Source organism: Mycobacterium sp. E1214 (assembly GCF_001666755.1).
Taxonomy (GTDB): Bacteria; Actinomycetota; Actinomycetes; order Mycobacteriales; family Mycobacteriaceae; genus Mycobacterium.
The window spans coordinates 1-56,454 of the sequence record NZ_LZJC01000132.1 but is presented as its reverse complement, the minus strand read 5'-3'; the positions used below and the strand labels follow the sequence as shown (position 1 = coordinate 56,454).

At 70.4% G+C, this 56,454-nt stretch carries 54 protein-coding genes, 1 tRNA gene and 1 pseudogene (1 of these 56 only partly in view); 24 read left to right on the top strand and 32 right to left on the bottom strand.

Annotated elements, in window-relative coordinates; all coding sequences use genetic code 11:
* On the top strand, positions 1-926 hold the 3' portion of the coding sequence (locus A5700_RS18735) for a DUF6542 domain-containing protein (protein WP_197502695.1). The gene continues 328 nt to the left of window position 1, outside the view; only the last 926 of its 1,254 coding nucleotides appear in the window; its start codon lies off the left edge, out of view; the stop codon is at positions 924-926.
* A gap of 9 nt (positions 927-935) precedes the next feature.
* Here the strand turns inward: A5700_RS18735 and A5700_RS18730 are convergent, their stop codons facing one another.
* Complete coding sequence (locus A5700_RS18730) at positions 936-1,934, bottom strand: 4-hydroxy-3-methylbut-2-enyl diphosphate reductase (RefSeq protein ID WP_068064662.1); 999 nt, start codon at positions 1,932-1,934, stop codon at positions 936-938.
* Between the two features lie 89 nt (positions 1,935-2,023).
* Here A5700_RS18730 and A5700_RS18725 point away from each other — a divergent pair, with 89 nt between their 5' ends.
* The 4 genes from A5700_RS18725 to A5700_RS18710 all read left to right on the top strand — a co-directional run bounded on the left by A5700_RS18725 (position 2,024) and on the right by A5700_RS18710 (position 5,255).
* On the top strand, positions 2,024-2,614 hold the full coding sequence (locus tag A5700_RS18725; RefSeq protein ID WP_068064659.1) for a lipid droplet-associated protein: 591 nt from the start codon (positions 2,024-2,026) through the stop codon (positions 2,612-2,614).
* On the top strand, positions 2,611-3,861 hold the full coding sequence (gene xseA / locus A5700_RS18720) for an exodeoxyribonuclease VII large subunit (protein ID WP_068204930.1): 1,251 nt from the start codon (positions 2,611-2,613) through the stop codon (positions 3,859-3,861). Before A5700_RS18725 ends, xseA begins: the two co-directional genes overlap by 4 nt.
* Positions 3,851-4,087 (top strand): exodeoxyribonuclease VII small subunit, encoded by a 237-nt coding sequence (locus tag A5700_RS18715; protein WP_068064653.1) that lies wholly within the window; start codon positions 3,851-3,853, stop codon positions 4,085-4,087. The genes xseA and A5700_RS18715 overlap by 11 nt, the downstream gene beginning before the upstream one ends.
* 73 nt (positions 4,088-4,160) lie before the next feature.
* On the top strand, positions 4,161-5,255 hold the full coding sequence (locus A5700_RS18710) for an NAD-dependent epimerase/dehydratase family protein (protein WP_068064650.1): 1,095 nt from the start codon (positions 4,161-4,163) through the stop codon (positions 5,253-5,255).
* Between the two features lie 9 nt (positions 5,256-5,264).
* Here A5700_RS18710 and A5700_RS18705 read toward each other — a convergent pair whose 3' ends face one another.
* The 3 genes from A5700_RS18705 to A5700_RS18695 are packed head-to-tail and all read right to left on the bottom strand — an operon-like array spanning position 5,265 to position 8,320.
* Positions 5,265-6,803, bottom strand: coding sequence for a carboxylesterase/lipase family protein (locus tag A5700_RS18705; RefSeq protein ID WP_068064647.1), 1,539 nt, complete (start codon positions 6,801-6,803; stop codon positions 5,265-5,267).
* 9 nt (positions 6,804-6,812) lie between these two features.
* Positions 6,813-7,610 carry a dienelactone hydrolase family protein gene (locus tag A5700_RS18700; protein WP_068064644.1) on the bottom strand — a complete coding sequence of 266 codons (798 nt, stop codon included), beginning with the start codon at positions 7,608-7,610 and terminating at the stop codon, positions 6,813-6,815.
* Between the two features lie 11 nt (positions 7,611-7,621).
* A complete protein-coding gene (locus tag A5700_RS18695) occupies positions 7,622-8,320 on the bottom strand; it encodes a DUF4245 domain-containing protein (RefSeq protein ID WP_068204928.1) in 699 nt (232 codons plus the stop codon).
* A 55-nt stretch (positions 8,321-8,375) separates the two neighbouring features.
* Here A5700_RS18695 and glpX point away from each other — a divergent pair, with 55 nt between their 5' ends.
* The 3 genes from glpX (at position 8,376) to A5700_RS18680 (ending at position 11,973) form a co-directional block, all read left to right on the top strand.
* On the top strand, positions 8,376-9,428 hold the full coding sequence (gene glpX, locus A5700_RS18690; protein ID WP_068064638.1) for a class II fructose-bisphosphatase: 1,053 nt from the start codon (positions 8,376-8,378) through the stop codon (positions 9,426-9,428).
* A 26-nt stretch (positions 9,429-9,454) separates the two neighbouring features.
* On the top strand, positions 9,455-10,876 hold the full coding sequence (locus A5700_RS18685; RefSeq protein ID WP_068064635.1) for a class II fumarate hydratase: 1,422 nt from the start codon (positions 9,455-9,457) through the stop codon (positions 10,874-10,876).
* Between the two features lie 68 nt (positions 10,877-10,944).
* A complete protein-coding gene (locus tag A5700_RS18680; RefSeq protein ID WP_068204926.1) occupies positions 10,945-11,973 on the top strand; it encodes a hypothetical protein in 1,029 nt (342 codons plus the stop codon).
* 7 nt (positions 11,974-11,980) lie between these two features.
* Here A5700_RS18680 and A5700_RS18675 read toward each other — a convergent pair whose 3' ends face one another.
* From A5700_RS18675 to glyA, 5 genes are all read right to left on the bottom strand, one after another.
* Positions 11,981-13,438 carry an adenylate/guanylate cyclase domain-containing protein gene (locus tag A5700_RS18675; protein ID WP_082959887.1) on the bottom strand — a complete coding sequence of 486 codons (1,458 nt, stop codon included), beginning with the start codon at positions 13,436-13,438 and terminating at the stop codon, positions 11,981-11,983.
* 31 nt (positions 13,439-13,469) lie between these two features.
* Entirely contained in the window at positions 13,470-14,345 is an 876-nt protein-coding gene (locus A5700_RS18670; RefSeq protein WP_068067463.1) for a polysaccharide deacetylase family protein, read from the bottom strand.
* Between the two features lie 186 nt (positions 14,346-14,531).
* Positions 14,532-15,833 carry a PhoH family protein gene (locus A5700_RS18665; RefSeq protein WP_068067460.1) on the bottom strand — a complete coding sequence of 434 codons (1,302 nt, stop codon included), beginning with the start codon at positions 15,831-15,833 and terminating at the stop codon, positions 14,532-14,534.
* Positions 15,834-16,054: 221 nt separating this feature from the next.
* On the bottom strand, positions 16,055-16,882 hold the full coding sequence (locus A5700_RS18660) for an acyl-ACP desaturase (RefSeq protein ID WP_068067466.1): 828 nt from the start codon (positions 16,880-16,882) through the stop codon (positions 16,055-16,057).
* 97 nt (positions 16,883-16,979) lie between these two features.
* The gene (gene glyA, locus A5700_RS18655) at positions 16,980-18,260 is read right to left on the bottom strand and encodes a serine hydroxymethyltransferase (RefSeq protein WP_068067457.1); all 1,281 of its coding nucleotides are present in this window, start codon (positions 18,258-18,260) and stop codon (positions 16,980-16,982) included.
* 116 nt (positions 18,261-18,376) lie between these two features.
* Here glyA and coaA point away from each other — a divergent pair, with 116 nt between their 5' ends.
* Positions 18,377-19,315: a type I pantothenate kinase gene (gene coaA, locus A5700_RS18650; RefSeq protein ID WP_068067455.1), complete on the top strand. Its 939-nt coding sequence runs from the start codon at positions 18,377-18,379 to the stop codon at positions 19,313-19,315.
* A gap of 11 nt (positions 19,316-19,326) precedes the next feature.
* Here coaA and A5700_RS18645 read toward each other — a convergent pair whose 3' ends face one another.
* From A5700_RS18645 to A5700_RS18635, 3 genes are all read right to left on the bottom strand, one after another.
* Positions 19,327-19,758 carry a hypothetical protein gene (locus A5700_RS18645; protein ID WP_068067451.1) on the bottom strand — a complete coding sequence of 144 codons (432 nt, stop codon included), beginning with the start codon at positions 19,756-19,758 and terminating at the stop codon, positions 19,327-19,329.
* Between the two features lie 225 nt (positions 19,759-19,983).
* Positions 19,984-21,354, bottom strand: a complete 1,371-nt coding sequence (locus A5700_RS18640) for a hypothetical protein (RefSeq protein ID WP_068067444.1) — start codon at positions 21,352-21,354, stop codon at positions 19,984-19,986.
* Positions 21,355-21,360: 6 nt separating this feature from the next.
* Positions 21,361-22,149 (bottom strand): (2Z,6E)-farnesyl diphosphate synthase, encoded by a 789-nt coding sequence (locus A5700_RS18635; protein ID WP_068067442.1) that lies wholly within the window; start codon positions 22,147-22,149, stop codon positions 21,361-21,363.
* A 181-nt stretch (positions 22,150-22,330) separates the two neighbouring features.
* Between A5700_RS18635 and A5700_RS18630 the strand changes: the two genes are divergently transcribed.
* Positions 22,331-23,104, top strand: coding sequence for a hemolysin III family protein (locus A5700_RS18630; RefSeq protein WP_068067433.1), 774 nt, complete (start codon positions 22,331-22,333; stop codon positions 23,102-23,104).
* 9 nt (positions 23,105-23,113) lie between these two features.
* Here the strand turns inward: A5700_RS18630 and A5700_RS18625 are convergent, their stop codons facing one another.
* The 3 genes from A5700_RS18625 to mca are packed head-to-tail and all read right to left on the bottom strand — an operon-like array spanning position 23,114 to position 26,275.
* Positions 23,114-25,120 carry a thioredoxin domain-containing protein gene (locus A5700_RS18625; protein WP_068204924.1) on the bottom strand — a complete coding sequence of 669 codons (2,007 nt, stop codon included), beginning with the start codon at positions 25,118-25,120 and terminating at the stop codon, positions 23,114-23,116.
* Positions 25,107-25,406 (bottom strand): hypothetical protein, encoded by a 300-nt coding sequence (locus A5700_RS18620; protein ID WP_068067364.1) that lies wholly within the window; start codon positions 25,404-25,406, stop codon positions 25,107-25,109. Before A5700_RS18620 ends, A5700_RS18625 begins: the two co-directional genes overlap by 14 nt.
* The gene (gene mca, locus A5700_RS18615) at positions 25,403-26,275 is read right to left on the bottom strand and encodes a mycothiol conjugate amidase Mca (RefSeq protein ID WP_068067367.1); all 873 of its coding nucleotides are present in this window, start codon (positions 26,273-26,275) and stop codon (positions 25,403-25,405) included. The genes A5700_RS18620 and mca overlap by 4 nt, the downstream gene beginning before the upstream one ends.
* A gap of 101 nt (positions 26,276-26,376) precedes the next feature.
* Between mca and A5700_RS18610 the strand changes: the two genes are divergently transcribed.
* Both A5700_RS18610 and greA read left to right on the top strand, forming a co-directional pair.
* Positions 26,377-26,817 (top strand): DUF4307 domain-containing protein, encoded by a 441-nt coding sequence (locus tag A5700_RS18610; RefSeq protein WP_068067369.1) that lies wholly within the window; start codon positions 26,377-26,379, stop codon positions 26,815-26,817.
* A gap of 215 nt (positions 26,818-27,032) precedes the next feature.
* A complete protein-coding gene (greA, locus tag A5700_RS18605; RefSeq protein ID WP_068067374.1) occupies positions 27,033-27,527 on the top strand; it encodes a transcription elongation factor GreA in 495 nt (164 codons plus the stop codon).
* Between the two features lie 12 nt (positions 27,528-27,539).
* Here the strand turns inward: greA and A5700_RS18600 are convergent, their stop codons facing one another.
* From A5700_RS18600 to A5700_RS18585, 4 genes are all read right to left on the bottom strand, one after another.
* Positions 27,540-28,703: a cystathionine gamma-synthase gene (locus tag A5700_RS18600; RefSeq protein ID WP_068204922.1), complete on the bottom strand. Its 1,164-nt coding sequence runs from the start codon at positions 28,701-28,703 to the stop codon at positions 27,540-27,542.
* 36 nt (positions 28,704-28,739) lie between these two features.
* Positions 28,740-29,462 carry an RDD family protein gene (locus tag A5700_RS18595; RefSeq protein WP_068204921.1) on the bottom strand — a complete coding sequence of 241 codons (723 nt, stop codon included), beginning with the start codon at positions 29,460-29,462 and terminating at the stop codon, positions 28,740-28,742.
* Between the two features lie 93 nt (positions 29,463-29,555).
* Positions 29,556-30,962: a cystathionine beta-synthase gene (locus tag A5700_RS18590; RefSeq protein WP_068075591.1), complete on the bottom strand. Its 1,407-nt coding sequence runs from the start codon at positions 30,960-30,962 to the stop codon at positions 29,556-29,558.
* A 57-nt stretch (positions 30,963-31,019) separates the two neighbouring features.
* Positions 31,020-32,111 carry an alpha/beta hydrolase gene (locus A5700_RS18585; RefSeq protein WP_068075588.1) on the bottom strand — a complete coding sequence of 364 codons (1,092 nt, stop codon included), beginning with the start codon at positions 32,109-32,111 and terminating at the stop codon, positions 31,020-31,022.
* A gap of 243 nt (positions 32,112-32,354) precedes the next feature.
* On the opposite strand from A5700_RS18585, the gene A5700_RS18580 reads away from it, so the two are divergent.
* Positions 32,355-33,317 carry an SGNH/GDSL hydrolase family protein gene (locus A5700_RS18580; protein ID WP_156671292.1) on the top strand — a complete coding sequence of 321 codons (963 nt, stop codon included), beginning with the start codon at positions 32,355-32,357 and terminating at the stop codon, positions 33,315-33,317.
* 80 nt (positions 33,318-33,397) lie between these two features.
* Positions 33,398-34,615 carry an acetyl-CoA C-acetyltransferase gene (locus A5700_RS18575; RefSeq protein WP_068075566.1) on the top strand — a complete coding sequence of 406 codons (1,218 nt, stop codon included), beginning with the start codon at positions 33,398-33,400 and terminating at the stop codon, positions 34,613-34,615.
* Between the two features lie 177 nt (positions 34,616-34,792).
* Here the strand turns inward: A5700_RS18575 and A5700_RS18570 are convergent, their stop codons facing one another.
* A complete protein-coding gene (locus A5700_RS18570; RefSeq protein ID WP_068075563.1) occupies positions 34,793-35,632 on the bottom strand; it encodes a Bax inhibitor-1/YccA family protein in 840 nt (279 codons plus the stop codon).
* A 218-nt stretch (positions 35,633-35,850) separates the two neighbouring features.
* Here A5700_RS18570 and A5700_RS18565 point away from each other — a divergent pair, with 218 nt between their 5' ends.
* The 3 genes from A5700_RS18565 to A5700_RS18555 are packed head-to-tail and all read left to right on the top strand — an operon-like array spanning position 35,851 to position 39,440.
* On the top strand, positions 35,851-36,888 hold the full coding sequence (locus A5700_RS18565) for an enoyl-CoA hydratase/isomerase family protein (RefSeq protein ID WP_068075560.1): 1,038 nt from the start codon (positions 35,851-35,853) through the stop codon (positions 36,886-36,888).
* A gap of 13 nt (positions 36,889-36,901) precedes the next feature.
* Positions 36,902-37,684 carry an enoyl-CoA hydratase gene (locus A5700_RS18560; protein ID WP_068075557.1) on the top strand — a complete coding sequence of 261 codons (783 nt, stop codon included), beginning with the start codon at positions 36,902-36,904 and terminating at the stop codon, positions 37,682-37,684.
* Positions 37,685-37,694: 10 nt separating this feature from the next.
* Complete coding sequence (locus tag A5700_RS18555; RefSeq protein ID WP_068075554.1) at positions 37,695-39,440, top strand: alpha/beta-hydrolase family protein; 1,746 nt, start codon at positions 37,695-37,697, stop codon at positions 39,438-39,440.
* A gap of 17 nt (positions 39,441-39,457) precedes the next feature.
* Here the strand turns inward: A5700_RS18555 and A5700_RS18550 are convergent, their stop codons facing one another.
* Both A5700_RS18550 and A5700_RS18545 read right to left on the bottom strand, forming a co-directional pair.
* Entirely contained in the window at positions 39,458-39,904 is a 447-nt protein-coding gene (locus tag A5700_RS18550; protein ID WP_068075551.1) for a rhodanese-like domain-containing protein, read from the bottom strand.
* On the bottom strand, positions 39,904-40,518 hold the full coding sequence (locus A5700_RS18545) for a cysteine dioxygenase (RefSeq protein ID WP_082959956.1): 615 nt from the start codon (positions 40,516-40,518) through the stop codon (positions 39,904-39,906). Before A5700_RS18545 ends, A5700_RS18550 begins: the two co-directional genes overlap by 1 nt.
* A 114-nt stretch (positions 40,519-40,632) precedes the next feature.
* Between A5700_RS18545 and A5700_RS18540 the strand changes: the two genes are divergently transcribed.
* From A5700_RS18540 to A5700_RS18530, 3 genes are all read left to right on the top strand, one after another.
* On the top strand, positions 40,633-41,097 hold the full coding sequence (locus A5700_RS18540) for a lipoprotein LpqV (RefSeq protein WP_369828287.1): 465 nt from the start codon (positions 40,633-40,635) through the stop codon (positions 41,095-41,097).
* A gap of 69 nt (positions 41,098-41,166) precedes the next feature.
* Entirely contained in the window at positions 41,167-42,219 is a 1,053-nt protein-coding gene (locus tag A5700_RS18535; protein ID WP_231973940.1) for a patatin-like phospholipase family protein, read from the top strand.
* A gap of 357 nt (positions 42,220-42,576) precedes the next feature.
* Positions 42,577-43,851, top strand: coding sequence for an aminotransferase class I/II-fold pyridoxal phosphate-dependent enzyme (locus tag A5700_RS18530; RefSeq protein WP_068075541.1), 1,275 nt, complete (start codon positions 42,577-42,579; stop codon positions 43,849-43,851).
* Positions 43,852-43,864: 13 nt separating this feature from the next.
* On the opposite strand, the gene A5700_RS18525 is transcribed toward A5700_RS18530, so the two are convergent.
* From A5700_RS18525 to A5700_RS18480, 10 genes are all read right to left on the bottom strand, one after another.
* On the bottom strand, positions 43,865-44,743 hold the full coding sequence (locus A5700_RS18525) for a patatin-like phospholipase family protein (RefSeq protein WP_068075538.1): 879 nt from the start codon (positions 44,741-44,743) through the stop codon (positions 43,865-43,867).
* 8 nt (positions 44,744-44,751) lie between these two features.
* Complete coding sequence (locus A5700_RS18520) at positions 44,752-45,642, bottom strand: class II glutamine amidotransferase (RefSeq protein ID WP_068075535.1); 891 nt, start codon at positions 45,640-45,642, stop codon at positions 44,752-44,754.
* A gap of 21 nt (positions 45,643-45,663) precedes the next feature.
* Positions 45,664-47,295, bottom strand: a complete 1,632-nt coding sequence (locus tag A5700_RS18515; protein ID WP_068075530.1) for a long-chain fatty acid--CoA ligase — start codon at positions 47,293-47,295, stop codon at positions 45,664-45,666.
* Positions 47,296-47,451: 156 nt separating this feature from the next.
* Positions 47,452-48,588, bottom strand: a complete 1,137-nt coding sequence (locus A5700_RS18510) for a WD40 repeat domain-containing protein (RefSeq protein ID WP_231973939.1) — start codon at positions 48,586-48,588, stop codon at positions 47,452-47,454.
* Positions 48,589-48,945: 357 nt separating this feature from the next.
* Positions 48,946-49,728 carry a DUF427 domain-containing protein gene (locus A5700_RS18505; protein WP_068075579.1) on the bottom strand — a complete coding sequence of 261 codons (783 nt, stop codon included), beginning with the start codon at positions 49,726-49,728 and terminating at the stop codon, positions 48,946-48,948.
* Between the two features lie 9 nt (positions 49,729-49,737).
* Entirely contained in the window at positions 49,738-50,010 is a 273-nt protein-coding gene (locus tag A5700_RS18500; RefSeq protein WP_068075528.1) for a DUF6295 family protein, read from the bottom strand.
* Between the two features lie 7 nt (positions 50,011-50,017).
* Positions 50,018-50,767, bottom strand: coding sequence for a dienelactone hydrolase family protein (locus A5700_RS18495; protein ID WP_068075524.1), 750 nt, complete (start codon positions 50,765-50,767; stop codon positions 50,018-50,020).
* A 121-nt stretch (positions 50,768-50,888) separates the two neighbouring features.
* Entirely contained in the window at positions 50,889-51,701 is an 813-nt protein-coding gene (locus A5700_RS18490) for a hypothetical protein (protein WP_068075521.1), read from the bottom strand.
* 114 nt (positions 51,702-51,815) lie between these two features.
* Positions 51,816-51,889 (bottom strand) — tRNA-Leu (locus A5700_RS18485).
* A 31-nt stretch (positions 51,890-51,920) separates the two neighbouring features.
* A complete protein-coding gene (locus A5700_RS18480; protein ID WP_068075576.1) occupies positions 51,921-53,147 on the bottom strand; it encodes a bifunctional 2-polyprenyl-6-hydroxyphenol methylase/3-demethylubiquinol 3-O-methyltransferase UbiG in 1,227 nt (408 codons plus the stop codon).
* 188 nt (positions 53,148-53,335) lie between these two features.
* Here A5700_RS18480 and A5700_RS18475 point away from each other — a divergent pair, with 188 nt between their 5' ends.
* From A5700_RS18475 to A5700_RS25480, 4 genes and pseudogenes are all read left to right on the top strand, one after another.
* Positions 53,336-53,683 carry a DUF732 domain-containing protein gene (locus A5700_RS18475; protein ID WP_231991429.1) on the top strand — a complete coding sequence of 116 codons (348 nt, stop codon included), beginning with the start codon at positions 53,336-53,338 and terminating at the stop codon, positions 53,681-53,683.
* A 408-nt stretch (positions 53,684-54,091) separates the two neighbouring features.
* Positions 54,092-54,991 carry a PE domain-containing protein gene (locus tag A5700_RS18470; protein ID WP_068075516.1) on the top strand — a complete coding sequence of 300 codons (900 nt, stop codon included), beginning with the start codon at positions 54,092-54,094 and terminating at the stop codon, positions 54,989-54,991.
* Positions 54,992-55,051: 60 nt separating this feature from the next.
* On the top strand, positions 55,052-56,212 hold the full coding sequence (locus tag A5700_RS18465) for a PPE domain-containing protein (protein WP_068075513.1): 1,161 nt from the start codon (positions 55,052-55,054) through the stop codon (positions 56,210-56,212).
* A 165-nt stretch (positions 56,213-56,377) separates the two neighbouring features.
* Positions 56,378-56,454, top strand: a pseudogene (locus tag A5700_RS25480) (WXG100 family type VII secretion target); the annotation flags it as partial.

The window sequence follows — 56,454 nt, the reverse complement described above, 5'->3', positions numbered from 1 at the left end:
TGATCAACTGCGGATACCCGCTGATCGAGCGCTTCCCGCTGATGCTGGGCACCGCGGGTGCCGTGCTGCTCATCGGGTTGGCCCGCTGGTACTTCGGGATGTCGGAGCGCACCTCGCCGTCCGGCGCGTCGAAGACCTCATCCGATGCGACGGCCGCGCCCGCCGAGGTGAAGTCCTTCTTCAGCGGGATCGGCGCGAAGCTGCAGTCGCTGGTGGGCGCGGAGTCCGAGGACGACGCCACCGACGCCGAGGAGGCCCCCGCCGCCCAGAAGCGGCGCGGCCGCACGGGGAGCACCTCCGCACGTGCGCGACGCAGCACCCGCGGGGACCGCTCCACCGCCCGCTCCAGCCGCACCCGCTCCAGGCATGCCCGGCCCTCGCTGGACGACGGAGCGGAACCGGACGGTCGGGAAGAGCGTCCGAGGCGGTCGAGCCGGCGCAGCGCGACCACCGGCCGCGACTACGGCACGGCGCGCGACGGGTCCGACGCGGCCCGCCGACCGCGGCGCCGTCCGCGCCCCGGTGACGACGCCGACGCGACCGGCCAGCCGCCCCGCGACCGCGACGGGCGCCGCGAGCCGCGGACCCGGCGCAGCCCGTACGAGCGGCCCTATGAGCAGTCCTACGAGCCGAGGTCGCGCAGCAGCCGCTTCGACGGCTACGCAGACGGCTACGGGGACAAATACGGCGACGGTTACGGTCAGCCCGAGCGCCCCAGCCGGTACGACGACCGCGACCGCCCGGAGTCGTCGTACGAGCCGCGGCGCCGGCGGCCGTCCACCAACGGCACCCACCACCCCGTCTCGCAGGTGCGTTACCGCGGGGCGGGCTCTTCGGACCCCGGCGCCGAGCGCCGCGGCCGGTCCCGCACGCCCGGCAGGTCGCAGGCGCGCCCGCCCGCCGAATCGTGGGAGTACGACGCCTGAGGCGTTAAGTTAGAGCAGCGACCTGATCTCGCGCGGCAACGCGAACACCAGCGTCTCCTGTGCGGTGGTGACAGGCTGGACCACGTCGAAGCCGGATTCGGCGAGCCGCTCGAGCACGCCGCGCACCAGCACCTCGGGCACCGAAGCGCCCGACGTGACGCCGACGGTCGTGACACCCTCCAGCCAGGCCGGGTCGATGTCGTCGGCCCAGTCGACGAGGTGCGCGGCCGCGGCGCCGCCGCCCAGCGCGACCTCCACCAGGCGCACCGAGTTCGACGAGTTGCGGGACCCGACGACGATCACCAGCTCGCATTCCGGGGCCATCGCCTTGACCGCGACCTGCCGGTTCTGCGTCGCGTAGCAGATGTCGTCGCTGGGCGGATCCTGCAGCTTGGGGAAGCGTTCCCGCAGCTTCGTGACGATCTCCATGGTCTCGTCGACCGACAGCGTGGTCTGGGACAACCACACCACCTTGTTCTCGTCGCGGACCGTCACGTTCGCCACCGACGCAACCCCATCGACGAGCTGGACGTGCTCGGGCGCCTCGCCGGACGTGCCGATGACCTCCTCGTGGCCCTCGTGGCCGATCAGGAGGATGTCGTAGTCGTTGCGGGCGAACCGGCGCGCCTCGTTGTGCACCTTGGTTACCAGCGGGCACGTGGCGTCGATGGTGTGCAGGTTGCGTTCCGCGGCGGCGGCGTGCACGGTCGGCGCGACGCCGTGGGCGGAGAAGACCACGATGGCGCCCTCGGGCACCTGGTCGGTCTCCTCGACGAAGACGGCGCCGGCCTTTTGCAGGGTGTCCACGACGTGGCGGTTGTGGACGATCTCGTGGCGCACGTAGATCGGCGCACCGTGCTTTTCCAGCGCCCGCTCCACGGTCTCGACGGCCCGATCCACACCCGCGCAGTACCCGCGCGGCTCCGCCAGGAGCACGCGCTTGCGGGTGGGTCCGACGGCTACCGAGCTGGATGCGCCGGGAATCCCCATGTCAACAGTCGGCGGCATGCCGTCCAGGGTACGTTCTGCCGACACGGGGTTGCCAGCTCGCGCGGGCGGGCTTGGACTTAGCCGCCGGTTAAGGCAATCTTGGACCCATGGCTGCTGCACCGTTTGGAGTTCGGCTTTTGGTCGGCGCGGCGACAGTCGCTGTCGAGGAGACCATGAAGCTGCCGAAAACCATCTTGATGTATCCGATGACGTTGGCCAGCCAGGCGGCGCACATCGTGATGCGGGTTCAGCAGAACATCGCCGAGCTGGTGAACAAGGGCGACAGCACCCTCGAGACCATCTTCCCGCCCAAGGACGAGAAGCCGGAATGGGCCACCTTCGACGAGGACCTGCCCGAGGGCGCCACCCCGGCGGCGCTGCCGGAGGGCGGTGAGGCAGAGCGCCGCGGCGAGGGCCGGTTCGCGCTGTACTCGGTGGCCGACGCGCACGAGGACGCCAGCGCGCTGGTCCGGCCCGCCCGGCAGCCGAAGAAGTCCGCGGCCGCCGACGTCCCGCAGCCCTCGGTAGTCAGCGAGCTCGACTATTCGACGCTGACGCTCGCCCAGCTGCGGGCCCGCCTGCAGTCGTTGAGCGTCGAGGAGCTCGAAGCCCTGCTGGCCTACGAGCAGGCCACCAAGGCCCGGGCGCCGTTCGAGACGCTGCTGGCCAACAGGATCACCCGCGCGAACGCGAAGTGACCCCAGCCGCAACCTCCGAACCGAACTCCGCCCAGAACCCGTTTCCGGTGCGCGCGGTGGCGGTCCGCGTCGCCGGCTGGATCGACCGGCTGGGCACCGTGTGGGTGGAGGGTCAGCTGGCCCAGATCAGCCTGCGGTCCGACGCCAAAACGGTGTTCATGGTGCTGCGCGACCCGGCCGCCGACATGTCGCTGACGGTGACGTGCCCGCGCGACCTGGTCCTCAACGCGCCGGTACAGCTGGCCGAGGGCACCCAGGTGGTGGTGTGCGGTAAGCCGTCCTTCTACACGGGCCGGGGCACCTTCTCGTTGCGCCTGTCCGAGATCCGGGCCGTCGGCATCGGTGAGCTGCTGGCGCGCATCGAGCGGTTGCGTCGGCTGCTGGACGCCGAAGGCCTGTTCGACAACCGCCTCAAACGACCGATCCCGTTCCTGCCCAACATGATCGGGCTGATCACCGGCCGGGCCAGCGCCGCCGAGCGTGACGTGCGGTCGGTGGCGACCGGCCGCTGGCCCGCGGCCCGGTTCGCGGTGCGCAACACCGCGGTCCAGGGCCCGAACGCCGTCGCGCAGATCGTCGAGGCGCTGGCCGCGCTCGACCGCGACGCCGACGTCGACGTGATCGTGATCGCCCGCGGCGGCGGTAGCGTCGAGGACCTGCTGCCGTTCTCCGACGAGACGCTGTGCCGCGCGATCGCGGCCTGCCGCACGCCGGTGATCAGCGCCGTCGGTCACGAACCCGACAACCCGCTGTGCGACCTGGTCGCCGACCTGCGCGCCGCCACCCCCACCGACGCCGCGAAGCGGGTGGTGCCCGACACCGCCGCCGAGCAGCTGTTGCTCGACGACCTGCGCCGCCGCAGCGCCCAAGCGCTGCGCGGCTGGGTGTCGCGCGAGCAGCAGGCGCTGACCCAGCTGCGCAGCCGCCCGGTGCTGGCCGAGCCGTTGCGGGCCCTGACCGCGCGCGCCGACGAGGTGCACCGCGCGCGGTCGGCCCTGCGCCGCGACATCTCCCGGCTGGCCGCCGCCGAGACCGAACGCGTCGGCCACCTGAGCGCCCGGCTGGCCACTCTGGGTCCGGCGGCCACGCTGGCCCGTGGGTACGCGGTGGTGCAGGCCGTCCCCGACGACGGCGCGCCCGTCGTGGTGCGGTCCGTCGCCGACGCCGCGGCCGGCACCCGCCTGCGGGTCCGCATGGCCGATGGCGCGGTCGCCGCCCTGAGTCAGGGGCCCACCGGTGGCGGTTGACGACGGCGAGGCGATTACGCCCATTAGTAGCCTCGGCTACGAGGCGTGCCGCGACGAGCTGATCGACGTGGTCCGCCAACTCGAGCAGGGCGGGCTCGACCTCGACGCGTCGCTGAAGCTGTGGGAACGAGGCGAACAGCTGGCCCGACGCTGCGAGGAGCACTTAGCTGGCGCCCGCAAGCGAATCGAGGACGCGCTGGCCGCCGGGGACGTCGACGACGCCTGACGCCGCCCGTACTACCCGCCCGGTTTTTCGCGAAATTGGAAAACTAGAACACGTTTCAGTTAGGATTCGGCCCATGGGTGATGCGACGCTGACCACCGAACTCGGCCGGGTCCTCGTCACCGGCGGCTCCGGGTTCGTCGGGGCCAACCTGGTGACCAGCCTGCTCGAGCGCGGCCACGCCGTGCGCTCGTTCGACCGGGCGCCGTCGGCGCTGCCGGCACACCCGCAGCTGGAGGTGCTGCAGGGCGACATCACCGACACCGCCGACTGCGCCCGGGCCGTCGAGGGCGTCGACACCGTCTTTCACACCGCGGCCATCATCGACCTGATGGGAGGCGCCTCGGTGACCGACGCCTACCGGCAGCGCAGCTTCGCGGTCAACGTCGGGGGCACCGAAAACCTCCTGCACGCCGCGCAGGCCGCCGGCGTGCAGCGGTTCGTCTACACCTCGTCGAACAGCGTGGTGATGGGCGGCCAGAACATCGCCGGCGGCGACGAGACGTTGCCCTACACCGACCGGTTCAACGACCTCTACACCGAGACCAAGGTGCTCGCCGAGCGGTTTGTGTTGCGGCAGAACGGCGTTGACGGCGTGCTGACGTGCGCGATCCGGCCCAGCGGCATCTGGGGACCCGGCGACCAGACGATGTTTCGCAAGCTCTTCGAGAGCGTGATCGCCGGTCACGTCAAGGTGCTGATCGGCCGCAAGTCGGCGCGGCTCGACAACTCCTACGTGCACAACCTGATTCACGGTTTCATCCTGGCCGCCCAGCACCTCGTCCCCGGCGGCACCGCGCCGGGGCAGGCCTATTTCATCAACGACGACGATCCGATCAACATGTTCGAATTCGCCCGGCCGGTCGTCGAGGCGTGCGGAGTCCGCTGGCCGCGGGTGCGGGTCAACGGTCCCCTCGTGCGCGCGGCCATGACGGGCTGGCAGCGGCTGCATTTCCGGTTCGGCATCCCGGCGCCGCTACTCGAACCGCTGGCCGTCGAGCGGCTGTACCTGGACAACTTCTTCTCCATCGCCAAGGCCACCCGCGACCTCGGGTACCGGCCGCTGTTCACCACCGAGCAGGCGCTCTCCGACTGCCTGCCCTACTACGTCGACATGTTCCGGCAGATGAAATCTCAAGCGGCGCAGGAGAAGACGGCCGCGCCGGCGTGAGACCCCCCGTTAACGGAAGCTCAGCATCTTGTTGCCCCAGGCGGCCCTGATCGGCGCGTCCAGGTCGTAGGCCAGCCGGTCGCGCTTGTCGATGATCAGGCAGGCGCGGTCGGCTTCCTGGTAGGGCGCCCACTCGGGCTCCCCCGGCAGGCCCACGGGTTTGCCGTGGGCGGCGAAATTGATCCACCGGGTGCGCATCCGCTTCGACACCGCCTTGGCGGTTCTCGCGCCGCCCAGCTTCAGCATGGGATCTTTGGGTCCCCCGAGAGTGCCCCACACGTAGGGCAATTCGGTGGCGTGCGCGGCGTTGACCAGCAGCACCCGCAGCATCGGCGTCGCGTAGTCGAACCGGTACAGGTACACCGGCGCCACCGCGCTGTGCCCCTCGGCCAGCCACACCGACGGCATCCGGAAGCCGACGTCGGTCGCGACGCTCAGGCTGCGCGCCCAGCGCCGGGTGCGCGCGTAGGCCAGGCCGATCTGTTCTTCGGTGGGCAGCTGCAGGTCCGGCTGCTCGGCCGCGATCTGGGCGAACATTGATTTGATGGCCTGCGGCGTGATCGGCACCAGCGGCGACCGGATCAGGCGGAACAGCGCCGCCTCGTGCTTGTTGGTCCCGATGATCAACGGCACCGGATTCAAGCGGCCCTCTTGGGCCAACCGCACCGGATAGTCGTGCAGCAGCTTGCCGTCCACGATGGGGACGAACGCCAACGTGCCCGGGTTGCGCGCGGGCACCTCGTCGAACACCGCTTGCGAGGCCGCCAGGAGCACCGTCATCGGCGCGCCGGACAGCCGGTGCGTCTCGTCGGCGGCGATGCCGAGCCGGTCCAGAAAGGACTCGGCCACGCGTGCGGCGCGGGCCCGGTCGTAAACCGAAGTGGCGGGCGAACTTTGAGCGATGGCACCGCCGAACAGGCCCTCGGCGGCGGGACAGGCCAGCAACGTGGTGACCATGCCGGCGCCCGCGGATTCCCCGAACAGCGTCACCCGGTGCGGGTCGCCGCCGAACGCCGCGATGTTGTCGCGCACCCAGCGCAGCGCCGCGATGGCGTCGTGCAGACCGACGTTCGAGTCGAAATGGCGCGCGTCGAACGACGACAGGTCGAGGAAGCCGAGCACCCCGAGCCGGTAGTTGACCGTCACCACGATGACGTCGCCGCCACCCACCAGTCGGTGGCCGTCGTAGAGCGCTTGGCTGCCGGCGCCCAGCACGTAGGCGCCGCCGTGCAGCCACACCAGCACGGGCCTGCCGGCGCCGGGATTGGTGTCCGACGACGCCCAGACGTTGAGCCGCAGGCAGTCCTCACCCTGCGGGGCGCCCAAGTCGAGCGGCATGTTGGCGAACGCCGTCTGCGGGCACGCCGGGCCGAACCGGGTCGCGTCGGCGACCTCGGTCCACCGGGCGGGCGGCACCGGCCTCCGGAACCGGAGGTCACCGACGGGCGCCGCCGCGTAGCGAATGCCCTTCCACGCCTTGGCTCCTCGCTCGGCGACTCCGCGCACCGGGCCGTACGCGGTCTCGACCACCAGATCGTCGATCGGCATGCGGGTGTCCTAGGTGAGCCGCTCGGTGAGGAACTCGACGACGCGCTTGCGGGCCTCGTAGGCGGGATGCCCGTCGACCTCGCGCAGCTCGTCGGTGAGGACGGAATGCGCGACCCGGCCGAAGCCGTGCGGATTGCCCGGCCGCGAATCGATCTCGATCACCTCGAACGCGTCGCCGAGCCGCTCCTTGAGGGCGGCGAAGCGTTCGGCGGGCACCACCGGGTCCTCGCTGAACCGCAACCCCAGGGCGCACAGGCCCTCGCCCGCGGCGCGGGCGGCGACGGCGTCGAGCTCGGACTCGCTGAGGCCCGGGTCGCGCCGGCGCGCCCGGCCCAGCGGCAACGGCACCGACGGCTGCGACAACACGGGGGCCAGCACGCTGTCGTCGACAGCCGCGGCCAATGCGAAGCCACCGGTGAAGCACTGGCCGATCACCCCGACCCCCTTGCCCGGCGTCGACGCGTTCAGGTCGCGCGCCAGCGCCCGCAGAAACGCCGACACCGGCCGCTGCTTGTTCGTCGCGAACGCCGCGAATTCCCTTGCCACGCAAGCACGGCTGATGGTCGCGGCCAGGTAGCCGGTCGTCTTTGCCCGCCCCGGCTCGCCGAACAGCGACGGGATGGCGACGGTGAACCCGCTGTCGACCAGGTGGTTGCCCAGACCGAGCACGCTGGGATGGATGCCGGGGATCTCCGGGATGAGCACCACCCCGGGGCCGGCGCCCTTGCGGTAGACGTCGTGGGTGTAGCCGCCGCCGGTGAACGGCGCCGGCGACCATCCGGTCAGGTCTGCGCGGGGTGCGCTCACGCGAGTCCCTTTCAGCGGCTGGGCAACGGCGACTGCGACTGCGTCGCCGAGGCCAGCGTACGGAACTGGTCGTCGGTTCCGGCACCGGTGATCGCGAGCTGCGTGGCCCCCGTCGGGGCGCTGAGCCGGGTGGTCCAGACGGGCTCGGCGTCCGCACCGCTTTGACCGGCCCCCTGATAGACCACCCACTTCACCCCGCCGATGTCGATCGCCCCCGTCGGGTAGGCGGACGGGTGGATCGAGCCGACGAGCTTGTCCTCGTCGGCGTTGCTCTGGGTCAGGCTCAGATACAGACCGGTCGGAGTGATGTAGCCGACGGTGGACGTCGTCGCGGTGAGCCGTTGCCCCGTCGAGGGGTCCACCCGGCCGCCTTGGATGCTGCCGCGACGGCCCGAATTCGCCTGCCAGCCGGCGGGCAGTTGCGGCAGCCGGACGGGGAACCCGAGCGTGGCCGCGTCCGCGCGCAGGGCGGCCGGCGCGTCGTAGGGCGGGATGGGGCCCTGGTGGCTGTGCAGCTGCAAGGAGCAGGTGCCGACCAGGCCGGCCAGCACGATGCAGCCAATCACCAGCGGAATCAGCGACCAGAACATGTCGCGGCCGTCCTGCAGCAGTCGCGGTTTGGCCGGTCGAGCGACGGGTCCCACCACGGGTCCGGGGCCGGGGGCCGCCTCGCCAGCGGTTCCGGCGTCGGGGTGCGCCTCGTCGGTCATCCCCCGAGTATCCCAGTTCCGGCGGACCGATCCGCTTCTGGGACAATCGGCAACCATGACTGTTCAGGGCGACCGCTCATCCGGACGGCCGCGGCGCGAGGCCCCGGACCGCAACCTGGCCCTGGAGCTGGTCCGGGTCACCGAGGCCGGGGCCATGGCGGCGGGCCGTTGGGTGGGCCGCGGCGACAAGGAGGGCGGCGACGGCGCGGCCGTCGACGCCATGCGCGAGCTGGTCAATTCCGTGTCTATGCGCGGCGTGGTGGTGATCGGCGAGGGCGAGAAGGACAACGCGCCGATGCTCTACAACGGCGAGGAGGTCGGCAACGGCGACGGCCCGGAATGCGACTTCGCCGTGGACCCGGTGGACGGCACGACGCTGATGAGCAAGGGCATGCCCAACGCGATCTCCGTGCTGGCGGTGGCCGACCGCGGCGCGATGTTCGACCCGTCGGCGGTGTTCTACATGAACAAGATCGCCGTCGGCCCGGAGGCCGCGCACGTGCTCGACATCACCGCCCCGATCGCCGAGAACATCCGCGCGGTGGCCAAGGTGAAGAACCTGTCGGTGCGCGACATGACGGTGTGCATCCTGGACCGCCCGCGGCACGCCCAGCTGATCTCCGACGTGCGCGACACCGGCGCCCGGATCCGGCTGATCACCGACGGCGACGTCGCCGGAGCGATCTCGGCGTGCCGGTACCTGTCGGGCACCGACATGCTGGCCGGCATCGGCGGCACCCCGGAGGGCATCATCGCCGCGGCCGCCATCCGCTGCATGGGCGGCGCCATCCAGGCGCAGCTGGCGCCCAAGGACGACGAGGAGCGCCAGAAGGCCCTCGACGCGGGCTACGACCTCGACCAGGTGCTGACCACCGAGGACCTGGTGTCCGGGGAGAACGTCTTCTTCTGCGCCACCGGCGTCACCAACGGTGACCTGCTCAAGGGCGTGCAGTACTACCCTGGCGGCTGCACCACCCAGTCGATCGTGATGCGGTCCAAGTCGGGGACCGTGCGCATGATCGAGGCCTACCACCGGCTTTCCAAGCTCAACGAGTATTCCGCCATCGATTTCACCGGCGACAGCACCGCCGCCTATCCCCTGCCCTGAACCACGAAGCGAGGAAGACGCAATCCATGGCCAGTCCCGCCGGTAACGACAGCGACACCGACTACCGCATCGAACACGACACCATGGGCGAGGTCCGGGTGCCCGCAAAAGCCTTGTGGCGTGCCCAGACTCAGCGCGCGGTGGAGAACTTCCCGATCTCGGGCCGCGGCCTGGAGCGCACGCAGATCCGCGCGCTGGGGCTGCTGAAAGGTGCCTGCGCCCAGGTGAACAAGGACCTCGGCCTGCTGGCGCCGGACAAGGCGGACGCGATCATCGCCGCGGCGGCCGAGATCGCCGACGGCCAGCACGACGACCAGTTCCCGATCGACGTGTTCCAGACCGGCTCGGGCACCAGCTCGAACATGAACACCAACGAGGTCATCGCGTCCATCGCGGCGCGCAACGGCGTCAAGGTGCACCCCAACGACGACGTGAACATGTCGCAGTCGTCCAACGACACCTTCCCCACCGCCACCCACATCGCAGCGACGGAAGCGGCTGTGCGGCATCTGATCCCGGCACTCGAGGTGCTGCACGAAGCCCTGGCCGGCAAGGCCCGCGAATGGCACACCGTCGTCAAGTCCGGCCGGACCCACCTGATGGACGCGGTCCCGGTGACGCTCGGTCAGGAGTTCAGCGGCTACGCCCGGCAGGTGGAGGCCGGCATCGAGCGGGTGCGCGCCACGCTGCCGCGGCTGGGTGAGCTGGCGATCGGCGGCACCGCCGTCGGCACCGGCCTCAACGCCCCCGACGGTTTCGGCGCCAAGGTGGTCGAGACGTTGATCGCATCGACCGGCCTCAGCGAATTGCGCACGGCCACCAACTCTTTCGAAGCTCAGGCCGCGCGCGACGGGCTGGTGGAGGCCTCGGGCGCGCTGCGCACCATCGCGGTGTCGCTGACCAAGATCGCCAACGATGTCCGCTGGATGGGGTCCGGCCCGCTGACCGGCTTGGCCGAAATCCAGCTGCCGGACCTGCAGCCGGGCAGCTCGATCATGCCGGGCAAGGTCAATCCCGTGCTGCCCGAGGCGGTCACCCAGGTCGCGGCCCAGGTGATCGGTAACGACGCGGCGGTGGCCGTCGGCGGCCTGTCCGGCGCCTTCGAGCTCAACGTCTACATCCCGATGATGGCCCGCAACATCCTGGAGTCCTTCAAGCTGCTGAGCAACGTCTCGCGGTTGTTCGCGGAGCGCTGCATCGTCGGGCTCAAGGCCAACGTCGAGCACCTGCGCGAGCTGGCCGAGTCCTCACCGTCGATCGTCACGCCGCTGAACTCGGCGATCGGCTACGAGGAGGCCGCCGCGGTGGCCAAGCAGGCGCTCAAGGAGCGCAAGACGATTCGGCAGACCGTGATCGACCGCGGCCTGATCGGCGACAAACTGTCCGAGGAAGAGCTGGACCGCCGGCTCGACGTGCTGGCGATGGCGCGGGTTCAGCCGCAGGACTAGCGCGGGACCACCCCGAGACGCACGGGGCGGCGACGTCAAGGCGAGAAGAGAGTAACGGTGATTCGGCGATGACGGCTCCTCCCGGCGGCCCCTCAGGCCAGGACCCCTACGGCCCCTATGGCCAGGGTCCCTACGGGCCCAATCCGCAAGGGCAACAACCGCAGTGGGGCCCGCCCCCGCAGGGCGGCGGCCCCGGTCCCTACCCGCAGGGCGGCCCCTACGGCTACCCGCAGGGCGGCTACCCCCCGCCCCCGGGGTACCCCCCGACGCAGGGCGTCCCCTACCCGGGACCACAGCCGGGCCCCTACGGACCGTATCCGGGGCAACAGTTCGCGCCCGGCGGGCCGACCGGCCCCTACCCGGTGGGGCCGCCACCCGGCGGCGGATCGGGCTCGAAGCTGCCGTGGCTGATCGTCGGTGGGCTGGTGCTGTTGGCCGTCATCGCGCTGGTGGCCACGCTGCTGGTGATGCGCGGCGGCAACGACAAGCCGTCGAGCGCGGCCCCGTCGTCGACCAGCACCAGCGTCTCGCAGCCGAGGAACTCCGCGCAGAACGCCACGGACTGCACGCCCAACGTGTCGGGCGGTGAGCTGCCCAAGGGCGACGCCGTGACCATCGCGGCCGGCAAGCTGTCGTTCCCGGTGAAGGCGGCGCCCGGGTGGACGGTGTTCTCCGACGACCAGAACCCCAACCTGATCGGTGGGCTGGGCGTCGCGCAGGAGGTGCCCGGAGCCAATCAGTGGATGATGACCGCCGAGGTCGCCGTCACGAATTTCGTTACCAGCATGGACATTTCGGCACAGGCCAGCAAGCTGATGCAGTGCACGTCCAGCGGCCCGGGCTACGCGAACGCCTCGCCGACGCTGGGGCCGGTCAAGACGTCGTCCATCACGGTCGACGGCACCAAGGCGACTCGCGCCGACGCGGACATCACCATCGCCGACCCCAGCCGCAACGTGAAGGGCGACTCGGTGACCGTCATCGCCGTCGACACCAAACCCGTCACCGTCTTCATGTGTTCGACGCCCATCGGCGACGCCGCGTCGGCGGCCGTGGTCGGCGGCATCATCGCCGCGCTCAAGGTCAGCAAGTCCTAGAGCCGCGCTAGGTGGTGGGCGCGCTGACGTGGGTGGTCTCGGAGCGCCCGCGCAGCACCGTGGAATAGCACTCGTCCCAGTGCGCGCGCTCGGCGTCGGAGGCGCGCTCGATGGCCGCCGCCGAGCACAGGATTCGCCGGTCGGCGGTCTTGGCCAGGTCGGCGAGCCGCGCGGCCTCGTTGACGGCGTCGCCGATGACGGTGTACTCGTAGCGATTCTCTGCGCCGATGTTGCCGGCGAATACCCGGCCGGCCGACACGCCGATACCGAAATCGACCGGCAGCGTTCGTAATTGAACGCCCAAGGCGCGGGCCGTCGCCAGGGCGGCGGCCGCAGGGTCGCTGGTGGGCAACGGCACCCCGAACACGGCCAGGGCGGCGTCGCCGGCGAACTTGTTGATCAGCCCGTGGTGCTCGTCGACGGCGTCGACGACGGTCCGGAAGAAGTCGTTGAGCACCTCGGCGACCTGTTGCGGCGGGCGGCTCTGGGCGAGCTGCGTCGAACCCACCAGGTCGATGAACAGGACCGCCGCCTCGACCACGTCTCCGGACAGCGACGCGCCCTCGTCGAGGGCCCGCTGCGCCACCCCGGCGCCGACGTGGCGCCCAAACAGGTCGCGCAGCCGGTCCCGCTCGGCCAGCCCGGCCACCATCCGGTTGAAACCGCTTTGCAGACGGCCGATCTGTGAGCGTTCGTAGACGCCGACGGAGGTGTCGATGCGGCCGTGTTCGACCTCCGCCATCGCGTCGACGACCTCGCCGATCGGATCCGAGATGGACCGTGACGTCAGGATCATCATCGGCAGCCCCAGCACCACCGCCGCCGACGACACCACCAGGATCGGCGCGTCGAGCGAGGCGGACTTCTCGATCAGCCAGCCGTAGGAGCGCAACACCACCAGGGTCGCGACGACGCCGACGGGAAACGCGCTGCACAGAAACCACATCAGGACCAGGCGCGCGTAGACGCCCGGGACCGCCAACCGCGGCTCACAATTCAGTGTCGCCGCCCGCATGATGGGCCGCAGCGTGCGCTGCGATAGCAGCATGCCCGTGCCGGCCGCGGCAAGGCCGCCGAACAGGACGCCGAGGCCGATGGGCAGCAACAACCGCGGCCCCCCGGACAGGTTGACCAGGATGAAGATGCCACCGCTGGCCGCCCAGGCCGTCACCAGGATCACCGACTGGTAGCCCGGCAGCCGCATCGCGACCTGGCGCTGCCGCTGCGTGGGCTCGGCGCCGGTGACGTACCAGCGGACCGTGGGCAGGATGCTCCACGCGCCGGCCGCCACGACGCCGACGACGGCGAACCCGATGAGCAGCAGCACCGCCGCGGTGTTCTGCTGCGCGAAGTCGGCGTTGGCGCGCCCGGCGGTGTGGCCGCGCAGCGGAATCAGGATGGCGGCCGCCTGGACGACGGCCACCACATACGACAGGGCGAGGTCCACGCCGTACTGAATGGACAAGCGGCGAACGGACTTTCGCTCCTCGCCGGCGCTAGGCACCGTTGTTGGGCCCGCCGGAGTTCTGCCCCGGGATGTCGGTGATGGGGAAGTTGGGCATCGGCTTGGGTGACGGCGTGTCGGGCAGCGTGGGGATCTCGGCGGCCGGAATGTCACGCAGCCCGTTGACCGGTGGCCCGTTCTCGCGGCCACCGTAGCTGCTGCCCGGCGCCCGCGGCCCGAGCAGTTCGCTGACCGTCACCATGCGGTAGCCGTTGGCCTTGAGGACCGGCATGAACTGATAGACCAGGTCCACGGTGCTCGAATAGGTGCTGTGCAGCAGCACCACCGACCCGGGCTTGATGTAGGTCATCAGCATGTACCGGGTGGCCGCCGTGTTCGAGTCGTTGGCCCAGTCGAAAGGAATGACGTCCCACAGTATTTCGGCCAAGCCGAACTGCGCGGCGGTCTGGCGCACCACGCCGTCGGACAGGCCGCCCGCGGGCCGGTAGAGGACCGGCGTGTGACCGGTCGCGGCGGTGATCGCGTCGTTGGCCTTCGAGAACTGCGCGGCGATGTCCTCGGTCGGGATGGTGGTCATGTTGGGGTGTTCCCAGGTGTGGCTGCCGATCTCCATTCCCGCGTCGGCGATCCGCTTGGCGCCGCCGGGGTTGGCCGCCACCTTGTTGCCGATCAGGAAGAAGGTGGCCTTGGCGTCGTTGTCCCTGAGCACCTGCAGGAGCCGGTCGTCGAACGGGCCCGGCCCGTCGTCGAACGTCAGCGCCACGCACTTGGCCACCGCGCAGCTCAGGTTGTCCGCGCGTGTCACATGGCCGGTGAGCCCGCCGATGACCAGCACCCCGACGGCCGCGACCACTCCGATCACGGTCCGCCAGTAGCGCCAGGCCTGGCTGTCGGGACGTTTCGGCACGCAAAGAGCCTACCGAAACGCCCGCTCACAAAGTGATGGCCAGCGCGGCGACGCCGGGCGCAGCCGGTCACGACCATCGGTCACTGTGGCCCGCGCGGCGACGCCGGGCGCAGCCGGTCACGACCATCGGTCACCAAAGTGATGGCCAGCGCGGCGACGCCGGGCGCAGCCGGTCACGACCATCGGTCACTGTGGCCCGGCGATCTCCTCGAGCATCTCGGTGACCAGGGCGGCGATCGGCGAACGCTCGCTGCGCAGCAAGGTGATGTGGGCGAACAGCGGGTGGCCCTTGAGCTTCTCGATCACCGCGGCGACGCCGTCGTGGCGGCCCACCCGCAGGTTGTCGCGCTGGGCGATGTCATGTGTGAGCACCACGCGCGAGCCGGTGCCCAGCCGCGACAACACCGTCAGCAAGACGTTGCGTTCCAGCGACTGCGCTTCGTCGACGATCACGAACGAGTCGTGCAGCGACCGGCCCCGAATGTGGGTGAGCGGCAGCACCTCGAGCATGCCGCGCGAGAGCACCTCCTCCAGCACGGCCGGGCTGGCCAGCCCCTCCAGCGTGTCGAAGACGGCCTGCGCCCACGGCCCCATCTTCTCGCTCTCGCTGCCGGGCAGGTAGCCCAGCTCCTGGCCGCCGACGGCATACAGCGGGCGGAACACCACCACCTTGCGCTGGGTGCGCCGTTCCAGGACGGCCTCGAGGCCCGCGCACAGCGCCAGCGCCGACTTGCCGGTGCCGGCCTTGCCGCCCAGCGACACGATGCCCACCGATTCGTCGAGCAGCAGGTCCAGCGCGACGCGCTGCTCGGCGGAGCGGCCGCGCAGCCCGAACACCTCGCGGTCGCCGCGCACCAGCTGGACCCGCTTGTCCGCGTTCACCCGGCCCAGCGCGTGCGAGCTGCCGCCCAGCAGCCGAATCCCGGTGTGGCAGGGCAAATCCCGCGCGTCGGCGAGATCGATCTCACCCTCGGTGAACAGCGCGTCGATGTCCTCGGCGGCGGTTTCGATCTCGCGCATCCCCGACCACCCGGAGGCCACCACGTCCTGCGCGTGGTATTCGTCGGCGGCCAGGCCCACCGCGGCGGCCTTGACCCGCAGCGGAATGTCCTTGCTCACCAACGTGACTCGCTTGCCCTCGGCGGCGAGGTTGGCGGCGCAGCTCAGGATCCGGGAGTCGTTGCTGTCGTTGCGGAAGCCGCTGGGCAGCACCGAGGGATCGGTGTGGTTGAGCTCGACATGCAGCGTACCGCCTTGCGCGCCAACGGGAATCGGCTGATCCAGGCGTCCGTGCTCGAGGCGCAGGTCGTCGAAGAGCCGCAACGCTTGACGGGCGAACCAGCCCAGCTCGTGGTGATGGCGTTTGGCCTCCAGTTCGCTGATCACCACCAGCGGAACCACCACCTCGTGCTCGGCGAACCGGCTGCACGCCCAGGGGTCGGACAGCAGCACGGACGTGTCGATCACGTAGGTCCGGATTTCGGTCACGTAGCGCTCCTCGAGCGGGGAAAGCCCGCGCGGACCCGCACGAGCATGTGGGCGGGAGCCGCAGCACCAGGACCGGGGCCGGTCCTACCGTAGTCGTGACGGAAGGTGCCGCCCTGGCAGCTGGAAGTGTCGCTGACCATCGACAGTGACGCTACTCTCGTGGCCGCATGCGCGCTGCGCAGGCGCGCCGACGGAAATGCCCGCCCCGCGGGCGGACCGGCTCAGCCGGTGACGAATTGCCGCAGCGACGGCTCGTCGGCGACACCCCACGCGGTGATGCGGGCGGAGATCGCCTGGCGCAGGTGCTCGGGGCCGAAGATGCCGGCGTCGGCGACGTTGCGCACCTTGTCCCGGTAGTCGTCGATGTCGGCGCCCGGGACCTGCAGTTCGGCGGCGCGCGCGGCGATCGCCGCGATCGTCTCGTCGCGCGTGTACTCCAGGCAGTGCGCGACGAGGTTCGCGAAGAACGTCTCGTGCCGTGCCTCGTCGCGGGCGATCCGGTCGATCAGGCCGGCCAGGATCGGCTCCTCGAGCTGAGCGGCCAGGTTCTGGCAGAACACCGCGTGGGTGCGCTCGGTGAGCGCCATGTACACCAGCGTCTCCACCTGGCTGTAGGTGTCGGCGCGGTAGCCCTTGATCACGTAGCGGACCCGGGCCTCCTCGTTGGCGGTCGGGTCGACCTCGCGGGTCACCACGAGGTACTCGCGCAGCACGATGGCGTGCAGGTGCTCCTCGGCGGTCCACCGGCCCAGCCAGCGACCCCAGTAGTCCTCGAGGATGAAGTGCTCGACGAGCTCGCGGTGGTGCCCGGCCAGGTTGTCCTTGAGCAGCAGCAGGATCTCGCACGCGTCGGTGAACTGCCGCGGCAGGGTCTCCGACGACGGGTCCCAGTCGCGCCCGCCCAGGAAGGCGAAGTTCTCGCCCCGGTCGAACGGCACGTAATCGTGCGCGAACCAGATCTCCTCGGTGTTGAGGTGACGGTCGATGTTGGCTTCGACGACCGGCTCAAGTTCCAGGGTCAGCGCGTTCGCGACGGGTCTTTGTGCCATGAAATAACTGTAACCCGCGGACACAGACGAGTGAAATCGCCCGGGCCGTGTCGGGCCAACTCGTGACTTAAGTCCTCCGGCCTACGCCGCGCGGTGGCTACCGGCCGACCAGCGCCCAGTCTTCCAGGCCGTCGTAGAGCGGGAACTCCCTGGCCAAGCGGGTCACCCGGTCCCGCAGCGCGGGGACGTCGGCGGAGGTGCCTGCCGCCAGCGCCGTCGCGATGATGTCGGCGACCTCGGCGAACTCGGTGTCCCCGAAGCCGCGGGTAGCCAGGGCCGGGGTGCCGACGCGCAGCCCGGACGTGACCATCGGCGGGCGCGGGTCGTTGGGCACCGCGTTGCGGTTGACGGTGATGCCGATCTCGTGCAGCAGGTCCTCACCGGCCTTGCCGTCCAGCGGCGAGTCCCGCAGGTCCACCAGGACCAGGTGCACGTCGGTGCCGCCGCTGACCACCGACACGCCCGCCTTGGCGACGTCGGACGCCAGCAGCCGGTCGGCCAGGATGCGGGCACCCGAGAGGGTGCGGCGCTGCCGGTCGGCGAACTCCGGCGTGCCCGCGATCTTCAGGGCGACGGCCTTGGCCGCGATGACGTGCATCAACGGGCCGCCCTGTTGGCCGGGGAACACGGCCGAGTTGATCGGCTTGGCGTATTCCTGCTTGCCCAGGATCAGGCCGGAGCGCGGACCGCCGAGCGTCTTGTGGACGGTCGTGGAGACGACGTCGGCGTGCGGCACCGGAGACGGGTGCAGGCCGACGGCGACCAGGCCCGCGAAGTGCGCCATGTCCACCCAAAGCTTCGCGTCGACCTCGTCGGCGATCGACCGGAAGGCCGCGAAGTCGAGGACCCGCGGGTAGGCCGACCAGCCGGCGATGATGACCTTGGGGCGGAACTCCCGCGCCTTGGCCCGCACCACGTCCATGTCCACCAGGTGGGTGGTGGGGTCCACGCCATAAAAGCCGTTCTCGTAGAGCTTGCCCGAGAAGTTCAGCTTCATGCCGTGCGTCAGGTGGCCGCCGTTGGCCAGGTCCAGGCCCAGCAGCCGCTCACCGGGCGTCATCAGCGCGTGCAGCACCGCGGCGTTCGCCTGGGCGCCGGAGTGCGGCTGCACGTTGGCGAAGTCGGCGCCGAACAGCGCCTTGGCCCGGTCCCGGGCGATGTTCTCCACGACGTCGACGTACTCGCAGCCGCCGTAGTAGCGCCGGCCCGGTAGGCCCTCGGCGTACTTGTTGGTCAGCACGCTGCCCTGGGCCTGCAGCACCGAGCGCGGCACGAAGTTCTCCGACGCGATCATCTCGAGGGTGTCGCGTTGGCGCCCCAGTTCCTGGCCCAGCAGGCCGGCGATGTCGGGATCGATCTCGGCGAGCGGGGTGGACATCACCGATGTCGAGGGGCGGGCGTCAGGTGCGGCAGTCACGGCCACCAGTCTATCGAGCGCGACCAATCGCCAGCCCAGCCGTCGGGCATACGGGCGCTCCTGCCACACTGGGCACTATGCCGCGGCTTAGCGAGCCGAGCCCGTATGTGGAGTTCGACCGAAAGCAATGGCGTGCGCTTCGTATGTCGACGCCGCTGGCCCTCACCGAGGAGGAGCTGCTCGGGCTGCGCGGGCTCGGCGAGCAGATTGACCTGCTGGAGGTCGAAGAGGTCTACCTGCCCCTGGCCCGGCTGATCCACCTACAGGTCGCGGCCCGGCAGCGATTGTTCGCCGCCACAGCGGAATTCCTCGGCGAACCCCAGCAGAACCCGGACCGGCCGGTGCCGTTCATCATCGGCGTCGCCGGCAGCGTGGCGGTCGGCAAGTCGACGACCGCCCGCGTGCTGCAGGCGCTGCTGGCGCGGTGGGATCCGCACCGCCGGGTGGACCTGGTGACCACCGACGGCTTCCTGTACCCGAACGCCGAACTGGACCGGCGAAACCTGATGCATCGCAAAGGTTTTCCGGAAAGTTACAACCGTCGGGCGCTGATGCGCTTCGTCACCTCGGTGAAGTCGGGGTCGGACTACGCGTGCGCGCCGGTCTACTCGCACCTCAAGTACGACGTGATCCAGGGCGCCAAACACGTGGTGCGGCACCCCGACATCCTGATCCTGGAGGGCCTCAACGTCCTGCAGACCGGCCCCACGCTGATGGTGTCGGACTTGTTCGACTTCTCGCTCTACGTCGACGCGCGCATCGAGGACATCGAGCAGTGGTACGTGTCGCGGTTCCTGGCGATGCGCAGCACGGCCTTCGCGGATCCGCAGTCACACTTCCACCACTACGCGGCCCTCAACGACACCAAGGCCGTCGCCGCGGCGCGCGAGATCTGGCGGTCGATCAACCGCCCCAACCTGGTCGAGAACATCCTGCCGACCCGTCCCCGCGCCACCCTGGTGCTGCGCAAGGACGCCGACCACTCCATCAACCGGCTGCGCCTGCGCAAGCTGTAGGCGCCGACGAGTTACGGCTCGAGCCGGCGCAGGCCCAGGTACTGCAGCCCGGCGAACGCCGCCGAGTAGACGCCGCCGGCCAGTGTCGCGGTGACGCCGCCCGCGCTCAGCGGCGCCGTCTCGGCCACCACCAGCGCCACCAGGGTCAGCACGACGTTGGCCACCACGATGGCGGTCCCGAGCCGGCGCAGATCGGGGAAGGCCGCGAGGCTGAACACCAGGAAACCGGCGAGCACGAAGGTGGCGCCGATCGCGTACTCCTGGAACGACGTCAGGCCGGTGAGCGACGCGAGCGGGTCGGCGAGGAACGCGACGGCCAGGCCGCAGGCCCCCGTCAACGTGCCGTCGGCGCGCATGGCAAACCGCAACAGCGAGTCGGTCGAGTCGTAGAGGGGTCGGGTGTGCAGGGCGGAGACGCCGGATACACCAGATACAGAGGTCATGTGCTTACTCCTCGCGATGCGGGTTGGTCGACGCGTTCGAGCGTGCCGTCGTTGCACTGCCACATCGACCCGTGGCGCTGCCAACTACTGCCACAGACACTTATTGCCACGGATAGATAGACCCGCGGGTTCACGGAGCTATTCCCTGACCCTCAGGATTGCAAAGCCGCGCAACGGATGTTTGACGTCCGGATTAATTTCCGAGATGCGTTTGCGCCGTTTCCGTCACTCGCTGGAAACAACCACGCCGCGGCGCAACTCACCGGCGATCAGCCGGGCCGCGGCGCTCTGCCAGTTGTGCAGTGACCGCTGCGGCACCTCGGTGGCGAACCACCGCCAGGCTTGCCGCGCAACGGGATCCAGCCCGGCGGCGGTGGCGTTCTGCGCGTAGGCCCGCACGCCGGCGACGTAAGGGAAATACAGCGAGTTGTAGTGCCGCCACTGCTCGGTGGTGCCGAAATCGCCGGCGTCGCGGGGCTTGAGCCGACCGATCGCGTCCGCCAGGACGGCCTTGAGTTCGTTGGCCCGCTCCAGCGGGTGATCCGGGGCGCCGCGGGCGGCCAGCCGCTCGTCGATGACGGGCAGCGCGGTCAACGGGCTGGCCACGAGCTTGGTCAGGTCGCCGTAGTGGCCGAGCGCCCGCCGGGTGAGTCTGGCGAAGGTGTCATCGTCGACGTCGAGGACGGGATCCACCTTGCGCAGCGGCAGCGCCGCGCCGGTGTGGCGCAGCGCGGCCCGGTCGGCACGCAGGGCGGGCGATCGCGAGAACGCCAGCCGGTCCAGCACCCCGGCCAGCGGGTCGGCCAACACCTGCACCGCGATCGCGACGGCCAGGCTGCTGAACAGCAGCACGGTCAGCACCGTGCGCGCGCCGGGCTCGCCGCGGGTGACGGCCAGGCCGATCAGCGCCTGACCGCCGAACAGCACCGCCACCGTCATCGAACCGGTGAAGGATCGCCGCATGTCGGCGCGCACCGCCTGACCCTCGTCGAAGGCGTCCCACGCCGCCACCGCCACGCCCAGCAGCAACACGTCGAAACCGGTGGACGCCAACGCCACCCAGCTGGGCACCAGCCCCAGCGGGATGACGAGGATGGCGTTGCCGAGGGCGAAGAACAGCGTCGCGACCGCGACCACGCCACCGGCGCGGACCGGCTGGGCGGGCCGCATCAGCGCGGCCGCCATCGCGCCGAGCGTGGACCCCGAGACGACGGCGAACATCAGCAGGTGGCCCGCCCGCAACGGCCCGTCGACGCCGCCGGCCAACGCCGCGCCCAGCACGGCCAGCGCGCCGACCCCGGCGATCAGCAGCGCCTCGCCCGTGCGGGCCCGCCAGTGGTCGCCGGACCGGGACAGCTCCAGCAGCACCGCGAACCACGCCACGCCGGGCACGGCGACCAGATAGATCTCCACCTGGCTCAGCAGCGCGCCGTGCACCGGGGTGCTCAGGCGCACCGCGTCCAGGGCCACCACCACCGCGAAGCCGCACAGCCCGAGCGCCGCGAGCGCGAGCACCGGCTTGCGGGGGTCGCGGGCCAGCAGGTACAGCCCGAGCCAGCCACTCAGCGAGAACACCACCGCCGACAGCGCAGCCATCCGGGCCTACTTGCCGTATCTGCGGTGCCGCTGGCTGTAGTCGCGCAGCGCGCGCAGGAAGTCGACCCGGCGGAAGGCGGGCCAGTGCGCCTCGGTGAACCACATCTCCGAATACGCGCTCTGCCACAGCAGGAAGCCGGACAGGCGTTGTTCGCCCGAGGTGCGGATCACCAGGTCCGGGTCGGGCTGGCCGGAGGTGTAGAGGTTTTGCGAGATGCCGTCGACGGTGACCGCGTCGATCAGCTCGTCGCCGCTGGCGCCGTTGGCCAGCTCCTTGCTCAACAGGGCGCGCACCGCGTCGACGATCTCGCGGCGCCCGCCGTAGCCGACCGCGACGTTGACGTGGAACGGCGCGACCGCCGGGGTGGAGTCCACCGCCCCGCGCACCCGCCGCGCCGGCTCCTCGCCGAGCAGCTCGAGATCGCCGACGGTGCGCACGCTCCACCGGTTGGCCGGGGCGCAGATCTCCTCGACGACGTCGGTGATGATCTCGATGAGGCCGGCCAGCTCGTCGGGGTCGCGCTGCAGGTTCTCGGTGGACAGCAGGTAGACGGTCGTCATCTCGATGCCGGCGTCGGCGCACCAGCGCAGCATCTCGGCGATCTTCACGGCGCCCATCCGGTAGCCGTAGCTCACGTCGTCGTAGCCGGCGTCGCGCGCCCAGCGCCGATTGCCGTCGCACAGGACGGCGATGTGGCGCGGCAGTTCGGATTTCGAGGCGGCCAGGCCCTGCCGCAGCCGCAACTCGTACACCCGATACAGCGGTTCTTTGAGCCGCGGTGGGATGATCTCCACGAAGACTCACCCTACTGCCAGCGGCGATGGTTTCGAGACGGCAATTTCTCGCCGGGTCGCGCCGCGGGCGCCGGCTCGGTCGGAGCGGCGTCCCGCGACGGGTGACTACTGTTTATCTTCAGCACCCCCGGGCAACTTTCCTACATTCCACGACGGGCGACACGACGAGGCGATGGGAAACATGAGCAGCCAGACCGACACCGCGGCCGATCGGGAGCCGGATTCGGAACCGATCGCGCCGGGCAACACCGTCGAGCAGCTTGTCGAGGGTGCGGCCACCGTCTTGACCAAGCCGCGGATGCGCGGCTGGATCCACTTCTATTCGGCGTGGCTGGCCATCGTCACCGGCGCCACCCTGGTGTCGGTGTCGTGGGCGGCCGCCTCGCCCCGCGCCGGCCACTCGACGCTGGTGTACGCCGCGTCGACCGTCGCGATGTTCGCGGTCAGCGCCACCTATCACCGCGTCAAGTGGAAGTCGCCGCTGAGCCGGACCCGGATGAAGCGGCTCGACCATTCGATGATCTTCGTGTTCATCGCAGGCAGCTACACGCCGTTCGCGCGGCTGGTGATGCCGCAGAACACCGGGATGGTCGTGCTGTGCATCGTCTGGGGCGGCGCTGCCGCCGGCATCCTGCTGAAGGTGTGCTGGCCGTCGTCGCCGCGCTGGCTGGGCGTGCCGCTGTACCTGCTGCTCGGCTGGGTGGCCGTCTGGTACGCGCCGACGATCCTGCACGAGGCGGGAGTGGCCGCGATGGTGCTGCTGGCGGTCGGCGGCGTGTTCTACAGCGTCGGCGGCGTCTTCTACGCGCTGCGCTGGCCAGACCCGTGGCCGCGGACCTTCGGTTATCACGAGGTGTTTCACGCCTGCACCGCGATCGCGGCGATCCTGCACTACATCGCGATGTGGTTCGCGGTCTTCTACGTCGGCCACGACGCGTGGCTCGCGGCGGTGTGAGGCGGCCGGTCAGCCCGTGACGCCCAGCGCGGCGGCCAGTTCGCCGGCGCCGGTCACCGGCAGGTCGCAGGTCTGGCCGCGGCACACGTAGGCGGCGTCGGCGCCGGCCACCCGGTCCCGGCCCGCCAGCAGCGGCGCGGAGTCCCGCGGGCCGCCCACCACGATGGCGCCGCCGGGCGCCAGCCGGCGCGCGTCGAGCAGCAGCGCGGACCGCGCCGGGTCGCAGGCGACCGCCACCTGCAGCGGCCCGCGGACCGCCGCCTCGGCGACGGCCAGCCAGTGCCCGGCCGAGCGGGGCGCCCGGTCGAGCAGCAGCGAATGCGCGTCGAGCGCCTCGGTGGCCGCCCGCAGGTAGGGCTGCGCGCGATCGCCGTCGGCGAGGTGCGCCGCGGTCAGCAGCGCCTCGGCGATCAGCGAGGCTCCCGACGGGGTCGCCCCGTCCAGGGGGTCGGCGGGGCGCAGCACGAGTCGCTCGGCGTCGTCGGCGGTGTCGAACCAGCGGCCGGGCCGTTGCGGGTCGACGAAATGCCGCAGCGCGGTGTCCAGCAGGCCGGTCGCCGCGGTCAGCCAGGCCGGCTCGGCGTCGAGCTGGTGCAGCGCGAGCAGGCCGGTGGCCAGCGCGGCGTAATCCTCGAGGATGGCGGCGCTCTCACCGACCACGCCGCCCAGGCTGGCCCGCCGCAACCGGCCGTCGACGACGTGCAACCGCAGCACCGCCCGCGCGCAGTCGGCCGCGGCGTCGGCGAGCCCGGGTTCGTCGAGGGCCACGCTGGCCTCGGCCAACGCGGTGATCGCCAGCCCGTTCCAAGAGGTGACGACCTTGTCGTCGCGCCCGGGTTGGATCCGGGCGCGGCGGGCGGCCAGCAGCGCGCGGCGCACCCGCTCGAAACGCTCGGCGGGGTCGGGGTCGGCGGGAAGCTGCAGCACCGAGGCGCCGTGTTCGAAGGTGCCCGCGTCGGTGACCGCGAAAACGTCTGCCGCCCAACGCCCGTCTTCTTCGCCGAGCACCTCGGCGAGCTGCGCGGGCGTCCAGACGTAGGTGGAGCCCTCGCGGCCGTCGGCGTCGGCGTCCAGCGACGAGGTGAACATGCCGTCCGCGCGCAGGTCGTCGAGCAGGAAGCGGGCGGTGTGGGCGGCGACCCGGCGCGCCAACGGGTCGCCGGTTCGCCGCGCCCGGTGCGCGTAGGCGCGCAGCAGCAGCGCGTTGTCGTACAGCATCTTCTCGAAATGCGGTACCACCCAAGCGTTGTCGACGCTGTAGCGGGCGAAGCCGCCGCCGAGTTGGTCGTAGATGCCGCCGCGGGCCATGGCGGCGCCGGTGCGCTGCACGGCGGTCAGCGCCGCGGCCGAGCCGGTGCGTTCGTAGTGCCGCAGCAGCGCCTCGAGCAGCGCCGAGGGCGGGAACTTGGGTGCGCCCCCGAAGCCGCCACGCAGCACGTCCTGCTCGGCCAGCACACCGGCCACCGCGTGGTCACACAGCGCCGGCTCGACGCCCGGTCCCCCGAGCGCACCGGCGGTATTGCGCAGCTCCGCCGCGATGTGGTCGGAGGCCTGCTCCACCTCGCCGCGGCGTTCCCGCCAGGTGGTCGCGACCGCGTCAAGGAGCTGCAGGAAGCCCTCTTTTGGATAGTAGGTGCCGCAGAAGAAGGGCCGCCCGTCGGGAGTCAGGAAGCACGTCATCGGCCAGCCGCCGTGGCCGGTCAGCGCCACCGTGGCGTTCATGTAGACCGCGTCGATGTCCGGGCGTTCCTCGCGGTCGACCTTGACGCAGACGAAGTCGGCGTTCATCGCGGCGGCGACCTCGTCGTCGGCAAACGATTCGTGCGCCATCACATGACACCAGTGGCAGGCGGCGTACCCGACGGACAGCAGGATCGGCACATCGCGCGCGGCGGCCTCGGCCAGCGCCTGCGGCGTCCACTGCTGCCAGTGCACCGGGTTGTCGGCGTGCTGGCGCAGGTACGGGCTGGTCGCCCGCCCGAGGGTGTTCGTCGCGGACCCCTCAGCCCGGTTCATCGCCGGGGCCCGCGGGTCGGGCCGGCCCGTCGGCGTGACGGGGCTCCTCGACCGCGTCGGTGCCCTCGTCGGCGGCCTGATCGGGTTCGGGGTGCACGGGATCGAACGACTCGGGCACCTTCTTGAGCTGCCGGTTCATCGAGCGCAGCAACAGCAGGGTGGCGATCAGCAGCACCACGACGACCACCAGGCCGACGGGGCTGGCCTTGCCGAAGTCCGGGCCGGTGTGCTGCGGGGCACCGTCGGCCTGCCAGCGGGCCACGGCGCTCGTCAGGGCCGCGTTCATGCGTCGCCCTCGATCCCGGCGAACAGGTCGTCTTCGGGCAGCCGGACCGGCACCCGCGAGCGCGCCAGCTCGAATTCCTCGGTGGGCCACAGCCGTTGCTGCCAGGCGATGGGGGCGGCGAAGAAGTCGTGGTACGGGTCGATCTGGGTGGCGTGGGCGCGCAGCGCGTCGTCGCGCTGGCTGAAGTATTCGGAGCACTCGACGCGGGTGGTGACCCGCGACTCGAACGGGTCGTGCGCGGCGTCCCAGTGCTCCAGCCACTTCTTGAACGGCGGTTCCTGCCCGTGCTTGATCGCCTCGTCGTGCAGCATCTGCATGCGGGCGCGCAAGAACCCGTGCACGTAGTACAGCTTGGCCACGTTCCACGGAGCGCCGGCGTCAGGGAACCGCCGGTAGTCGCCGGCGGCCTCGAACGCGCCGACCGAAACCTGGTGGCAGCGGATGTGATCGGGATGGGGGTAGCCGCCGGTTTCGTCGTAGGTCGTCATCACGTGCGGCCGGAACTCACGCACGACGCGCACCAGCGCCTCGACGGACTCCTCGAGCGGCACCAGCGCGAAGCAACCCTCGGGCAGCGGGGGTGGCGGGTCACCGGTGGGCAGGCCGGAGTCGACGAAACCCAGCCAGGTGTGCTCCACGCCGAGGATCTCGGCGGCCTTGGCCATCTCGTCGCGGCGGATCTCGGCGATATGCCCGTGCACCTCGGGCAGGTCCATCGCCGGGTTGAGGATGTCGCCACGCTCGCCGCCGGTCAGCGTCACCACCAGCACCCGATGACCCTCGTCGGCGTAACGGGCCATGGTCGCCGCACCCTTGCTCGACTCGTCGTCGGGGTGGGCGTGCACCGCCATCAACCGCAGTTCGCTCACGTCTCCCCTTGCTCGTTGGTACGCGACCCTATAATTCCAGTTTTCACTTACCGGCATGCTGTCGGCCGGTGTCCGGCAGCCCAGAGTCCAGGCTGACGCGCGTGACCGAAACTCCCCTGCCGCGGCCGGAGGCCCGCTATGGCCGGGCCCGACTGTCTCGGGTACCCCGGCGGTGGGTGGTGCTCACCTTAGGCGCGCTGGTCCTGGTGGCCGGCGTCGCCATCGCGGTGCTCGGCTATCAACGGATCGGCACCAGCGACGTCACCGGTTCGCTGGCCGGCTATCGGGTGATCGACGACCACACCGCGTCGGTAACGATCAGCGTGACGCGATCCGACCCGGCGCGGCCGGTGGACTGCATCGTGCGCGTGCGCGCCCGCGACGGCAGCGAGACGGGCCGCCGCGAGCTGCTGGTTCCGCCTGCGCAGACGCCGACCGTGCAGGTGACGACGACGGTGACCTCGTCGCAGCCGCCGATGGTCGCCGACATCTACGGCTGCGGCACCGACGTGCCCGCCTACCTGCGCCCGCAAGCCGGTTGAGAGCGGCCTCCAGGACGGGGCGAATGTGGACGAACAGCGAAAATGGAGTCATCGGTTGTTTCCGCGGTGGTAACATGGATGAATGCACGGTTCCGGTTGGGACCGTGTATTGCTGCATTAGAGGCCCGGGCACGGTGAGCGGCACGAGAACGCTCCCGGCGGGCGAATAGGGCTTACGCGGGCACGCGGAACGACAACACGAGGAGCACGACGCGATGACGGATACTTCGGTGACCTGGCTGACCCAGGAGTCACACGACCGGCTCAAGGCCGAGCTCGATCAGTTGATCGCGAACCGCCCGGTCATCGCCGCGGAGATCAATGACCGCCGCGAGGAGGGCGACCTGCGGGAGAACGGCGGCTACCACGCCGCCCGCGAGGAGCAGGGCCAGCAGGAGGCCCGCATCCGGCAGCTGCAGGACCTGCTCAACAACGCCAAGGTCGGCGAGGCGCCCAAGCAGTCCGGCATCGCGCTGCCGGGCTCGGTCGTCAAGGTCTACTACAACGGCGACAAGTCCGACACCGAGACCTTCCTGATCGCGACCCGCCAGGAGGGTGTCAAGGACGGCAAGCTCGAGGTGTACTCCCCGAACTCACCGCTCGGCGGTGCGCTGATCGACGCGAAAGAGGGCGAGACCCGCAGCTACACAGTGCCCAACGGCAGCACCGTCGAGGTCACGCTGGTCAGCGCCGAGCCCTACCACGACTGACGGTCGGCTGGCCTAGCCGAGGGCTTGGTCCAGGTCGGCCAGCAGGTCGGCCAGGTCTTCGATACCCACCGACAGCCGCACCAGGTCGTCGGGCACCTCCAACTGTGAGCCCGCCGTCGACGCGTGCGTCATGGCGCCGGGGTGCTCGATCAGCGACTCCACGCCGCCCAGCGATTCGGCGAGGATGAACACCCTGGTGTTGGCACACAGGGCGAGGGCCGCCTGGCGGCCGCCGCGCATGCGGACCGAGACCATCCCCCCGAAGCCCGTCATCTGGCGGGCGGCGACGTCGTGGCCGGGGTGCCCGGGCAGGCCCGGGTAGAGCACCGCACCGACCGCCGGGTGCCCGGCCAGGAATTCGGCGACGGCCTGGGCGTTCTCGCTGTGGCGCTGCATGCGCAGCACCAGCGTCTTGAGGCCGCGCATGGTCAGGTAGGCGTCGAACGGGCCCGGCACCGCGCCGGCGCCGTTCTGCAGGAACGCGAACGCGTCGTCCAGAGCTTTGTCATTGGTGATCAGCGCGCCGCCCACCACGTCGGAGTGACCGCCGATGTACTTGGTGGTCGAGTGCAGCACGATGTCGGCGCCGAACCGCAGCGGCTGCTGCAGCGCCGGCGAGGCGAAAGTGTTGTCCACCAACACCTTCGCCGAGTGTCGCTGACCGAGCTCGGCCAGCGCCGCGATGTCGGCGATGGACAGCAACGGGTTGGTCGGCGTCTCCACCCAGATCAGCCGGGTCCGCGGCGTGATCGCGGCGCCGACGGCGTCCAGGTCGTGCAGGGGCACCGGGGTGTGCTCGACACCCCACTGCGTGAAGACCTTGTCGATGAGCCGGAAGGTGCCGCCGTAGGCGTCGTTGGGGATCACCACGTGGTCGCCCGGGCGCAGCAGCGCGCGCAACGTGCAGTCCGACGCGGCCATCCCGGAGCCGAACGCGCGCGCGTAGGCGCCGTCTTCGACCGCGGCGAGCGCGGCTTCCAGCGCGGCGCGTGTCGGGTTACCGGTGCGCGCGTACTCGAACCCGCCGCGCAGCGCGCCGACACCGTCCTGGGCGAACGTGCTGCTGGCGTAGATCGGGGCGTTGACCGCCCCGGTCGCCGGGTCCGGCCGAAAGCCGGCGTGGATCGCCCTGGTCGCCAGGCCGGTGAAGTGGTGGCCCTCGGTGCGCTCGCTCATCGACGATCAGCCTAGGTGACCGTCCGCGGTCGGCGGCTAGCTCGGTCGCCCTTCGGGGGCCTCGACCGGCAGGCAGACGGTCGTCATGATCTTGTCGGCCAGCGTCTGCCGCTTGGAATCCCACAGCGGGAAAAGGAATCCGATGAAGCAGATGATCGCGTCGACGATGTGTGCCAGCGAGCGCACGACCGACAGCCCGAAGCCGACGGGCTGGCCGGTGACCTCGGAGACCACCTTGAATTTCAGCACCGATTTCCCGACGCTCGAGCCGGTGGTGCCCTGGCGGTAGCCGTAGTTCCAGATCAGATAGAACAGCCCCACGGCGGAGGCCAGCCACTGTGCGAGCAGGCCGATCGTGGAGTTCTGGGTGGCGCAGTACTGGTTGACCGCGTATTGCGTGACGTCGGTGACGCAGGCCGTCTGCTGGGTGGCGACGAGGATCGCGGTGCCGATGCCGTGCAGCACGACGTACGGGAGGATGTCGATCACGAACGCCAGCGCGCGGGTCAGCCACGGCGTGTAGTCGCCGGTCGGCAGCGTGCGGATGGCCGGTCCCGGCGGGGGCGGCGCGTACCCGCCCGCCGACGGCGGGGGTGGCGGGTATGGCCCACCGGGGGGCGGGGGCGGCGGCGGGTCGGAAATGCCGGGGGCCGGGGGCGCGGGCGGGCTGTCGTGCCCGCCGGCTGACGACTCGGGGCCGCCGGCGGGCGACGAGGGGGGCGGCGGATAGGCGCCGCCGGGCGGCGGTTGATCGGTCATGGGCAACCTTCCACTGCGGGTCGGGCGCGGGTCCGGCCGACCTTGGCCGCATTACAGTACCTGAGGCCCCGGGCCCCGGCGAGCGGCTGCGGGCTAGCGGCGCCCGGACAGCCCGCGGGGCCCCTCGGAGAGAAATCCCAGCAGGTCGTAGCGGGTGATGACGCCGACCGGCTTGCCCTTTTCGACCACCATGAGGGCGTCCCAGTCGCGCAGCGCCTTGCCGGCGGCGCCGACCAGTTCACCCGCGCCGATCATCGGCAACGGCGGGCTCATGTGCTCGGACACGGCGTCGGCCAGCTTGGCCCGGCCCTCGAAGACGGCGGACAGGAGCTCGCGTTCGGAGACGCTGCCGGCCACCTCGCCGGCCATCACCGGCGGCTCGGCGCCGACCACCGGCATCTGCGAGACGCCGTATTCGCGCAGGATGCCGATGGCGTCGCGGACCGTCTCCGACGGGTGGGTGTGCACCAGGTCCGGCAGCTCCCCCGATTTGCGGCGCAGCACGTCGCCGACGGTGGCCTGATCGGTGGACCCGTCGAGGCGGCTGCGCAGGAAACCGTAGGACGACATCCAGGCGTCGTTGAAGATCTTCGCCATGTAGCCGCGGCCGCCGTCGGGCAGCAGCACGACCACTAGCGCGTCGGGCCCGGCCTCCTCGGCGACGCGCAGCGCGGCCACCACCGCCATGCCGCAGGAGCCGCCGACCAGCATGGCCTCCTCGCGGGCCAGGCGCCGGGTCATGTTGAAAGAGTCGGAGTCCGAGACCGCGATGATCTGGTCGGGGACGCTCGCGTCGTAGGCCTTGGGCCAAAAGTCCTCGCCGACGCCCTCCACCAGGTAGGGCCGGCCGGTGCCGCCGGAGTACACCGAGCCTTCGGGGTCGGCGCCGACCACGCGAACGGCCCCGTTGGACACCTCCTTGAGGTAGCGACCCGCCCCGCTGATGGTGCCGCCGGTGCCGATGCCGGCGACGAAGTGCGTGACCTTGCCGTCGGTGTCGGCCCAGATCTCGGGCCCGGTGGTCTCGTAGTGGCTGGCGGGGCCCTGCGGGTTGGCGTACTGGTCGGGCTTCCAGGCGCCGTCGATCTCGGTGACCAGCCGATCGGAGACGCTGTAGTAGCTGTCCGGGTGGGCGGGCGGCACCGCCGTCGGGCAGACGACCACCTCGGCGCCGTAGGCCAGCAGGACGTTGCGCTTGTCTTCCCCCACCTTGTCGGGGCAAACGAAGACGCACTTGTAGCCGCGCTGCTGGGCCACCAGCGCCAGGCCGACGCCGGTGTTGCCGGAGGTGGGTTCGACGATGGTGCCGCCGGGCTTGAGCTGCCCGCTGGCCTCGGCGGCGTCGATCATCTTCGCCGCGATCCGGTCCTTGGCGCTGCCGCCGGGGTTGAGGTACTCGATCTTGGCTGCCACGGTGCCGGCACCCGCGGGGACGACGGAGTTCAGGCGAACCAGCGGCGTCCCGCCGATGAGCTCACTGATGTGCTGGGCGATCCGCATGCGCATATCGTGTCAGGCGGTTTCGCGGAACGCACCACCGCTGCCGGGAACGCGACGTTAGCCGGTGGCCTCGCGGATGTATTCGCCGATCTGGCGCAACGATCGGACGGCTTCCGGCACCACCGGCGCGGCCAGCTGGAAGTCGTGGACCTGCCCGGGCCATACCCGCACCTCGGCGGGGACGCCGACCGCCGCCAACTTGGCGGCCGCCAGCCGGGCGTCGTGCAGCAACACCTCGGAACCCGACACGTGGATCAGCGTGCGCGGCAGCCCGGGCGCGATGTGCTCGAGCGGTTCGTAGACCTCCTCGGGCTTGCCGTCGACGAGGTGTTTGGCCGCCGCGGCGGCGACCAGCTCACCGAGGGCGTCGAACGCCCGGGCGGAAAACATCGCGTCGGTCGCAATGTTGGGGTGCGACTGCTTGCACTCCTTCGCCAGCTGCAGCAGCGGCGAGATCGCCACCAAGGCCGCGGGCATGTCCGCCTCGCCGTGGGCCTCGGCCTGCAGGCGTTGGGCCAGCGCCAGCGCCAGGTAGCCGCCGGCGGAGTCGCCCGCCAGCACGATCTGCTCGGGCTGATACCCGCGGCGCCGCAACCACTGATAGGCGTCGTGGCAGTCGTCGAGGGCCATGCCGATCGAATGCTTGGGCAGCAGCCGGTAGTTGACCACCAGCACCGGGGAATCGGCGAACCTCGACAGCGCTTCGACCAGCCGGCCGTGCGAGTTGGCGCCGCAGGTCAAAAACGCGCCGCCGTGCAGGTAGAGCACCATGCGGCGGGTGCCGTCGGCGGGCAGCACGCCCGGGGCGCGCACCAGCTGCGCCGAGGCGTGCGGCAGCCTGATCGTCTCGCGGACGGTCGCCGACGCCGGCAGCACCACGCGGGCCGCCAGGTCGATGAGGCCCCACGGCCAGGGGAAGTTCGGCACGTGACTGCCGACCGATAGCACGGGCCGGATGGTCACCCGGGACGTCAGGCTGGCCACTCGCGCGGCGAGGCTGGGCCCCGATTCGAGGACCTCGACGGGCGCACCGTCGCTGATCGCGAACCGGCGCCGCCGATGCGCGTGGGCGGCTCTGCGGGCCGCGGCGGCGTCGTGGGGTCGAAGGGCGTTGCGGGGCGAACCCGGTACCTTGCTGGGTGCGGTCATGCTCAACACTTCCTACGCCTTTGTAGTGCGATACAGCATGTGACGGGGCAGCCAAGTGTCTGGTTCACCCGTTTGCCGAGGCGCTCAGCCGACCCCGTGTTCTCAGCTTGCCAGGCGTTGCTTAGTGCAACGTAGGAATTCGCTGATTCGATACCACATCTGAGTCGCACCGTGACCGGATTGTTGACGAGCCGCCCCCGCAGACATCCGAGCGCCTCTAAACTGATTCGGGTGACCATCCGGGTGCCACGTGGATCGGCGATCGCCCTGGCCACCGCCGGTGCGCTCGCGTCGACCGGGACGGCCTACCTGGGCGCGCGGAGCCTGCTGGTCGGCCAGGCCAGCCACGCGCGCACCATCATCCCCAAGTCCTGGGACATTCCGCCCCGCGCCGACGGCGTCTACGTGCGCGGCGGCGGCCCGGTCGAGCGGTGGCGGCGCGGCATGCCCGTCGACCTGACGTTGATGATCTTCGGCGACTCGACCGCCACCGGGTACGGCTGCGAGAGCGCCGAGCAGGTACCCGGCGTCCTCATCGCGCGGGGCCTTGCCGAGCAGACCGGCAAACGAATTCGGTTGAGCACCAAGGCAATCGTGGGCGCCACCTCGAAGGGCGTGTGCGGCCAGGTCGACGCGATGTTCGTGGCCGGGCCGCCGCCGGACGTGGCGGTGATCATGGTCGGGGCCAACGACGTGACCGCCCTCAACGGGGTCAGCCAGTCGGCGCAGCGGCTCGGCCTGACCGTCCGCAAGCTGCGCGCCCGCGGCGCGACCGTGGTCGTGGGCACCTGCCCCGACCTGGGCGTCATCAGCGCCATCCCCCAGCCCCTGCGGTCGCTGGCGCACGAGCGTTGCGCCCAGCTGGCCCGCGCGCAGGCCGCGGCCGTGCGGGTGGCCGGCGGGGTCGCGGTGCCGCTGGCGCAGCTGCTGGCCCCCCAGTTCCGGGCCACTCCCGACGCGATGTTCTCCGCCGACGGCTACCACCCCTCCCCGCCCGCGTACGCCCTGGCGGCCGACGCCCTGCTGATCGCCCTGTGCGACGCGCTGGGCGAGACGGTGCAGCGTCCCCCGCTGCGGCTGCCGCCGCAGGCGGCCACCCCGGTGCTCGGCCAGCGCCACACCCGCAGCAGCGTGATGTCGCGGTTGTGGCGGCGCCCCGCGGCGGGACCGGGCCCGTCCTCGTGCCCCGAAGCCGGCAGCGACTAGATTTGATCTGGCCCGTCGGCGTGGACCCCGCCCGACGGTGAAGCGAGCCAGCCCGTCTGTGGGATTCGAAGGGAACACTCATGCCTGAAGCCGTCATCGTCTCAACTGCTCGCTCGCCCATCGGCCGCGCGATGAAGGGGTCGCTGGTCAACATGCGCCCCGACGACCTGACCGTGCAGATCGTGCGCGCCGCTCTCGACAAGGTGCCCGAGCTGAACCCCCACCAGATCGACGACCTGATCCTGGGCTGCGGGCAGCCCGGCGGGGAATCCGGGTTCAACTTGGCCCGCGTGATCGCCGTCGAGCTGGGTTATGACTTCCTGCCCGGCACCACCGTCAACCGGTACTGCTCGTCGTCGCTGCAGACCTCGCGCATGGCGTTCCACGCGATCAAGGCCGGCGAGGGTGACGCGTTCATCTCGGCGGGCGTGGAGACGGTGTCCCGGTTCGCCAAGGGCAGCGCCGATTCGTGGCCGGACACCAAGAACGAGCTGTTCGACGAGGCGCAGGAGCGGTCGGCGGCCGCCGCCAACGGCGCCGACGAGTGGCACGACCCGCGCACCGACGGCAACCTGCCGGACGTCTACATCGCGATGGGCCAGACGGCGGAGAACGTCGCGCTGCTCACCGGCATCAGCCGCGAGGACCAGGACCACTGGGGCGTGCGCAGCCAGAACCGCGCCGAGGAGGCCATCAAGAGCGGCTTCTTCGAGCGGGAGATCACCCCGGTCTCGCTGCCCGACGGCACCACCGTGAGCACCGACGACGGCCCCCGCCCCGGCACCACGTACGAAAAGATCAGCGGCCTCAAGCCGGTGTTCCGGCCCAACGGCACCGTGACCGCCGGTAACGCCTGCCCGCTGAACGACGGTGCGGCCGCCCTGGTGATCACCAGCGACACCAAGGCCAAGGAACTCGGCCTGACGCCGCTCGCGCGGATCGTGTCGACCGGCGTGAGCGGCCTGTCGCCCGAGATCATGGGCTTGGGGCCGATCGAGGCGACGAAGAAGGCGCTGGCGCGCGCCGGCCTGTCGGTCAGCGACATCGACTTGTTCGAGATCAACGAGGCGTTCGCGGTGCAGGTGCTGGGCTCGGCACGCGAGCTGGGCATCGACGAGGACAAGCTGAACGTCTCCGGCGGCGCGATCGCGCTGGGTCACCCGTTCGGCATGACCGGCGCCCGGATCGCGACGACGCTGCTGAACAACCTGCAGACCCACGACAAGACGTTCGGCCTGGAGACCATGTGCGTCGGCGGTGGCCAGGGCATGGCGATGGTGTTCGAGCGGCTCAGCTAGGCGGCTTGGCCGGGCGTGCGCGTCGGGTAGTGCGTCGGCGTGCGGTGACGGCGGCGACACGCCGAGCACGCCCGCCGTCAGCGCACACCCGAAGCGCTACACCTCCAGCGCGTGAGCGCACAAACGACAAGACCGGCACGCCGCCTGGCGTGCCGGTCTTCTCGTCGGAGGAAAGAACTAGTCGTTCTGCAGGTAACTGAGCAGCCGCAGGATCTCGACGTACAGCCAGACCAGCGTCACGGTCAGGCCCAGGGCGATGCCCCACGCCGCCTTCTCCGGTGCGCCGGCGCGCACCATCTGGTCGGCGGCGTCGAAGTCGATCAGGAAGCTGAACGCCGCGATGGCGATGCAGACCAGCGAGAACAGGATGGCGACCGGGCCGCCGCTGCGCAGGCCCAGACCCGTTCCGCCGCCGACGCCGAACAGCGCCAGGACGAAGTTGCCGAGCATCAGGGCCAGCACGCCGAACATGGCGGCCACCATCATGCGGGTGAACTTGGGGGTGACCCGGATGGCGCCGGTCTTGTAGACGACCAGCATCCCGAAGAACACGCCGAAGGTGCCCATCACGGCTTCGCCGATCAGCACCCCGGCGTTCGCGTGGGACACCGAGAAGTTGGCGAAGACGAACGACAGCGCGCCGAGGAACAGGCCCTCGAGCACCGCGTAGCTCAGCACGATCGCCGGGCTGTCCTGCTTGCGGCCGAAGGTCGCCACCAGGACCAGGCCGAGGCCGCCGAGCGCGCCGATCATGGTCAGCGGCATCGCGAGGGCGAGGTTGGCCGTCACCAGGAAGTAGGAGACCACGGCGGAGGCCGCCAGCACGGCCAGCGTGATGCCGGTCTTGGTGACGACGTCGTCGATGGTCAGCGGACGGGAAGCCCTGGTCTCCTGGTACGGAGCGGCGTAGGGGTTGGTCTGATAGGCCTGGGCGGTCGCCGCGCCAGTGCCGAATTGCGCATATCCGCCCCGCTGCTTGGGCAGCGATCGGAATACCGGGTTGCTTGTCTCCCGCACCGTCGGATCCTCTCTTATTGGCTTCGAGCTGTGCGAACACCATGTCAACGATCAGCGGTCCGCTCCGGTTCCCGGCGCGGGCGGAGTTCTTTTTCGCCTGCTCAGCGAACCCCGCCGTGGTCGTCGCGTTAAAGATAACCCTTACCCAAGGGCGTCGTCTCGGTCCGGACGATCTAGATTCTGTCCTCGAAGCGAGGTGCGGACGGACGGGAGGCGGCGTGGCCGAGGAGTCGGACGAGGTCTTGTTGCGCGTCGAGAAGAACGTCGGGCTGATCACGCTCAACCGCCCGAAGGCGATCAACTCGCTCAACGAGCCGATGGTGGCGGCGTTGTCCGACGCGCTCGGCCGCTGGGCCGGTGACGACGCCGTCAGCGCGGTCGTGCTGTCCGGCGCGGGGGAACGCGGCCTGTGCGCCGGCGGTGACGTCGTGGCGATCTACCACAGCGCGCGTGGTGACGGGACCGAGGCGCGGCGGTTCTGGCGCGACGAGTACCTGCTCAACGCTTTGATCGCCGACTTCACCAAGCCCTACGTGGCGCTGATGGACGGCATCGTCATGGGCGGCGGGGTCGGTGTCAGTGCGCACGCCAACACCCGCGTGGTCACCGAGAGCTCCAAGATCGGGATGCCCGAGGTCGGCATCGGGTTCATCCCCGACGTCGGCGGGATCTACCTGCTGTCCCGCGCTCCGGGCGGGCTCGGGCTGCACGCCGCGCTCACCGGGGCTCCGTTCACCGGCGCGGACGCGATCGCCCTGGGTTTCGCCGACCACTTCGTGCCGCACGACGACCTCGGCGCGTTCAGCCGGGCGATCGTCGCCGACGGTGTCGACGCCGCGCTGGCCGCCCACGCGATCGAGCCGCCGGCCAGCGAGCTTGCGGCGCAACGAGATTGGATCGACGAGTGCTATGCGGGCAACAGCGTCGCCGACATCGTGGCGAAACTGGCGGCACACCCGGCCGAGGAAGCGCAGAAGGCGGCCAAGCTGATCGGGACCCGCTCCCCGATCGCGTTGTCGGTGACCTTCGCGGCCGTGCGCCGCGCGGCCGAGCTGAGCACCGTCAAAGACGTTCTGGTGCAGGATTATCGGGTGTCGTCGGCGTCGCTGCGTTCGCACGACCTGGTGGAGGGCATCCGGGCGCAGCTGATCGACAAGGATCGCAATCCGCAGTGGTCGCCGGCCACCCTCGCCTCCGTCACCGCGGCGGACGTCGAGGCGTACTTCGCCCCCGTCGACGACGACTTGAGCTTCTAGAAAGGCGGCTTTCGTGACGGACACCAATTACGAGACCATCCTCGTCGAGCGCGAGGAGCGGGTCGGCATCATCACGCTGAACCGGCCCAAGGCCCTCAACGCGCTCAACACCCAGGTGATGCACGAAGTGACCTCCGCCGCAGCCGATTTCGACGACGACCCCGGCATCGGCGCGATCATCATCACCGGGTCGGCCAGGGCGTTCGCGGCGGGCGCCGACATCAAGGAGATGTCGGCGTTGACGTTCGCCGACGCGTTCGGCGCCGACTTCTTCGCCCCGTGGGGCAGGCTCGCCGCGGTGCGCACCCCGACGATCGCGGCGGTGGCCGGGCACGCGCTGGGCGGCGGCTGCGAGCTGGCCATGATGTGCGACCTGCTGATCGCCGCGGACACCGCCAAATTCGGGCAACCGGAGATCAAGCTCGGCGTGCTGCCCGGCATGGGCGGCTCACAGCGGCTGACCCGGGCCATCGGCAAGGCCAAGGCCATGGATCTCATCCTCACCGGACGCACCATCGACGCCGCGGAAGCTGAACGCAGCGGCCTGGTTTCGCGCGTCGTCCCGGCCGACGACCTGCTGACCGAGGCCAAGGCCGTCGCCACCACCATCTCGCAGATGTCGCGGTCGGCGTCCCGGATGGCCAAGGAGGCCGTCAACCGCGCGTTCGAGTCCACCCTCAGCGAGGGCCTGCTATATGAGCGCCGGCTGTTCCACTCGGCGTTCGCCACCGAGGACCAGTCCGAGGGCATGGCGGCCTTCGTCGAGAAGCGCCCGCCCAACTTCACGCACCGCTAGGACGGCCGCGATGAGCGAACCGGGTGCCGCCGTGGACACCGACGCCGGCGCCGACCAGCGGCCCGGTGACCCGCGGCCCTCGAGGCCGGCCAGCCGCTCGGCGCCCACGCTGCCCTGGACCGACAGGCCCTGGTGGGTGCGGCATTACACCTTCACCGGCACCCTGGTCGGCCTGGTCTTCGTGTGGCTGTCGCTGACGCCGTCGCTGTTGCCGCGCGGCGCCCTGTTCCAGGGACTGGTCAGCGGCATCTCCGGGGCCATCGGCTACGGGCTGGGCGTGTTCGCCGTCTGGCTGGTCCGCTACATGGCCGGCTGGAAATCCAGCCCCCCGCCGCCGCGGTGGGCCTGGCTGGTGCTGGTCCCGGTCGGCGCGGTCGGCATGGTGCTGATGGCGATCTGGTTTCACATCTGGCAAGACGACGTCCGCGACCTGATGGGCGTCGAGCACCTCAAGTGGTACGACTACCCGCTGGCCGGGGTGCTGTCGCTGCTGGTGCTGTTCGCACTCGTCGAGTTGGGCCAGTTCACCCGCTGGCTGGTGAGTTTCCTTGTCGGACAGTTGGATCGGGTCGCACCGTTTCGGTTGTCGGCGACCATCGTGGTGATCCTCCTGGTGACGCTGACCGTGACCGTGCTCAACGGTGTGGTGCTCAAGTTCGCCATGCGCACCCTGAACAACACCTTCGCCTCGGCCAACGAGGAGATGAGCCCGGATACCGCGGCACCGAAGACGCCGCTGCGGTCGGGCGGCCCGCAGTCGTTGGTGTCGTGGGAATCGCTGGGCCGCGAGGGCCGCGTCTTCGTCGGCGGCGGCCCCAGCGTCGCGCAGCTAACCGCCTTCAACGGGGCGCCGGCGGTCGAACCCGTCCGGGCCTACGCCGGGCTGAACTCCGCCGACGGGCTCACCGCGACCGCCGAACTCGCGGCGCGGGAGTTGCAGCGCGAGGGCGGGTTACAGCGCGCCGTCGTCGCGGTGGGCACGACCACCGGCACCGGTTGGATCAACGAGGCCGAGGCCGACGCGCTGGAGTACATGTACAACGGCAACACCGCGATCGTCAGCATGCAGTATTCGTTCCTGCCCAGCTGGCTGTCGTTCCTGGTCGACAAGGAGAACGCCCGCCACGCCGGCCAGGCGCTCTTCGAGGCCGTCGACCGGCTGATCCGCCAGATGCCCGAGGCGCAACGCCCCAAGCTCGTGGTGTTCGGCGAGAGCCTGGGCTCGTTTGGGGGCGAGGCCCCGTTCATGAGCCTGAACAACGTGCTGGCGCGCACCGACGGCGCGTTGTTCAGCGGCCCGACGTTCAACAACACCATCTGGACCGACCTGACCTCGACGCGCGACGCCGGCTCGCCGCAGTGGTTGCCGATCTACCAGGACGGCAAATACGTCCGATTCGTCGCGCGCGCAGGCGATTTGGCCCGCCCCAACGCCGCCTGGGATCACCCGCGGGTGGTGTATCTGCAGCACGCCTCGGATCCGATCGCGTGGTGGACGCCGGACCTGTTGTTCAGCAAACCGGACTGGCTGCGCGAGCGCCGCGGCTACGACGTGCTACCGCAGACCCTCTGGATTCCGGTCGTCACGTTCCTGCAGGTCTCCGCGGACATGGCCGTCGCGGTCGACGTGCCCGAAGGGCACGGGCACCGCTACGTGGCCGACGTCGCCGACGGCTGGGCCGCGGTGCTCTCGCCGCCCGGGTGGACGCCGGACAAGACGAACCGGCTCCGGCCGATGCTGCACTCCGACGAGTGAGCTGACGGACGAGTGAGCTAAAGCCAACGGCGCTCGGGTGTGCCGGCCCCGGCCAGCACACCCGGGCCCGGGGTCAGCCGGCCACCGGCCAGCTGGTCGAGCACGCCGGCCCCGGCCAGCGCGTGGTAGCCCCCGATGACGTCGGTGGAGCGGTGCAGGCCGATGTCGAGCAGCGCGGCCGCGGCCAGGCTGGACGTGTAGCCCTCCGAGCACACGATCACCCATTCGACGTCGTCACCGACGGCCTCGGGCAGCTTGGCGTCGCTGGTGGGGTCGCAGCGCCACTCCAGCACGTTGCGCTCGACCACCAGGGCGCCGGGGATCTCTCCCTCGCGGAAGCGCTGGGCCTGCGGGCGGATGTCGACGAGCACCGCCCCCCGGCGCAGCGCCCGCGGCACCTCGGAGGCGGGCAGGCGCTGCAGCCGGCGCCGGGCCGATCGCAGGACGACGTCGATGCGGCTCATCAGGGTCCTTCCGGTTGATCGGTCAGTTCGGTGCGCTGGCGGCGCAGCCGGTTGCGGTCGGTCACCTCGTAGTAGGACATCGCGGTCAGCGGGGGCGAGTAGGCGTGCACGCTCAGCGTGGGCGCAACGGGCGGCCGGGTTGCGCCCCCGGCACCCGCGATCGGTCGCGTGACCGGCCGGGGCGCCCACACCACGTCGTGGACCCACCCCAGCGGGAAGCCCGCCTGGTCACCCGCATCGAGCCGGCGCCGGCGTAATCCTGTTCCGTCCCAACGGAACTCGTTGAGCGATCCGGACACAACGGTCAGCGCGCCCAGCGATCCGCCGTGGTCGTGCAGCTCGGTGGGATGGCCGGGCACCCAGCTGATCAGCCACACGTCGAGTTCCTCGTCGCCGTGGATGCGGGTGAACCACCGCCGCGCGTCGGGGACCCCGCCCTCGGGCAGCAGGTGGTCACAGCGCCCGCTGAGTACGTCGTCGGCGGCCCGGTCGGTGGCATAGAGCAGGTCGGGCACCCGCAGCCGCGTCGGCCCCGCCGACGGGGTGGACGGGGTGCGCGGAAGCAGGGCGACCGGGCTGGGGGCAGGAACGGGCCGGGCGAGCGGCAAAGACATCTGTCGAGCTCCAGGGCAGAACGGATCGGGCAGGCGGCGGCGGTTAGGGCCGACAACACTCCCGAAAGCCGAGGCGCTCGATCACGGCCGCCAGTGTTGCATAGATTTGTGGTCGTGCGATGGTGCAGTGAACAGTCCGCGCGGTGGTGGGTGGTGGCCGCCGCGACGGCGATGCTGGCGGTGTCCGGGTGCTCGCATCAGGCTTCCCGTCCGCCCGCGGGCTCCGCGCCCCCCTCGCCGCCGGGGGCGTCGGCGCGCCCGTCGGGCATCCCGAGCGGCCCCAGTTCGGCGCCGCCGGGCGGCATCGGGACGTCGCCCGCCGGTGTGACGACCCGGGTCGACGTCCCGGCGGATTCCACCGAAGAGGAGTACTACCAGGCCTGTCACGCCGCGAAGGAGTGGATGGACGGCCAGCCCAAGGCCGGCGGTTCGTTGTTCGAGCCGTACCTGGGGATGGTGCAGTCGGCCGCGGCGGGGACCCCGGGCAGTTGGAACACGCCGTGGCCGAAGCTGACGCTGGCCCGGCAGGCGGCCGTCATCGTGGCGGCCCGGGCGGCGGCGAACAACGAGTGCGGGTAGCGCCCGTCGCCTGGCGTCGCGCCATTGCGATCACAGGTGAAAAAAGTCGCCGCCGCGCAGAATGAAGGGGTGCCCGACGCACCCGCCCCGCGCCGCCCGCCCCCGACGCGGGTGGCGCTGGCGCTGGGCAGCGGCGGCGCGCGCGGCTACGCCCACATCGGGGTGATCGAGGCGCTGCGCGACCGGGGCTACGAGATCGCGGGGATTTCGGGGTCGTCGATGGGTGCGGTGGTCGGCGGGCTGCAGGCGGCCGGGCGCCTCGACGAGTTCGCCGAGTGGGCGAAGTCGCTCACGCAGCGCACCATCCTGCGGCTGCTGGATCCGTCGCTCACCGCGGCCGGGGTGCTGCGGGCCGAGAAGATCCTGGACGCGGTGCGCGACATCCTGGGGCCCGTGGCCATCGAGGACCTGCCCGTGCCGTACACGGCGGTCGCGACCGACCTGCTGGCCGGGAAGTCGGTGTGGTTCCAGCGCGGACCCGTCGACGAGGCGATCCGCGCGTCCATCGCCATTCCCGGGGTGATCGCCCCGCACGAGATCGACGGGCGGCTGCTCGCCGACGGCGGCATCCTGGATCCGCTTCCGATGGCGCCGCTTTCGGCGATCAACGCCGATCTGACGATCGCGGTGAGCCTGAGCGGCAGCGAGGCGATCGCCGAGCGCGAGGAGGAGCCCGGCGCCACCGTCGAGTGGTGGAGCCGCATGGTGCGCGGCACGTCGGCGCTATTTGACACCGCCGCCGCCCGTTCGCTGCTGGACCGGCCCACCGCACGCGCGGTGCTGAGCAGGTTCGGCGGGCCCGGCGCCGAGGCCCAGGACTGGCCGGACGACCCGGATGACGACGAGGCCCTCGCTGATTCCCTTGTGCCACACGATATCCCGAAGCTGGGCAGCTTCGAGGTGATGAACCGGACGATCGACATCGCCCAGGCCGCGCTAGCCCGCCACACCCTGGCGGTCTATCCGCCCGACCTGCTCATCGAGGTACCGCGCTCGACGTGCCGCTCCCTGGAGTTTCACCGCGCCGTCGAGGTGATCGAGGCCGGTCGGGCGCTGGCCGACGACGCGCTGGACGCGCTCGAGGGTCGCGGCGACAACCGGGCCGTAGCGCCGGCGGAATGACGCGCGAGCAAACCTTTCCGATCCGCAGAGCAAACACTTGACCGTCGCGCCCACCTGTGTGGTGCGGCGGGTCATGATCGAGGGCTGATCTCGGTCTAGGACGAGAAGTGGTCAGGCACAGAGATTTTCGCGACACACCGCTGAAAGCGTCCCGGCGCAACTTCGACCGGCATTGTTATCGGCAAATTGCTTCGCGATTCACGAGGCATTCAACACGTGCCCAGTAATCTGAGGCTCCGCGGTCGGGCCCGGACAGCACGAGATCGATCCCAAGGAGCGCACGTGACCCTCACTGCCGGCATCGCCCCTACCACTTCCGTTGCCGCACTGCCGGATCCGGCGGCGTTAACAGGAAGCATGCAAGACTTTCGACAGCTGGCCGGTGACGACCTCGTCGAGCGGCTGAACGAGTTCTATCAATGGCAAAGCGTGCGCCGCGAGCATTGCCTCTGGCCACTGGGCCGGGCCACCGAGGCCGGGCCCAGACGGCACGCCACCGTTCACGACGACAGCGGCCGGCGGATGGCCGGGGTCAACTTCGGGTCGCAGGACTACCTGTCGCTCTCCGGCCATCCCGCTATCAAGGCGGCGGCCCGGGCCGCGGTCGACGCATACGGCGTGCACAGCGCGGGATCGCCTGCGCTGGTTGGCAATACTTCGGTGTCGTTGGCGTTGGAACGGCGCATCGCGGGGTTCGTCGGTGCCGAGTTCGTCAGCCTGTTTCCGACGGGCTGGGCGGCCGGCTACGGGGTGGTCAAGGGCCTGGTGCGGCCCGAGGACCACATCGTGATGGACCGGCTGGCGCACGCCTGTTTGCAGGAGGGTGCGCATGCGGCGACGCGCAACGTCCACACCTTCGGCCACAACGACGTCACCGACGTGCGCGCGAAGCTCACGGCGATCCGCTCCCAGGACCGCACCAACGGCATCATGATCGTGACCGAGGCCCTCTTTTCGATGGACTCCGACACCCCCGCACTCGCCGAAATGCAAGCACTGGCAGACGAATTCGGCGCGACCCTGATGGTCGACGTCGCCCACGACCTGGGTTCGATGGGTCCTGACGGCCGAGGCCACCTCGGGCTGCAGGGCATGATCGGCAAGGTCGATCTGGTGATGGGCTCGTTCTCCAAGACGTTCGCCTCCAACGGCGGCTTCGTGGCGACCAAGCATCGCAAGGTCACCGAATACCTGCGTTACTACGCCTCGCCCAACACATTCTCCAACGCGCTCTCCCCGATCCAGGCCGCCGTAGTACTGCGGGCCTTCGACATCGTGGACAGCCCGGAGGGTGCCGAGTTGCGGAGGCGAACCATGGCCAACGTGGTGGCGCTGCGCACCAGCCTGCGCGACGCCGGCTTCGACGTGTACGGGGAACCGTCACCCATCGTCTGCGTCAAGATGGGTAACGAGGGGCTCGCGCGCCTGGTCAGCCGGCAGCTGCACGAACACGGGCTGGTCGCGAACCTGGTGGAATATCCCGCGGTGGCCAGGGGCCAGGCCCGCTTCCGGCTTCAGGTGATGGCGAACCACACCGACGGCGACATCGCCTGGGCCGTGGACCGGATCGCCGACGGTCACCGCCGGGCAACGATCGAGATGAAGGAACTGGACGCCGCACGCACCTGCTAACGGCCCGCGCCCGTCACACACCCAGGAATTGGGCGACGGCGCGGGCCTCGCGGCGGCCCTGCTCCCGGCCGGCGCGGGCCGAGCCGACGCGACAGCCCGGGTCCAAGGGATTGGGGCCGAAGGCCGCCAGGGACTCGGCGTCGGCGAAGATCGCCAGCGTCGGGCCGGGAAACCTTGCGACCTCCGCGGCCGGCCCGGGCCCGAACGGCGACGGGGTGTCGGCGCCAGCGGGCACCAGGACCACCGCGGTGGCGCAGTCGGCGGCCACGCCCAGGTGCACCGAGCTGGCCACGCCGCCGTCCATGTAGTGCCGGCCACCGATGGACACCGGCGGCCATGCCCCGGGCACGGCGCAGCTGGCCGCCACCGCGTCGATCAGGTCTACACCCGAATCCCGTTGAAAGACTTCGACTTCGCCCGTCCGCACGTCGATGGCCGTGATACGCAACTCCCGCGCGGGCCAGTCGTGTGTGGGCAGCCGCTGCTCGATCACCCGGCGGCGCACCGGCGCGGGCACGGTGTCGGTGCGCAGCGCCACGGCGCCGATCCGCTGCAGCTGCTGGCGGGTCCGGTCCCCCGTCGGCTCGAACGGCCCGGCCAGGGCTGCCAGGAAGCGGGCGGTGATGGTCTCGACGTCGACACCGGGGTCGATCTCGGCCGACGTTTCGGCGACCTGCCGGTCGAACAGCTCCGCCAGCGGGGTCCCGCTGCCCAGTTGGGCGGCGACCGCCGAGCCCGCCGAGGTGCCCACCAGGACCGCCGACTCCACCAACAGCCGCGCGGCCTCGGGCGCCTCGTCGGCGATACCGAGCAGTACGCCTGTCTCCCAAGCGATCCCGGCGATGCCCCCGCCTGCCAGCACCAAGGCACGTCGGGGCGTCGGGTCCGTCATCGCGCGCGTCAGGCCAGCTGCCGCGTGTTGGGCAGGGCGTGCTGCGAGTCCTCCACGGGTGCGCTCAGGTCCTCGCGGCGCAGCAGGTGTTTGGGCGGGTCGGGCAGGATCACGCTGCGGTGGATCCGCAAGTCGGCGTCGACGTGGAAGAGTTCCCCCGAGGGCAGCAGGCGCCAGCGCGGGTCGTCGTCCATCGGCTCGGTGGCGAACACCACCGACGGCCGCGCGCACAGGCTGTCCGCCACGGCGTGAATCCGCTTGGTGCGCAAGTCGAATCCGGAGTCACGCTCGGCCGTGTCGGCGCTGCGGTCCAGGATGCAGAGCTGATGGGTTTCGGGGTAGCGCAGCGCCCACATGTCGGTGGCCGTGCTCAGCAAGATGTTGACGGCATAGATCTGCGCGTTGCCGGCGAGCCACGTCATGGCGTCGGTGAGGCCGGCCGACACGTCACCGTCGTGGGTGCGGATCGCGGCGGTGATCAACGCAAAGACCCGCTCGGAATCGGTTTGCCCGAGCACCAGGTGGTCGGCGGCCAGCTCGCGCAGTCGTTCGTCGAGGATCTCCAGACCCTCCAGGACGCCGTTGTGCGCCATGATCCGGCCGTCCTGCAGGAAGGGATGGGTGTTGAGCACGCCGAGCGTGCCGGTGGTCGCGTACCGGACGTGGGCGATGAACGTCGTGCCCGTCATTTGGTGGGCGTCCGTGGCGAACTCGGCGTCGCGCCACGCCGCGATCGGCTCCTTGTCGAGCTGTGGCCGACCGTGCGTGTCGAACACGCCGATCCCCGAACCGTCGGGGTTGCGTCTGCTCTGCTCGGACAGGCTGTCCGGGGCGTCCACCAGCCAGAACGTCGCGGTGCAGGCGTGGGTCCCCGTGTGCAGGCCGAAGAGTCGACACATGGGTGTGACGCTACAGGGCCGTCAGTCGCGGGCCTCGAGGACCTGGTAGGCGTTCTCGGCGTAGCGGGAGCGGATGGTCTTCTTGTCGTACTTGCCGACGCTGGTGCGCGGAATCTCGTCGGCATACGCCCAGCGTTCCGGAAGCCACCAGCGAACTACCTTGTCGGCCAGGAACTTTCGCAGGTCGCTGGCGTCGACCGTGGCGTTCTCGCGCAGCACGACGACGGCCAGCGGCCGTTCCTGCCAGCGCTCGTCGGGCACGCCCACCACGGCGGCCTCGATCACGTCGGGGTGACCGATCAAGCAGTTCTCCAGCTCGACCGACGAGATCCATTCGCCACCGGACTTGATGACGTCCTTGGCCCGGTCGGTGAGGGTGACGAAGCCCCGCTCGTCGATGCGGCCGACATCGCCCGTGCGCAACCAGCCGGAGTCGAACTTGGCGTCGTCGTGCCCACGGTAGTAGGAAGCGGTGATCCACGGCCCGCGGACCTCGACCTCGCCCACCGCCTCGCCGTCGTGGGGCAGCGGCTGACCGCCGTCGTCGACGATGCGCATCTCCACCCCGCACACCGGCTGCCCCTGCGTGCCGCGGAAGGCCCAGTGCTCGTCGTCCGGCGTCCCCGGCGGCGGGTACGCCATGGTGGCCAGTGGCGAGGTTTCCGTCATGCCCCACAGCTGCCGGACGTGGACGCTGTGCTTGTCCTCGAAGTCGCGCATCAGCGACACGGGCACCGCCGACCCGCCGCAGACCACGAGCCGCAGCGACGACATGTCGTGGTCCGGATCCTTTTCCAGGTAATGCAGGACGTCGTTCCAGATGGTGGGCACGGCACCGGCGATGGTGGGCCGCAGCGTCTCCACCATGTCGATCAACGACCGGGCGTCGAGGCGGCAGTCCGGCAGCACCAGGTCGGCGCCGGCCATCAACGCCGCGTAGGGCAGCCCCCACCCGTTGGCGTGGAACATCGGCACGATCGGCAGCACGCTGTCGATCGTGCCGACGCCGATGGCGTTGGTGGTACACGCGCCCATGGTGTGCAGGAAGCTCGAACGGTGGCTGTACACAACCCCTTTCGGGTTGCCGGTGGTGCCGCTGGTGTAGCACATCGCGGCCGCGGACCGCTCGTCGATGTCGGGCCAGTCGAATTCGGTCGGTTGGCCGTCGAGCAGCTCGGCGTAGCGCAAAACGGTCTTGCCCGATTCCTGCAGCGGCGCGAGGTCGCCGTCCCCGACGGCGATCACGGTGTGCACGGTGGAGAGTTCGCCGAGCACCGGGGCGAGCAGCCGGGCCAGGGACAGGTCGACCAACACCACCTGGTCCTCGGCTTCGTTGGCCACGTAGGCGATCTGCTCGGGGAACAGCCGGATGTTCAGGGTGTGCAGCACGGCGCCCATCGACGGCACGGCCAGATAGGTGGCCAGGTGCTCGGCGTTGTTCCACATGAAGGTCGCGACCCGCTGGTCACCGCGCACGCCGAGGTCGCGCAGCCCGTGGGCCAGCTGGGCGGCCCGCTCGCCGACGTCGCGGTAGCTGCTGCGCCGGTAGCCGCTCGGGGTGGCGGTGGTGACCGTACGGCCGCCGTGAATGCCGCAGCCGTGCCGCATGATCGCGGCGATGGTCAACGGAAAGTCCTGCATGGTGCTGTCCATCGATGTCCCGCCTCGTTCGAACCTGTTTACGTGTGAGCCGCCCGGCCGTCTCCCACCCTAAGCCCGATCCGGCCCCGAGTGGGGCGCCTTGTCCGCGGGGCGCACCGCCACCCGTTCGGACGGAATTGCGCCGGGGATTATTCGCTGCCGGTGCGGCTAGGCGAGCGCCGGCTCGCGTGGGCCGAGCGGGGGCAGCCAGGCGGTCGACGACTCGCCGTGGTGCGGCTCGCTCGCGATCGCCGCGGGGGCCGGGGCGGCGATGCGGGCCGCCAGGACCGCGCCCGAGAAGTCGCCGACGTAGAGCCGGGTGCCGTCCGGGCTTTCCGCGATGCACGACGGGTGCTCGGCCTCCGTGATCTCCCCGACGACGTCGAGGGTGCGGGTGCTCAGCACGGTGACGCGGTCGTCGCTGATGGCGTAGGCGCGGCCGCCGTCGCGGCTGAGCGTGAGGCGGGTGAGCGGCCCGGTGATCTCGTCGATCTTGCGGGTGCGGATGATCTTGGCGGCGCGGGTGCCGACGCCGGTGTCGAGCCGGGTATCGACGCCGGTGTCGACGATGTCGACCACGGCGCCCACGACGGGTCCGCAGCTGGCGACGTAGGCGGTGCGGCCGTCGGCGCTCACCGCCACGTCGCGGATCGGCAGGCCGAGCTCGACGACAGCGGCGATGCGCGGAGGCCCGGCGGCGTCGAGGTCGACGACGTGCAGGACGCCGCCGGCCGGGCCGTTGGTGCCGACGCACAGGCGACGGCCGTCCTGGCTGATCCGCACGCATTCGGTGGTGACGGCGGCCGTGGCGGCCAGCTCGATGACGCCGCATTCACCCGCTTCGGTGTCGATGATCACGACGTCGGCGCCGCGCACGCCGTTGCGGGCGGCGTAGCTGCGCGTGCCGTCGGGGCTGACGGCGAGGTCGCTGATCCGGTGCGCCACCCGGTGCGACGCGAGCAGCCTGTCGGTGCAGACGTCGACGACGTCCACGGAGTCGCACGCGGCGCGAGCGGTGCTGACGTAGGCGCGGGCGTCCTCGGCGCCGCTGGTGGCGACCGCGAACGGCTCGGCCAAGCCGCTGATGGTGGCGGCGACCCGGCAGGTCGTGGTGTCGAGCACCGAGATCGCGTCGCTGCCGTAGTGCGCGAGGATCAGCCGGCCCGGGCTCACCGCGAGATCGCTGATCGCTCCTCGGCCGGCCTGGGTGCGGACGACGGAGCCGGGTTCAAACCGGAATGCCCGATCGCCCGGGGCGTTTCGCGCACCGTCGTCGCTGATTGGGAGGTTCACTGGCAGGTTCACTGGCACCGCCTTCACTGGTTGTCGGCGCAACCGGATGTTGCCGGTCGGCTGCGCCTCCGGCGTCCACCGGACTCAACGCCGAAAGGCGCTGAGGTGACTGCAAATTGCGAGTCTACCGACCCGGATTGGCGTCGCCGAAAGTTTTGCCGACGCCACGTAACGTGCATCACACTGGCCACACAGCTTGCGCTCAGCTTTGAATCTCGAAGTAATGCAGGCCCTTCCGTCAGCGAACCTCGATACCCGCGTTGGCGCGGCGTTTCGGCGAATGTCGCTACCCGAACGCGGCGACGCGCCGTTTAGGCAATTCTCAGCCGGACACGACAGAGAAAAATGTCACAATCCGCACACAGCGGATTAACTGAAGTGAGTACGCGGCCTGCCCGATGCCACACCGTCGACGACGATGTCAAGCTTCTCGTTGTAAAAGGCGACCAGTCCGGCGATTTGGGCGACCGCCGGCAACGGGTAGTGATAGGTCCAGGCAAGGTCGGGATGGACCACCGGCGAGCCGGGTTGCCCCGTCCGCACCGACCAGTAGCCCGAGGTCACCCCCTTGTAGGGACACAGGGTCTGGGTGGCGCTGGGCTCCAGCTGCGCGAAATTGATGTCGGTGGGATCGATGTAATACCTTGTGGGCAAGCCTGTCTCGAACAGCAGCACCGCAGAAGTGGTGTCCGCCAACACGATTCCGTCGAGTTCGACGCGCACGTGCCGGTGCGAGCGCAGGGCGTCCACCCGCGAATAGGGGTTGCGCGGGTGGCCGTAGATCGGTTCGTCCTCTTCGAACCAGCGCAACGGATTCCATTCGAAACGCACCAGGCCGGCCACCGGGCTGTCGGAGTCGGGGTCGAAGACGCGGGCGGCGGCTTCGTGGACCTGCCCCTCGCCCACCAGGGCATGCAGCCGCGACGGCCCGAATTGGACGCGCTGCGCGTGGTTTTCGTCGCGCAGGAACTCGGCGTTCACGTCGGCCAGCGGGATGTAGTACTGCGGGTAATAGGGAATCTCCCAGACGTAACGGGCCGCGGTGGTGTCGAAGACCAGCGCGTCACCCAGGTAGCCGCGGACTCGTCGCGGCGCCGGTTCCACGCGCCCGCGCGCGGCGGCCGCCTGCGGGTAGTCGATGTCGGCGCTCATCGCGTCCACCTACTGGTGCTTCGAGGCGAGGCCGGCCGGGGCGTGGCCGATCGCCGCGCGGATGGCGTCGGCCAGCGCCAGGGCGCTTTCCTCGGTCAGTTCCAGCGCGACCCGGGCCGCGGGGCCGAGCTGGGGGTTGATCACGTCGATGTTGACCGTGTGGGTGTAGGGCGCGTGGACGGCGTGGTCGACATAGACGGTCGCGCGGCTGGCGCCGAACCAGCCCGTTGGCCCCTTCCCGCTGCCGTCGATGTCGACGTGTTCGGTGAGGTGTGTGCACATGCGGCGGTCAGCCTTTCAGGTGGGTGGCGAAGAAGTCGTCGATGCGCCGCCAGCCGTCGACCGCCGCCTCGACGCGGTAGGCGGGGCGGTCGACGGAGAAGAACGCGTGGCCGGCGCCGTCGTAGGAGACGAACTCGTGGGGCTTGCCGAGCTTGGTCAGCTCGGCGTCCAGCGTCGCCACCGCCTCGGGGGACGGGAACTTGTCCTCGACCCCGAACAGGCCCAGCAGCGGGCAGCTCAACTTCGGCGCCAGGTGCAGGATCGGCCGCATGTTCCTGCCCTCCGGCGGCTCCTCCACGACGTAGCCGCCGTAACAGTCCACCGCGGCGTCGAACGGCAGCGAACATGCCGCCAGGTAGGCGTGCCGCCCGCCCGAGCAATGCCCGATGACGCCGATCTTGCCGTTGGCGCCCGGCAGCGAACGCAGGTGCTCGACGGCGCCCGCGACGTCGCCGACCAGGCGTTCGTCGGGCACGCCGCCCGCGGCGCGCGCGGCAGCGGCGGCGTCGTCGGGAGACGCGCCGGGCGCCTCGCGCGTGTAGAGGTTCGGGGCCACGGCGTTGAAGCCGGTGCTGGCCAGCCGGCGGACGAATTCCTTGGTCTCCCGGTCATATCCGGGCATGTGGTGGATCCACACGATGCCCCCGCGGGACCCCTGCGCCAGCGGCACCGCCTGGTAGGCCTCGATCTGATCGCCGCCGTGACCGGCGATGGTGATGGTTTCCGCCCGCAGGGCGTCCGGGCTGACCGCGTTCATCGCTGCTCCTTCTCGGCGCCCATGCCCGGGCACCTGCCTGGCCGCGAGCCGCGCGGAGCCCGTGCGGCCGGTCCGGGGTCGCCCCGCCGGACACCAACCTAGCGAAAAAGCTTGGGCGCGGTCAGCGCCGCTTGTCGCGCACCTTGTACGTCGAAGGCCACGACTTGCGAGACTCGTCGCCGGTGAGTGGCGTACCCATGCCGCCGACCTTGACGTTGTAGGCCTCCTTGCCGGGGCCGACCTCGCGGTTGGCGTGCTCCTGGGCCAGGAAGTAGAGCTCGTCGATGGTGGCCTCGTCGTAGGCGACGAACGAGGTTTCCCGGGCCACGTCGTCGATGCCGGCCAGCATCCGGACTGGCAGCAGCCGCGACGCCAGCGCCGCGAGCCCCAACAGCGCGAACGGGACGATCCAGTAACCGAGGAAGGACAGCGGCGTCTTCGTGTCCAGGATGAGCGGCGGCCCGCCCGCGGGGCCCCTCGGGTCACCGGGACCCTCGAGGATCGACGGGATCGCCGACGACACCGTCATGGCGGCGAACGTCGAGACCCACAGCCAGCTCAGCACCTTGACGGTGCGCCCGAACAACTCGGTCTTCACTACGTCGGCGGGCTGCTCGGCGGCCAGGTACTCCGCGACGAAGGGTTTGCCGGCCAGCACGCCGGCCAGCGCCACCGCGAAAATCGCCGCGTTGCTCAACGTCAGGATCCACCGCTGCAGGAACGCCTCGCTGAGCGCGAAGCTCAGCACGGCGAGAATGAAAAGCGCTGCGGCCGAGGCGAAATCGAAGGGCTGCCACGGGCGGTTGACCAACCCTCCCAGCGCCAGCGCGACGGCGGCGAGCGCCAGCGCGACCAGCGCGGCGGCGCCGAACGGAACGTTGCCTACCAGAACCCAGTACACGAGCCACGGCCCGAGCCCAAACAGCATGCCCACAAGGGGTCAGTGTATGGGCGGCGATTTGCTGGACGGCGGCGGCAGGCCGGGGTGTCGCAAGGCTTCTGCGCGCGGCCAGCTAAGCGGCGCGCTTAGCTGACGGAGGTTCAGGAGTGCCCCCAGTCGGACTCGAACCGACACTTGGCGGATTTTAAGTCCGCTGCCTCTGCCAATTGGGCTATGGGGGCTCCGCGGCGAATCTAGCCGATCCCGGGGGCGCTACCCGGCCGGGCTCGCGTCGAGCGCCATGGCCAAGAAGTCGAGGCGCCACAGCGCCCGAAACAGCGCTTTGGCGAAGTCTTGCAGCAGTGGGCGGTGCTCGTCGCCGACGTTGCCGGCCTGCGCGACCAGCTCGATGATGGCGCGGATCGGGCGGCGGCCGTCGACGTGCTGGACGAGCGGTAACTGCGCCGGGTTGAGCTTCTGTTTCGCACCGGGCCAATAGATTTCGTCGCCGACGAGCCGGCACGCGGTGCGCGGCTGCGGAACGTAGTCCAGCCACGCGCTCGTCGCGAAGTCGATGACGTAGTCCTCGCTGGGGCGCTCCGGGCGGCAGGCCAGGAAGAAGTGGGTGGCGTTCGCCGGCTGCAGGCGCTCCATCACCGACCACACCTGGCGGTCGGGCAACCGGTTGAGCATCGCCTGGAATTCGCTCGCGGGGGCGAGCATGTCGTGCGGGTAGTACGGGGACTTGTGGAACCAGTCCTGGAAGTGCAGCCCGGCCGCGGCGACCAGGTCCAGGCACTGCGCGACGGTGTAGTTGCGGGCACGGCTGTGCAGGAAGGTGTCGACCAGCGCACCGTCGGACGTCAGGTCGTGCGCCGCCTTGAGATAGGTGCGCACCGGGTGGTCGGCCGGCAGCACCGCGATCGCCTCCTTGACCAGACGCACCGACGCCTCGTCCTGGGACAGCCCGAGGTCGTGAAACACCGATTCCAGCATCTCGACGCCGAGGCGGCCGTACTTCGCGTACAGCATCACGGCGAGCACCCCGTCGCGGCGCAGGCACCCACCCAAGGCCGTCAGCCCGGCCAGGGGATCGGCCAGGTGATGCAGGACGCCGCTGGAGATGATCAGGTCGAAGTCGCGGCCCAGCGTCGCGACCTCTTCGATGGGCAGCAGGTGTAGCTCCAGGTTGTCCAGCCCGTGCTTACCCTTCAAAAATTCGTGATGCTGCAACGCTTTTCGGCTGACATCGATGCCCACCACGCGGGCGCCGCGGTTCTTGAACGCGATGAAGGCCGCCTGGAATGTGCCGCAACCGGCGATCAGGATGTCGAGGTCCGGCTTGTAGTTGCGGTTCGGCCACAGGACCCGATGCGCCCAGAACGGGTCGAACCAATCCCAGTGCGTTGTGCTCCACGCCTCGAGGTCGGCGACCGGGGGTGGATACTCCCACCGGTCGTATTGGCGGGACACGCCGTCAGCGCGCGGATCCTCGGTCACTTGGGCGCTGGCTCCTTCGGCGACGGCGTGCCGGGCCGGCACGTCGGAACGGTCGCGACCAACTTACAAGCCGGTGCCGATCGCGGGCGAGATTAAAACCGCTGGTCGACTCGTCGAGACAGATGCCACGGACGCCGTTAAGATTCGGTTCCTGCGCCCGCAGGCAAAGCCGACGGAAGGGTCGACGAGTGAAGAACACGGCACGGTTGAGTGGTCGGGTCACTGTCGTTGTGGCCGGTCTCCTCAGCGCCGGTGCCGTCGCCTTCGCCGTCGCACCGCTCGCCCAGGCCGACCCGGCGGACGATCAGTACCTGCAAACGCTGCAGCGCCACGGGATCGGCTGGCCGAGCGGTTCAGACGGGATGATGATCAACGTCGGGCACGCGGTGTGCCAGGACTGGTCCGCCGGTGACACCTTGGCCCAAACCGTGGGCGACGTTCAGAAGACGCTCGGGCTGAGCAACAACGGCAGCGGCACCATCATCGGTGCGGCGACGGCCGCGTACTGCCCGGAATTCCGCAGCAAGCTTCCCTAGTCCGGCAAACTTTCCCGCGGCCGCTCGCCACCGCGAACGCCGGCCGACTGTGCTGTCTTTCGGTGCGCATCCGCCGCGCGCGGCGCACCGTCACACCGGCGTCAACTTCGCCGATCGCTCGGCATGCAGGGCGGCCGGCCATCCACTAAGATCCGCGCGCCGCGCGCGTTGGCGTCGTTTGCCCGGCGTTCACAAATGACATCACCGTGTCGGCCGGCAGGGTCGTGTTAAAACTGCCGCCCTCATCGTTAAAACGCCGTAAACGGCTTTAACGCGGGCCCTTTCGGTCAGGACCGTGGAGGCAGGGGTCGCTAGCCTTACCGCCAGCGCACAGGGGCCGTTACGTGAACACTCAGGGTCGATCCACCGCAAGGGGGTCGGCCCGTTCCGAACACTAGGGAGCAATCAATGTCGTTTTTGACAACACAGACCGAGGAAATGCTGGCGGCGCAGTCGCTGCTGTCGGGGATCAACACCAACCTGGCGGCGCAAAACGCCGGCATCGCGTCGGCGACCACCGTGCTCGCTCCCGCGGCGGCCGACCCGGTTTCGGCCCAGCAAGCGGCCATCTTCTCCGCCTACGGCACCACCTACCAGACGATCGCCGCCCAGGCGCAGGCCCAGCTCGAGCAGTACGCCAGCACCCTGGGGATCAGCTCCAACGCCTACGGCGACACCGAGTCGGTCAACGCGGCGCAGGCCGCGCTCGCGAACGCGACCAACGCGCCGCTCGCCGCCGCGGCGGACACACCGTCCAACACTCCTCTGGACTGGCTGGCCTACCTCCTGGGCAGCACCGGCAACGGCACCAACCCGAACATGCTCGGCGGCATCTTCGGCCTGTCGAGCAACGGCGCCAACATCCTCAACATCGGTGGCGGCAACTGGGCTTCGGCCGCTTCCGACCTGTTGGGTCTGGCCGGTGGTGGTCTGCTCGACACCTCGGGTGACGCCGCCGGCGCGGGCCTGGCCGCTGACATCGCCGCCTCGCCGGAGCTGGGCGCCACCGGCGCCGCGGCCGGCGGCATGGTCGGCATGGGCGGGGCCCCGGTGGCCTCGATGGGTTCGGCGACCATGGTCAGCAGCCTGGCGGTGCCGCCGGCCTGGGCCGGCACGGCTCCCGTCACCGCCACCCCGGTCAGCGCCATCCAGACCGCGGGCTGGACCGCCGCCGCGCCGCAGGCCGGCGCCGGGACCATCATCCCGGGCATGCCGGGCATGGGCGCGGCCGGGCGGAGCAGCGCCGGGTTCGGCGCCCCGCGCTACGGCGTCAAGCCCATCGTCATGCCGAAGCCGACGGCCGTCTAGCGCGCCCCGGTCACCCAGACACGTGAATTTTCCAACAGACAAATAGGAGCGGGATAAAAAATGGTTCTTAGCTTTGCGGCAATTCCCCCGGAGATCACCTCCTCGCTCATCTACAGCGGCGCGGGCGCCGCGCCCCTGATGGCCGCCGCCACGGCGTACGCCAACCTCGCCGCCGAGGTCAGCGCCACGGCCAGCCAGTGGGAGTCGATCATCTCGCTGCTGACCAGCCAGCAGTGGACGGGCGGCGGGTCGGCCGCGGCCGCGACGGCGGCGCAGCCGATCATCACCTACCTGACCGAAACGGCGACGACGCTCGAGCAGGCCAGCGCACAGGCCACGGCGTCGGCCGCGGCCTACGAGGCGGTGTTCGCCGCGGTGGTGCCGCCACCGGTGATCCTGACGAACCGGACCACCCAGGCGGCGCTGGTCGCGAGCAACATCCTCGGCCAGAACACCCCCGCGATCGTCGCGCTGGACACGCTCTACGGCGAGTACTGGGCGCAGGACGCCGCGGCCATGGCCGCATACCAGGCGGCCTCGGCGGCGGCCGGCGTGCTGACCCCGGTGACGCCGCTGACGTCCACCACCGACCCGGCGGCCGCGACGGCGGTCGACAACGCCGCCCTGGCCGGCGACGCGAGCGGTGGCACCGCTCAGGCGCTCGCCGCGCCGCTGGCGCAGGCCGTGACATTGCCGTTTACCACCGACGGTCTGCTGGGGTCGATCGACAACTTCCTCGGCACCCCGGCCGTGCTGAACGGCATCAACGGCGCCGTTAACACCGCGGCATGGTTCGTCATGAACACCATCCCGACCGCGGTGTCGCTGGGCCACACGCTGGGCGCCGTGCCCGCCATCGCCGTCAGCGACGTGGTGCCCGCGGGCGCCGCCGGCATCACCGAAGGCACCATGGTCGGCGCCGTGGCGCCGGCGGGCCTGGGTGGCGTGTCGTCGGCGGCCCTCGGCGAGGCGTCCGCGGTCGGCGGCCTGTCGGTCCCGGCCGGCTGGGGCTCGGCCGCCCCGGCCACCCTGGCGTCGACCACCGCCCCGCTGGAGGGCTCGGGCTGGACCGTCGCCTCCGAGGCCGCGGCGGCCGAGCCGGTGACCGCGATGCCCGGCATGCCGGGGATGGCGGCGGCCGCCAAGGGTGCGGGCGCCTACGGTGCCGGGCCGCGCTACGGCGTCAAGCCGATCGTCATGCCCAAGCAAGTTGTCGTCTGATATGGGTCCGCTCATGTGGGAGAAGAAGGGGGTACATGTCACCCGTTTGAGGCGATCAGTTAACCGATAAGCCGTAATCTGTCCACAAAGCGGCTACGACACAGTAACTACATCTGTTAAGACTTCGACGACTGAAGGCTTGAAAGACAACTAAGGAGAAACACCATGGCTACACGTTTTATGACCGACCCGCACGAGATGCGTGCGATGGCGGGCCGTTTCGAGGTTCACGCTCAGACGGT

Bases quoted from the DNA above. Each gene is read 5' to 3' on its own strand.
- A5700_RS18660 (WP_068067466.1), bottom strand. From the start codon at position 16,882: ATGGCACAAAGACCCGTCGCGAACGCGCTGACCCTGGAACTTGAGCCG.
- A5700_RS18500 (WP_068075528.1), bottom strand. From the start codon at position 50,010: ATGTGCACACACCTCACCGAACACGTCGACATCGACGGCAGCGGGAAG.
- A5700_RS18550 (WP_068075551.1), bottom strand. From the start codon at position 39,904: ATGAGCCGCATCGACGTCGTCCTGCGATCGGCCCGGCGCCGGCTGCAG.
- glpX (WP_068064638.1), top strand. From the start codon at position 8,376: ATGACTGTTCAGGGCGACCGCTCATCCGGACGGCCGCGGCGCGAGGCC.
- A5700_RS18620 (WP_068067364.1), bottom strand. From the start codon at position 25,406: ATGAACGCGGCCCTGACGAGCGCCGTGGCCCGCTGGCAGGCCGACGGT.
- A5700_RS18705 (WP_068064647.1), bottom strand. From the start codon at position 6,803: ATGCCGATCGACGATCTGGTGGTCGAGACCGCGTACGGCCCGGTGCGC.
- A5700_RS18470 (WP_068075516.1), top strand. From the start codon at position 54,092: ATGTCGTTTTTGACAACACAGACCGAGGAAATGCTGGCGGCGCAGTCG.
- coaA (WP_068067455.1), top strand. From the start codon at position 18,377: ATGCCGCGGCTTAGCGAGCCGAGCCCGTATGTGGAGTTCGACCGAAAG.
- A5700_RS18495 (WP_068075524.1), bottom strand. From the start codon at position 50,767: ATGAACGCGGTCAGCCCGGACGCCCTGCGGGCGGAAACCATCACCATC.
- A5700_RS18725 (WP_068064659.1), top strand. From the start codon at position 2,024: ATGGCTGCTGCACCGTTTGGAGTTCGGCTTTTGGTCGGCGCGGCGACA.
- A5700_RS18630 (WP_068067433.1), top strand. From the start codon at position 22,331: ATGAGCAGCCAGACCGACACCGCGGCCGATCGGGAGCCGGATTCGGAA.
- A5700_RS18585 (WP_068075588.1), bottom strand. From the start codon at position 32,111: ATGACCGCACCCAGCAAGGTACCGGGTTCGCCCCGCAACGCCCTTCGA.
- A5700_RS18680 (WP_068204926.1), top strand. From the start codon at position 10,945: ATGACGGCTCCTCCCGGCGGCCCCTCAGGCCAGGACCCCTACGGCCCC.
- A5700_RS18625 (WP_068204924.1), bottom strand. From the start codon at position 25,120: ATGAACCGGGCTGAGGGGTCCGCGACGAACACCCTCGGGCGGGCGACC.
- A5700_RS18600 (WP_068204922.1), bottom strand. From the start codon at position 28,703: ATGAGCGAGCGCACCGAGGGCCACCACTTCACCGGCCTGGCGACCAGG.
- greA (WP_068067374.1), top strand. From the start codon at position 27,033: ATGACGGATACTTCGGTGACCTGGCTGACCCAGGAGTCACACGACCGG.
- A5700_RS18695 (WP_068204928.1), bottom strand. From the start codon at position 8,320: ATGACCGACGAGGCGCACCCCGACGCCGGAACCGCTGGCGAGGCGGCC.
- A5700_RS18685 (WP_068064635.1), top strand. From the start codon at position 9,455: ATGGCCAGTCCCGCCGGTAACGACAGCGACACCGACTACCGCATCGAA.
- A5700_RS18645 (WP_068067451.1), bottom strand. From the start codon at position 19,758: ATGACCTCTGTATCTGGTGTATCCGGCGTCTCCGCCCTGCACACCCGA.
- A5700_RS18525 (WP_068075538.1), bottom strand. From the start codon at position 44,743: ATGACGGACCCGACGCCCCGACGTGCCTTGGTGCTGGCAGGCGGGGGC.
- A5700_RS18595 (WP_068204921.1), bottom strand. From the start codon at position 29,462: ATGACCGATCAACCGCCGCCCGGCGGCGCCTATCCGCCGCCCCCCTCG.
- A5700_RS18710 (WP_068064650.1), top strand. From the start codon at position 4,161: ATGGGTGATGCGACGCTGACCACCGAACTCGGCCGGGTCCTCGTCACC.
- A5700_RS18590 (WP_068075591.1), bottom strand. From the start codon at position 30,962: ATGCGGATCGCCCAGCACATCAGTGAGCTCATCGGCGGGACGCCGCTG.
- A5700_RS18520 (WP_068075535.1), bottom strand. From the start codon at position 45,642: ATGTGTCGACTCTTCGGCCTGCACACGGGGACCCACGCCTGCACCGCG.
- glyA (WP_068067457.1), bottom strand. From the start codon at position 18,260: ATGTCCACCCCGCTCGCCGAGATCGATCCCGACATCGCCGGCCTGCTG.
- A5700_RS18465 (WP_068075513.1), top strand. From the start codon at position 55,052: ATGGTTCTTAGCTTTGCGGCAATTCCCCCGGAGATCACCTCCTCGCTC.
- A5700_RS18730 (WP_068064662.1), bottom strand. From the start codon at position 1,934: ATGCCGCCGACTGTTGACATGGGGATTCCCGGCGCATCCAGCTCGGTA.
- A5700_RS18530 (WP_068075541.1), top strand. From the start codon at position 42,577: ATGCAAGACTTTCGACAGCTGGCCGGTGACGACCTCGTCGAGCGGCTG.
- A5700_RS18545 (WP_082959956.1), bottom strand. From the start codon at position 40,518: ATGTCTTTGCCGCTCGCCCGGCCCGTTCCTGCCCCCAGCCCGGTCGCC.
- A5700_RS18515 (WP_068075530.1), bottom strand. From the start codon at position 47,295: ATGGACAGCACCATGCAGGACTTTCCGTTGACCATCGCCGCGATCATG.
- A5700_RS18505 (WP_068075579.1), bottom strand. From the start codon at position 49,728: ATGAGCGCCGACATCGACTACCCGCAGGCGGCCGCCGCGCGCGGGCGC.
- A5700_RS18555 (WP_068075554.1), top strand. From the start codon at position 37,695: ATGAGCGAACCGGGTGCCGCCGTGGACACCGACGCCGGCGCCGACCAG.
- A5700_RS18575 (WP_068075566.1), top strand. From the start codon at position 33,398: ATGCCTGAAGCCGTCATCGTCTCAACTGCTCGCTCGCCCATCGGCCGC.
- A5700_RS18640 (WP_068067444.1), bottom strand. From the start codon at position 21,354: ATGGCTGCGCTGTCGGCGGTGGTGTTCTCGCTGAGTGGCTGGCTCGGG.